This is a genomic window from Gordonia sp. UCD-TK1, from assembly GCF_001691435.1.
GTDB lineage: Bacteria > Actinomycetota > Actinomycetes > Mycobacteriales > Mycobacteriaceae > Gordonia > Gordonia hongkongensis.
The window spans coordinates 57,672-114,112 of the sequence record NZ_LZMP01000001.1 but is presented as its reverse complement, the minus strand read 5'-3'; the positions used below and the strand labels follow the sequence as shown (position 1 = coordinate 114,112).

At 68.6% G+C, this 56,441-nt stretch carries 57 protein-coding genes (2 of these 57 cut by a window edge); 42 read left to right on the top strand and 15 right to left on the bottom strand.

The genetic code is table 11. The annotated features are described in order from the left end of the window. Positions 1-622: the 3' end of a proline--tRNA ligase gene (locus tag A9310_RS00530; protein WP_065629076.1), read on the top strand. Its footprint begins 1,109 nt before the window's first position; 622 of the gene's 1,731 nt are visible here — the last part of the coding sequence; the start codon falls outside the window, past its left edge; it ends in the stop codon at positions 620-622. 6 nt (positions 623-628) lie between these two features. Here A9310_RS00530 and A9310_RS00525 read toward each other — a convergent pair whose 3' ends face one another. After that, entirely contained in the window at positions 629-1,114 is a 486-nt protein-coding gene (locus A9310_RS00525; protein ID WP_065628954.1) for a ferritin-like domain-containing protein, read from the bottom strand. Then, positions 1,111-1,674: a hypothetical protein gene (locus A9310_RS00520; protein WP_065628953.1), complete on the bottom strand. Its 564-nt coding sequence runs from the start codon at positions 1,672-1,674 to the stop codon at positions 1,111-1,113. The genes A9310_RS00525 and A9310_RS00520 overlap by 4 nt, the downstream gene beginning before the upstream one ends. A 96-nt stretch (positions 1,675-1,770) precedes the next feature. Between A9310_RS00520 and rimP the strand changes: the two genes are divergently transcribed. From rimP to truB, 10 genes are all read left to right on the top strand, one after another. After that, the gene (rimP, locus tag A9310_RS00515; RefSeq protein WP_065628952.1) at positions 1,771-2,367 is read left to right on the top strand and encodes a ribosome maturation factor RimP; all 597 of its coding nucleotides are present in this window, start codon (positions 1,771-1,773) and stop codon (positions 2,365-2,367) included. Between the two features lie 16 nt (positions 2,368-2,383). Beyond that, entirely contained in the window at positions 2,384-3,394 is a 1,011-nt protein-coding gene (gene nusA / locus A9310_RS00510) for a transcription termination factor NusA (RefSeq protein WP_058250130.1), read from the top strand. Between the two features lie 101 nt (positions 3,395-3,495). Beyond that, positions 3,496-3,780 (top strand): YlxR family protein, encoded by a 285-nt coding sequence (locus A9310_RS00505; RefSeq protein WP_058250131.1) that lies wholly within the window; start codon positions 3,496-3,498, stop codon positions 3,778-3,780. A gap of 99 nt (positions 3,781-3,879) precedes the next feature. Further along, positions 3,880-6,738, top strand: coding sequence for a translation initiation factor IF-2 (gene infB, locus A9310_RS00500; protein WP_065628951.1), 2,859 nt, complete (start codon positions 3,880-3,882; stop codon positions 6,736-6,738). Between the two features lie 100 nt (positions 6,739-6,838). Continuing rightward, complete coding sequence (gene rbfA / locus A9310_RS00495) at positions 6,839-7,294, top strand: 30S ribosome-binding factor RbfA (protein WP_065628950.1); 456 nt, start codon at positions 6,839-6,841, stop codon at positions 7,292-7,294. Next, positions 7,291-8,247 (top strand): bifunctional oligoribonuclease/PAP phosphatase NrnA, encoded by a 957-nt coding sequence (locus A9310_RS00490; RefSeq protein ID WP_058250134.1) that lies wholly within the window; start codon positions 7,291-7,293, stop codon positions 8,245-8,247. Before rbfA ends, A9310_RS00490 begins: the two co-directional genes overlap by 4 nt. 38 nt (positions 8,248-8,285) lie before the next feature. Next, the gene (locus tag A9310_RS00485) at positions 8,286-9,638 is read left to right on the top strand and encodes an MATE family efflux transporter (protein ID WP_175401039.1); all 1,353 of its coding nucleotides are present in this window, start codon (positions 8,286-8,288) and stop codon (positions 9,636-9,638) included. A gap of 28 nt (positions 9,639-9,666) precedes the next feature. Next, positions 9,667-10,668 carry a metallophosphoesterase gene (locus A9310_RS00480; RefSeq protein ID WP_175401038.1) on the top strand — a complete coding sequence of 334 codons (1,002 nt, stop codon included), beginning with the start codon at positions 9,667-9,669 and terminating at the stop codon, positions 10,666-10,668. Next, complete coding sequence (locus A9310_RS00475; RefSeq protein WP_065628948.1) at positions 10,665-11,321, top strand: 4'-phosphopantetheinyl transferase; 657 nt, start codon at positions 10,665-10,667, stop codon at positions 11,319-11,321. The genes A9310_RS00480 and A9310_RS00475 overlap by 4 nt, the downstream gene beginning before the upstream one ends. Position 11,322: 1 nt before the next feature. Further along, a complete protein-coding gene (gene truB / locus A9310_RS00470; RefSeq protein WP_065628947.1) occupies positions 11,323-12,222 on the top strand; it encodes a tRNA pseudouridine(55) synthase TruB in 900 nt (299 codons plus the stop codon). 22 nt (positions 12,223-12,244) lie between these two features. Here the strand turns inward: truB and A9310_RS00465 are convergent, their stop codons facing one another. Then, positions 12,245-12,937: a metal-dependent transcriptional regulator gene (locus A9310_RS00465; RefSeq protein ID WP_065628946.1), complete on the bottom strand. Its 693-nt coding sequence runs from the start codon at positions 12,935-12,937 to the stop codon at positions 12,245-12,247. 76 nt (positions 12,938-13,013) lie between these two features. Between A9310_RS00465 and A9310_RS00460 the strand changes: the two genes are divergently transcribed. The 3 genes from A9310_RS00460 (at position 13,014) to A9310_RS00450 (ending at position 17,161) form a co-directional block, all read left to right on the top strand. Further along, positions 13,014-13,982, top strand: a complete 969-nt coding sequence (locus tag A9310_RS00460) for a bifunctional riboflavin kinase/FAD synthetase (protein ID WP_078112280.1) — start codon at positions 13,014-13,016, stop codon at positions 13,980-13,982. 120 nt (positions 13,983-14,102) lie between these two features. After that, positions 14,103-14,372 (top strand): 30S ribosomal protein S15, encoded by a 270-nt coding sequence (gene rpsO, locus A9310_RS00455; RefSeq protein ID WP_004021887.1) that lies wholly within the window; start codon positions 14,103-14,105, stop codon positions 14,370-14,372. A 485-nt stretch (positions 14,373-14,857) separates the two neighbouring features. Further along, positions 14,858-17,161: a polyribonucleotide nucleotidyltransferase gene (locus A9310_RS00450; protein WP_058250140.1), complete on the top strand. Its 2,304-nt coding sequence runs from the start codon at positions 14,858-14,860 to the stop codon at positions 17,159-17,161. Positions 17,162-17,232: 71 nt separating this feature from the next. On the opposite strand, the gene A9310_RS00445 is transcribed toward A9310_RS00450, so the two are convergent. Beyond that, positions 17,233-17,973 carry a hypothetical protein gene (locus A9310_RS00445; RefSeq protein WP_058250141.1) on the bottom strand — a complete coding sequence of 247 codons (741 nt, stop codon included), beginning with the start codon at positions 17,971-17,973 and terminating at the stop codon, positions 17,233-17,235. 136 nt (positions 17,974-18,109) lie between these two features. On the opposite strand from A9310_RS00445, the gene A9310_RS00440 reads away from it, so the two are divergent. Then, positions 18,110-19,591 (top strand): putative nucleotidyltransferase substrate binding domain-containing protein, encoded by a 1,482-nt coding sequence (locus A9310_RS00440; RefSeq protein WP_065628944.1) that lies wholly within the window; start codon positions 18,110-18,112, stop codon positions 19,589-19,591. Positions 19,592-19,597: 6 nt separating this feature from the next. Further along, a complete protein-coding gene (locus tag A9310_RS00435) occupies positions 19,598-20,374 on the top strand; it encodes an NRDE family protein (protein ID WP_065628943.1) in 777 nt (258 codons plus the stop codon). Here A9310_RS00435 and ald read toward each other — a convergent pair whose 3' ends face one another. Next, on the bottom strand, positions 20,375-21,490 hold the full coding sequence (gene ald, locus A9310_RS00430) for an alanine dehydrogenase (RefSeq protein ID WP_065628942.1): 1,116 nt from the start codon (positions 21,488-21,490) through the stop codon (positions 20,375-20,377). It lies immediately after the preceding gene. A 146-nt stretch (positions 21,491-21,636) separates the two neighbouring features. Between ald and A9310_RS00425 the strand changes: the two genes are divergently transcribed. The 4 genes from A9310_RS00425 (at position 21,637) to A9310_RS00410 (ending at position 23,937) form a co-directional block, all read left to right on the top strand. After that, on the top strand, positions 21,637-22,119 hold the full coding sequence (locus tag A9310_RS00425; protein WP_058250145.1) for an Lrp/AsnC family transcriptional regulator: 483 nt from the start codon (positions 21,637-21,639) through the stop codon (positions 22,117-22,119). 66 nt (positions 22,120-22,185) lie between these two features. Continuing rightward, complete coding sequence (gene dapB / locus A9310_RS00420) at positions 22,186-22,935, top strand: 4-hydroxy-tetrahydrodipicolinate reductase (protein WP_058250146.1); 750 nt, start codon at positions 22,186-22,188, stop codon at positions 22,933-22,935. Positions 22,936-22,937: 2 nt separating this feature from the next. Next, a complete protein-coding gene (locus A9310_RS00415) occupies positions 22,938-23,477 on the top strand; it encodes a hypothetical protein (protein ID WP_065628941.1) in 540 nt (179 codons plus the stop codon). Between the two features lie 4 nt (positions 23,478-23,481). Beyond that, a complete protein-coding gene (locus A9310_RS00410) occupies positions 23,482-23,937 on the top strand; it encodes a flavodoxin family protein (RefSeq protein WP_083207196.1) in 456 nt (151 codons plus the stop codon). A 514-nt stretch (positions 23,938-24,451) separates the two neighbouring features. On the opposite strand, the gene A9310_RS00405 is transcribed toward A9310_RS00410, so the two are convergent. After that, positions 24,452-24,937: a hypothetical protein gene (locus tag A9310_RS00405; protein WP_065628939.1), complete on the bottom strand. Its 486-nt coding sequence runs from the start codon at positions 24,935-24,937 to the stop codon at positions 24,452-24,454. A 447-nt stretch (positions 24,938-25,384) separates the two neighbouring features. Between A9310_RS00405 and A9310_RS00400 the strand changes: the two genes are divergently transcribed. Further along, complete coding sequence (locus A9310_RS00400) at positions 25,385-26,779, top strand: HNH endonuclease signature motif containing protein (protein WP_065628938.1); 1,395 nt, start codon at positions 25,385-25,387, stop codon at positions 26,777-26,779. A 130-nt stretch (positions 26,780-26,909) separates the two neighbouring features. After that, the gene (nhaA, locus tag A9310_RS00395; RefSeq protein WP_065628937.1) at positions 26,910-28,232 is read left to right on the top strand and encodes a Na+/H+ antiporter NhaA; all 1,323 of its coding nucleotides are present in this window, start codon (positions 26,910-26,912) and stop codon (positions 28,230-28,232) included. Here nhaA and A9310_RS00390 read toward each other — a convergent pair. Next, a complete protein-coding gene (locus A9310_RS00390) occupies positions 28,217-29,140 on the bottom strand; it encodes an NAD(P)H-binding protein (protein ID WP_065628936.1) in 924 nt (307 codons plus the stop codon). The two genes, nhaA and A9310_RS00390, sit on opposite strands and share 16 nt — an antisense overlap. 121 nt (positions 29,141-29,261) lie before the next feature. Here A9310_RS00390 and A9310_RS00385 point away from each other — a divergent pair, with 121 nt between their 5' ends. Then, positions 29,262-30,266, top strand: coding sequence for an AraC family transcriptional regulator (locus A9310_RS00385; protein ID WP_083207187.1), 1,005 nt, complete (start codon positions 29,262-29,264; stop codon positions 30,264-30,266). Here the strand turns inward: A9310_RS00385 and A9310_RS00380 are convergent, their stop codons facing one another. Beyond that, positions 30,267-30,641: an HNH endonuclease gene (locus A9310_RS00380; protein ID WP_058250166.1), complete on the bottom strand. Its 375-nt coding sequence runs from the start codon at positions 30,639-30,641 to the stop codon at positions 30,267-30,269. 108 nt (positions 30,642-30,749) lie between these two features. On the opposite strand from A9310_RS00380, the gene A9310_RS00375 reads away from it, so the two are divergent. From A9310_RS00375 to A9310_RS00360, 4 genes are all read left to right on the top strand, one after another. Then, on the top strand, positions 30,750-31,583 hold the full coding sequence (locus tag A9310_RS00375) for a thymidylate synthase (protein ID WP_065628935.1): 834 nt from the start codon (positions 30,750-30,752) through the stop codon (positions 31,581-31,583). Then, positions 31,580-32,107, top strand: coding sequence for a dihydrofolate reductase (locus tag A9310_RS00370; protein ID WP_065628934.1), 528 nt, complete (start codon positions 31,580-31,582; stop codon positions 32,105-32,107). Before A9310_RS00375 ends, A9310_RS00370 begins: the two co-directional genes overlap by 4 nt. Continuing rightward, complete coding sequence (locus A9310_RS00365; RefSeq protein WP_065628933.1) at positions 32,107-33,336, top strand: winged helix-turn-helix domain-containing protein; 1,230 nt, start codon at positions 32,107-32,109, stop codon at positions 33,334-33,336. Before A9310_RS00370 ends, A9310_RS00365 begins: the two co-directional genes overlap by 1 nt. 62 nt (positions 33,337-33,398) lie before the next feature. Beyond that, a complete protein-coding gene (locus tag A9310_RS00360; RefSeq protein ID WP_058250306.1) occupies positions 33,399-34,178 on the top strand; it encodes an HAD-IIB family hydrolase in 780 nt (259 codons plus the stop codon). Here A9310_RS00360 and A9310_RS00355 read toward each other — a convergent pair. Then, positions 34,175-35,833 (bottom strand): alkaline phosphatase, encoded by a 1,659-nt coding sequence (locus A9310_RS00355; protein ID WP_065629073.1) that lies wholly within the window; start codon positions 35,831-35,833, stop codon positions 34,175-34,177. The genes A9310_RS00360 and A9310_RS00355 overlap by 4 nt on opposite strands. A 144-nt stretch (positions 35,834-35,977) precedes the next feature. Between A9310_RS00355 and thyX the strand changes: the two genes are divergently transcribed. The 6 genes from thyX (at position 35,978) to A9310_RS00325 (ending at position 44,707) form a co-directional block, all read left to right on the top strand. Continuing rightward, on the top strand, positions 35,978-36,730 hold the full coding sequence (gene thyX / locus A9310_RS00350; RefSeq protein WP_065628932.1) for an FAD-dependent thymidylate synthase: 753 nt from the start codon (positions 35,978-35,980) through the stop codon (positions 36,728-36,730). A 38-nt stretch (positions 36,731-36,768) separates the two neighbouring features. After that, positions 36,769-37,674, top strand: a complete 906-nt coding sequence (gene dapA, locus A9310_RS00345; RefSeq protein ID WP_065628931.1) for a 4-hydroxy-tetrahydrodipicolinate synthase — start codon at positions 36,769-36,771, stop codon at positions 37,672-37,674. After that, entirely contained in the window at positions 37,674-39,707 is a 2,034-nt protein-coding gene (locus A9310_RS00340; protein WP_065628930.1) for a ribonuclease J, read from the top strand. The genes dapA and A9310_RS00340 overlap by 1 nt, the downstream gene beginning before the upstream one ends. Positions 39,708-39,753: 46 nt before the next feature. After that, complete coding sequence (locus A9310_RS00335) at positions 39,754-40,386, top strand: TIGR03085 family metal-binding protein (protein ID WP_058250173.1); 633 nt, start codon at positions 39,754-39,756, stop codon at positions 40,384-40,386. Positions 40,387-40,465: 79 nt separating this feature from the next. Next, on the top strand, positions 40,466-43,447 hold the full coding sequence (locus A9310_RS00330; RefSeq protein ID WP_254661138.1) for a DNA translocase FtsK: 2,982 nt from the start codon (positions 40,466-40,468) through the stop codon (positions 43,445-43,447). Between the two features lie 219 nt (positions 43,448-43,666). Next, the gene (locus A9310_RS00325) at positions 43,667-44,707 is read left to right on the top strand and encodes a TerC family protein (RefSeq protein ID WP_065628928.1); all 1,041 of its coding nucleotides are present in this window, start codon (positions 43,667-43,669) and stop codon (positions 44,705-44,707) included. Positions 44,708-44,747: 40 nt separating this feature from the next. Here A9310_RS00325 and A9310_RS00320 read toward each other — a convergent pair whose 3' ends face one another. Together A9310_RS00320 and A9310_RS00315 are read right to left on the bottom strand one after the other, a co-directional pair. After that, on the bottom strand, positions 44,748-45,032 hold the full coding sequence (locus A9310_RS00320; protein WP_065628927.1) for a YciI family protein: 285 nt from the start codon (positions 45,030-45,032) through the stop codon (positions 44,748-44,750). A gap of 2 nt (positions 45,033-45,034) precedes the next feature. Further along, positions 45,035-45,550, bottom strand: a complete 516-nt coding sequence (locus A9310_RS00315; RefSeq protein ID WP_058250177.1) for an amino-acid N-acetyltransferase — start codon at positions 45,548-45,550, stop codon at positions 45,035-45,037. Between the two features lie 131 nt (positions 45,551-45,681). On the opposite strand from A9310_RS00315, the gene pgsA reads away from it, so the two are divergent. The 7 genes from pgsA to A9310_RS00280 all read left to right on the top strand — a co-directional run bounded on the left by pgsA (position 45,682) and on the right by A9310_RS00280 (position 51,072). Next, a complete protein-coding gene (pgsA, locus tag A9310_RS00310) occupies positions 45,682-46,383 on the top strand; it encodes a CDP-diacylglycerol--glycerol-3-phosphate 3-phosphatidyltransferase (protein ID WP_065628926.1) in 702 nt (233 codons plus the stop codon). Between the two features lie 174 nt (positions 46,384-46,557). After that, a complete protein-coding gene (locus A9310_RS00305) occupies positions 46,558-46,929 on the top strand; it encodes a helix-turn-helix domain-containing protein (protein WP_058250179.1) in 372 nt (123 codons plus the stop codon). Positions 46,930-47,024: 95 nt separating this feature from the next. Beyond that, the gene (pspA, locus tag A9310_RS00300) at positions 47,025-47,840 is read left to right on the top strand and encodes a phage shock protein PspA (RefSeq protein ID WP_058250180.1); all 816 of its coding nucleotides are present in this window, start codon (positions 47,025-47,027) and stop codon (positions 47,838-47,840) included. Between the two features lie 29 nt (positions 47,841-47,869). Then, positions 47,870-49,072, top strand: a complete 1,203-nt coding sequence (locus tag A9310_RS00295) for a glycosyltransferase (protein WP_065629072.1) — start codon at positions 47,870-47,872, stop codon at positions 49,070-49,072. Beyond that, entirely contained in the window at positions 49,063-49,257 is a 195-nt protein-coding gene (locus A9310_RS00290) for a DUF3046 domain-containing protein (RefSeq protein WP_058250181.1), read from the top strand. The genes A9310_RS00295 and A9310_RS00290 overlap by 10 nt, the downstream gene beginning before the upstream one ends. Before the next feature lie 197 nt (positions 49,258-49,454). After that, entirely contained in the window at positions 49,455-50,498 is a 1,044-nt protein-coding gene (gene recA, locus A9310_RS00285; protein ID WP_006866461.1) for a recombinase RecA, read from the top strand. 25 nt (positions 50,499-50,523) lie between these two features. Next, complete coding sequence (locus tag A9310_RS00280) at positions 50,524-51,072, top strand: regulatory protein RecX (RefSeq protein WP_065628925.1); 549 nt, start codon at positions 50,524-50,526, stop codon at positions 51,070-51,072. A 27-nt stretch (positions 51,073-51,099) separates the two neighbouring features. On the opposite strand, the gene A9310_RS00275 is transcribed toward A9310_RS00280, so the two are convergent. The 4 genes from A9310_RS00275 to A9310_RS00260 are packed head-to-tail and all read right to left on the bottom strand — an operon-like array spanning position 51,100 to position 54,417. Further along, positions 51,100-51,990 carry an amino acid ABC transporter permease gene (locus A9310_RS00275; protein WP_065628924.1) on the bottom strand — a complete coding sequence of 297 codons (891 nt, stop codon included), beginning with the start codon at positions 51,988-51,990 and terminating at the stop codon, positions 51,100-51,102. Further along, the gene (locus A9310_RS00270) at positions 51,987-52,664 is read right to left on the bottom strand and encodes an amino acid ABC transporter permease (protein ID WP_058250184.1); all 678 of its coding nucleotides are present in this window, start codon (positions 52,662-52,664) and stop codon (positions 51,987-51,989) included. The genes A9310_RS00275 and A9310_RS00270 overlap by 4 nt, the downstream gene beginning before the upstream one ends. Before the next feature lie 15 nt (positions 52,665-52,679). Beyond that, on the bottom strand, positions 52,680-53,687 hold the full coding sequence (locus A9310_RS00265) for a glutamate ABC transporter substrate-binding protein (RefSeq protein ID WP_065628923.1): 1,008 nt from the start codon (positions 53,685-53,687) through the stop codon (positions 52,680-52,682). A gap of 1 nt (position 53,688) precedes the next feature. Then, entirely contained in the window at positions 53,689-54,417 is a 729-nt protein-coding gene (locus tag A9310_RS00260; protein ID WP_175401044.1) for an amino acid ABC transporter ATP-binding protein, read from the bottom strand. Between the two features lie 134 nt (positions 54,418-54,551). Here A9310_RS00260 and miaB point away from each other — a divergent pair, with 134 nt between their 5' ends. Together miaB and A9310_RS00250 are read left to right on the top strand one after the other, a co-directional pair. Beyond that, entirely contained in the window at positions 54,552-56,084 is a 1,533-nt protein-coding gene (miaB, locus tag A9310_RS00255) for a tRNA (N6-isopentenyl adenosine(37)-C2)-methylthiotransferase MiaB (protein WP_065629071.1), read from the top strand. A gap of 27 nt (positions 56,085-56,111) precedes the next feature. Further along, positions 56,112-56,441 carry the 5' portion of a hypothetical protein gene (locus A9310_RS00250; RefSeq protein WP_139104500.1) on the top strand. The gene runs 300 nt beyond the window's last position, so only the first 330 of its 630 coding nucleotides appear in the window; the start codon lies at positions 56,112-56,114; its stop codon lies off the right edge, out of view.

Here is a 56,441-nt window from a genome sequence, read left to right as displayed (position 1 = left end):
CGATGAGCCGGGCCGGCACTGCGTCGGTCTGGTCGCCGGCCGCGATTTCACGCCCGACGGGACGGTCGAGGCTGCCGAGATCCGCGACGGCGATCCGTCGCCGGACGGCGCCGGACCCCTGGTGAGTGCCAAGGGCATCGAGATCGGGCACATCTTCCAGCTCGGCCAGAAGTACACCGACGCCTTCGAGGTGGACGTCCTCGGCGAGAACGGCAAGCCGGTCCGCCTGACCCAGGGTTCCTACGGTGTCGGGGTGTCGCGTCTCGTCGCGGTCATTGCCGAGCAGTCCCACGACGACAAGGGTCTGCGCTGGCCGAAGTCGGTGGCGCCGTTCGCGGTTCACCTCGTCATCGCCAACAAGGACGAGGCCGCCGTCGCCGGCGCCGAGCAGCTCGCCGCCGACCTCGACGCGGCCGGTCTCGAGGTGCTCCTGGACGATCGGAAGGCGTCGCCCGGCGTGAAGTTCAAGGACGCCGAACTCCTCGGCATGCCGACCGTCGTGGTCGTCGGCCGCGGATATGCCAACGGCATGATCGAGATCCGCGACCGCTTCACCGGTGAGGCCGCCGAGGTCGCGGTCGACACCGCGGTCGACGCGGTGGTGGCGGCCGCCCGCGGCTGAGCCGGCTCAGCCGCCTGCGGGAGACCCGGGGAACGCCACCGTGACCGGGCTCTCCTGCAGAGCCACCCGCCAGCGCGCGGCGCGCACCGCGCTCYCCGACAGCCCATCGGCGCCGATCCGGCGTCCGGTCTCGTCGTCGGCCTGCTCCAGCAACGCACGATAGGCGCTCGCACAGTCGTTCTCGGCGCCGAGCGCGGCGCGGGCCGCCGTGGTCGGGTCGGTGACCTCGATCGGCAGCGTGTAGCCGGCGGCCGCCAGCGGCGGCGTGTTCCCCGCCGCCTCGATCGTCCGGTCGATCTCGTCGCGTCGGGCGCGATGGGCGTCGGCGTACTCGGCGACGGTGCGTCGACGGGAGGCGGCGACGAAGGCGGTGATGACGCCGTAGGTGAAGATCGCGGCGTTCTCGGTCTCGGCGGCGACGACCAGCGGGTCGTCGGGATCTGCTTGCGCGGCCGGTGAGTTCGACGCCGGTGTGTTCACGGGGGACGTCATGCCAGTTGCACCTCTCGCATCGAAGTGACGGCCGCGGCGACCGACCCGGTCAGCCCGGCTGCGTACCCGGCGGCGCCGAGCGCGACCCGGCGGGCCTGCCCGGCCGCGGCGTCGAGATCGACGCGCAGTCGAGCGAGGGACGGTGGGGCCGGTGGGGCACCCGCCGGGGAAGTCGAGGCGGTCGCCGAGGTGGCGGGACGGTCGAGTGTCGCCGCCACCTCCTGGTCGAGCCGGATGATCTCCTCGCGCAGTGCGCGAGCGTGCTGGGCGCGCTGATCGGCCACGACACCAAGTGCGGTGGCATAGGCGGGCTCGACGGCGACCAGGGCGCGCGCGGTGCTCTCGTCCGCGGACGCCGAGCGCACCAGGGGCACCAGGCTCTCGGCCAACAGGGTCTCCGCGGAGGGCGACGAATCGCAACCGGTCAGTCCGACGCCGGCCGCCCCGGCGCCGACGACGACGGCGCCCGCGAGGAGTCCGCCGCGCAAGGCGGTGCGCCGGTCGATCGGGTGCCGCAGGGTCCGTCGCTCGATCGGGGGCATGCTCACCCGGGACATCATGCCAGCAGTTCTCCGCGCGATCGATCCACTAGGATGTTCGGAGCAACGTCGTGCGAGACCCGGCACGGCCCGACAACTGAAGACGAGGGGAGTGGCATGCCGATCAGCCCGACGCAGGTGCGCGAACTCGTCGAAAAGCTCGTCGCCGAGCGGGGATTCGACCTCGAGGACATCACGGTGCGCAGCCGGGACGGCCAGGAGGAACTGTCGATCGTGGTCGACCGCGACGGTGGCAGCGACCTCGACGTCCTCGCCGGACTCAGCACCGAGATCTCCGACCTCCTCGACGCCACGCCCGACTTCGCCGACCTCGCCTATGTGCTCGAGGTCACCTCGCGCGGCGTCGACAGCCCGCTGACCCTGCCCCGGCACTGGCGTCGCAACACCGGTCGGCGCGTCGTCGTGGAGGTCGACGGCGGACCCGGATCGCAGCCGCGCACCGTCGCCGGACGCATCGGCAGGCTGCTCGACGACCCGGCGCCGGCGGTCGAGGTGGTCGCGAACCACAAGGGGCGGATCGCGGTGGAGACCGTCGACCTCGCCTCGGTGACCAAAGCCGTGGTGCAGGTGGATTTCTCTCAGCCGAGCGTCCGCGAGCTCGAACTGTGCGGCCTCGAACCCGACGAGATCGAAGCGCGCCGCGCCCCCGCCGCCGCGCGACAACTGAACACCACAAATGAACACGACAAGTGAATAGGAGACCGACGACATGAACATCGACATCGCCGCCCTGCGCATGATCGAGGCCGACAAGGGCATCTCGATCGAGACCGTCATCACCGCCATCGAGACCGCTCTGCTGACGGCCTACCGCCACACCGACGGTTTCGCGCCGCACGCCCGTGTCGACGTCAACCGCAAGTCCGGCGCCGTCCGCGTGATGGCGCAGGAGGTCGACCAGGACGGGAACGTCGTCCACGAATGGGACGACACCCCCGAGGGTTTCGGCCGCATCGCGGCGACGACCGCACGGCAGGTCATCCTCCAGCGCCTGCGCGACGCCGAGAACGAGAAGAACTTCGGCGACCTCGTCGCCCACGAGGGTGAGATCGTCGGCGGCGTCGTGCAGCAGGACTCGCGCGCAAACGCACGCGGGATGGTCGTCGTCCAGATCGGCAGCGACGCCAATTCCACCGAGGGCATCATCCCGCCGGCCGAGCAGGTGCCCGGCGAGGTCTACACCCACGGCGACCGGATCAAGTGCTACGTCGTCGGCGTGAGCCGCGGACCACGCGGTCCGCAGATCACCCTGTCCCGGACCCACCCGAACCTGGTGCGCAAACTGTTTTCCCTCGAAGTGCCCGAGATCGAGGACGGCAGCGTCGAGATCGTCGCCGTGGCGCGCGAGGCTGGCCACCGGTCGAAGATCGCGGTGCACACCGGCGTGGCCGGCCTCAACGCGAAGGGCGCGTGCATCGGTCCGATGGGCCAGCGCGTACGGAACGTGATGAGCGAACTCGCCGGCGAGAAGATCGACATCATCGACTTCGACACCGACCCGGCGGTCTTCGTCGGGAATGCGTTGTCGCCCGCGAAGGTTGTCTCGGTGACGGTCGTCGACGCTGCCGCCAAGGCCGCGCGGGTCATCGTGCCGGACTACCAGCTGTCGCTGGCCATCGGCAAAGAGGGCCAGAACGCCCGGCTCGCGGCCCGGCTCACCGGGTGGCGGATCGACATCCGGTCCGACGCCGCGCCGGCGGCCGAGGGCGGGCCGGAGTGACGCGCAGCGGCCGATTGTCCCCGCCGGGCCCGCTCGCGCTAGACTGATCGATGGTTCAGCGATCCGCCCCCCGTTCGCCTGCCGGCGGCACACCCATCCGGATGTGCATCGGTTGCCGGCAGCGGGCAGAGGCCGGCGAGTTGGTCCGTGTCGTCGCACAGCTGTGCGGTGACACCCCGACAGTCGTGGTCGATCCCGCGAAGACCATGCCGGGACGAGGCGCGTGGCTGCACGCGCGGTCGGAGTGCATCTCCACCGCGACGCGACGCCGGGCCTTCGCCGCGGCACTCCGGACCCCCGGTCTGACCGTGGACCCGGACGATCTCACCGAACAGCTCGGCGCGATCACCCACCAGAGGATGGCTCCCCGGAGCCGGAACAGGTAGCAGAAGACATGAGCACACCGTGAAGTCACGATGAGCATGTACCGGACTTAAATCGAGGCCGTAGCGGGTGAGCCGCTTGGCCTCCAAGTGAGGAGAGCAGTGGCAGGCAAAGCCCGCGTGCACGAACTGGCCAAAGAGCTCGGCGTCACGAGCAAGCAGGTGCTCGAGCGTCTGAAGGAGCAAGGCGAGTTCGTCAAATCGGCGTCGTCGACGGTAGAGGCCCCCGTGGCCCGTCGACTGCGTGAATCGTTCCCCGGCAAGGACGGGGGAGCCAAGGACTCCAAGTCGTCCCCGGCCCCCGGCCCGCGCCAGAGCGCCAAGCCCGGACCCAAGCCGTCCGGCAACACGAACGCACCGAAGCCCGGTGCACCCGCAACCCCGTCGGCGCCGGTCGCCGACCGTCCGAGCCCCGGCCCGCGCCCCAACGCGCCGAAGCCGGGCGCCCCCAAGCCCGCACCCGCACCGGCGGAGACCCCGGCCCCGGCGCCCGCCCCCGCGGCGGAACGTCCCAGCCCGCGTCCCGCTCCCGCGGCACCGGCGCCGCAGGCCCCGGCCGCGTCGGCAGCACCGTCTGCCCCCACGTCGAGCCCGGGTCCGCGTCCCGGCCCGAAGCCGGGTCCGCGTACGCCGCGGGTGGGCAACAACCCGTATTCGTCGGCACCGGCGCCCGCGCCGCGTCCGGCTGCCCGTCCCGGACCGGGTCAGGGCGGTCCGCGTCCCGGCGGTGGCCGTCCCGGCGCCGCCGGCCAGGGTGGTCCGCGTCCCGGTGGCGGTCGTCCCGCTCCCGGCCAGGGCGGTCCCCGTCCCAATCCCGGGAACATGCCCCCGCGGCCGAGTCCCGGCGCCATGCCGTCGCGTGCGGCCCGTCCCGACGCCCGTCCGGGTGGTCGCGGCGGTGCCGGCGGAGGCCGTGGTGGCCCCGGCGGCGGCGGTGGTTACCGCGGCGGTGGCGGCGGAGCCGGTGCACCGGGAGGACCTCCCGGTGGCGGTTTCCGCGGTCGTCCCGGCGGCGGTGGCGGTGGCGGCCGTGGACGCGGCGGCGCAGCAGGCGCCTTCGGTCGTCCCGGTGGTGCACCGCGCCGTGGTCGCAAGTCGAAGCGGGCGAAACGCGCCGAGTACGAGAACATGCAGGCACCGGCCGTCGGTGGCGTCCGACTGCCGCGCGGCAACGGCGAGATCATCCGTCTTGCCCGCGGTGCGTCGCTGTCCGACTTCGCCGACAAGATCGACGCCAACCCGGCTTCGCTGGTCCAGGCGCTGTTCAATCTCGGCGAGATGGTGACGGCGACCGAGTCGGTCAACGACGAGACGCTCGAGCTGCTCGGCTCGGAGATGAACTACCGCGTCCAGGTGGTCAGCCCCGAGGACGAGGACCGCGAGCTGCTCGACAGCTTCGACCTCACCTACGGCGAGGACGAGGGCGGCGAGGAAGACCTCGAACAGCGTCCGCCGGTGGTCACCGTCATGGGCCACGTCGATCACGGTAAGACCCGACTGCTCGACACGATCCGTAAGGCCAACGTCCGGGAGGGCGAGGCCGGCGGCATCACGCAGCACATCGGTGCCTACCAGGTGAACACCCACCTCAATGGTGAGGATCGCCTGATCACCTTCATCGACACCCCGGGTCACGAGGCGTTCACCGCCATGCGTGCCCGCGGCGCCAAGGCGACCGACATCGCGATCCTCGTGGTCGCGGCCGACGACGGCGTCATGCCGCAGACGGTGGAGGCGGTCAACCACGCCCAGGCGGCCGACGTGCCGATCGTGGTCGCGGTGAACAAGATCGACAAGGAAGGCGCCGACCCGCAGAAGATCCGCGGGCAGCTGACCGAATACGGTCTGGTCCCCGAGGAGTACGGCGGCGACGCCATGTTCGTCGACATCTCGGCCAAGCAGGGCGAGAACATCGACGCGCTGCTCGAGGCCGTCCTGCTCACCGCGGACGCGTCGCTGGACCTGCGTGCGAACCCGGACATGGACGCCCAGGGTGTCGCCATCGAGGCGCACCTCGACCGCGGCCGCGGCCCGGTGGCGACCGTGCTGGTCCAGCGCGGCACGCTCAAGGTCGGCGACTCGATCGTCGCCGGCGACGCCTACGGACGTGTCCGACGCATGGTCGACGAACACGGCGACGACGTCCCCGAGGCGCTGCCGTCGCGTCCGGTCCAGGTCATCGGCTTCACCTCGGTCCCCGGCGCAGGCGACAACCTGCTCGTGGTCGAGGAGGACCGCATCGCCCGGCAGATCGCCGACCGGCGCAACGCGCGCAAGCGCAACGCGCTGGCGGCACGCAGCCGCAAGCGGATCAGCCTGGAAGACCTGGATTCGGCTCTCAAGGAGACCAGCCAGCTCAACCTCATCCTCAAGGGTGACAACTCGGGTACGGTCGAGGCCCTCGAAGAGGCCCTGCTGAACATCGAGATGGGCGACGAGGTCTCGCTGCGGATCATCGACCGCGGTGTCGGTGGCGTCACCGAGACCAACGTCAACCTGGCCGCGGCCTCGGATGCGATCATCATCGGCTTCAACGTCCGGGCGGAGGGCAAGGCCACCGAGCTGGCCAACCGCGAGGGCGTCGACATCCGGTACTACTCGGTGATCTACCAGGCCATCGACGAGATCGAGAGCGCGCTCAAGGGCATGCTCAAGCCGATCTACGAAGAGGTGGAGCTCGGCCGCGCCGAGATCCGCGCGATCTTCAAGTCGTCGAAGGTCGGCAACATCGCCGGTTGCCTCGTGCAGTCGGGCATCATGCGGCGTAACGCCAAGGCCCGCCTGCTGCGCGACAACGTGGTGGTCGCCGAGAACCTCACCGTGTCGTCGCTCAAGCGTGAGAAGGACGATGCCACCGAGGTTCGCGAAGGCTACGAATGTGGTCTCACGCTGACCTACTCGGACATCAAGGTGGACGACGTGATCGAGACCTACGAGCTGCGGGAGAAGCCGCGCGACTGATCGCGGCGACGACCACCCTCGTACGACATCTCGACAGCTGTGGTGCGCGCCGACCGGTCTCCGGTCGGCGCGCACGCAGCGCTATGGAAGGAGTCCTGGAATGGCAGATCCGGCACGGGCTCAGCGCCTGGCCAAGCGGATCTCGTCGATCGTCGCGTCGGCGATCGCGCACGAGATCAAGGATCCGCGACTGGCGTATGTGACGGTCACCGATGCCCGGGTGACCAACGATCTCCACGATGCGACGATCTACTACACCGTGATGGGTGAATCCATCGACGCCGAACCCGACTTCGAGGCCGCGGCCGCGGGTCTGGCGAAGGCGACCGGCGTGCTGCGGTCGAAGGTCGGTGCGGGTACCGGGGTGCGCTTCACCCCGACCCTGCGCTTCGTACTCGACACGGTTCCCGATGCCGCGCGTCAGATGGAGGAGCTCGTCGCCCGCGCCCGCGCGAACGACGAACTCGTCGCCCGACGCGCTGCCGAGGCGAAGCCGGCGGGGGAGTCCGACCCGTACCGGTCGGCGGACGATGACACCACCGGTACCCGCGAGTGAGCAGTTCGTCGAGTGCGGCGATCGCCGCGACGCTGGCCTCCGCGACCGCGGTGACCATCTGCTGTCATGTCCGCCCCGATGCGGACACGATCGGCAGCGGTCTGGCGCTGGGGCTGGCACTCGACCGCCGGGGCGTCGACGTCGAGGTCTCCTACCCGGGGACCGAACAGCTCCCGGCGTCGCTCGCCGGGCTGCCCGGTGGCAAGTTGCTGTGCGCTCCCGCGCAGGTCGTCGGACACCCACTGGTGGTCGCGGTCGACGCCGCCAACCTCGAGCGGCTGGACTCGCTCGGTGAGACGTTCACCGCGGCGCAGACCTCGATCGTCATCGACCACCACGCGTCGAACCCCGGTTTCGGCGATCTCGACCTGGTGGACCCGGCCGCCGACTGCACCGCCGTGCTGGTGCTCGACGTCCTCGACGACCTGGGTGTCGAACTCGACGCCGACATCGCCACCTGCGTCTACGCCGGCCTCAGCACCGACACCGGCTCGTTCCGCTGGGCCCGTCCGGCGTCGTTCCGGGTCGCGGCCCGGCTCCTGGAGACCGGCGTCGACACACGGAAGTGGAGCCGGATCCTGTTCGACTCCCATCCGTTCGCCTGGTTCTCGATGATGTCGGGTGTCCTGGCGTCGGCGCAGCTCGTACCGACCGCCTGCGACGGTGAGGGTCTGGTGTACGCCGTGGTCGACCAGCAGGCGCTGGCCGGGATGAGCTGGGAGGAGTCCGAGAGCGTCGTGGACACCATCCGGACCGCCCGTGAGGCCGAGGTGGCAGCGGTGTTCAAGGAGGGCGAGCCGGGTGTCTGGACGGTCTCGCTGCGGTCCAAGGACATCGTCGATCTCGTACCGATCGCCCGGGCGCACGGCGGCGGCGGGCATCGTCAGGCCTCCGGGTACAGCGACACCGGTACCGCCGACGAGGTGGTCGCCAGGTTGCTGGAGTCGCTCTGAGCCTCGCGTCGGAGCCGGATGCCGGGGACGCCCCGGGCGTGGCACGCATCGCCACCCTCACCGTCTCGGCTCTCGCCGTCCTCATCGCGCCGCCGCTGTACCTCCTGCTGGACCTGGCGGTCGTCGGACGCCTCGGCGGCGAACAACTGGCCGCTCTCGGCGTCGGCACCCTGGTGCTCTCGATCGTCAGCACGCAGCTGACCTTCCTGTCCTACGGCACCACCGCCCGCTCCGCGCGTCGCTTCGGCTCCGGTGACCGGCCCGGCGCCGTCGTCGAAGGCGTGCAGGCGAGCTGGATAGCCGTGGCGGTCGGCGTCCTGATCGTCGCCGTCGCCTACCCGTGCGCCCCGGTCGTGATGCGTCTGCTGGTCGGGACGTCGTCGCCGGAGTCCGCCGCGGTGGCCGAGGATGCGGCGGGCTGGCTGCGGATCGCGATGTTCGGCGTTCCGCTGATCCTGCTGTCGATGGCCGGGAACGGGTGGATGCGCGGCGTTCAGGACACTCGCCGTCCCGTCGTCTACGTCGTGGTCGGGTTGTCCCTCGCCGCGGTTCTCGTCGTCGGACTGGTCCACGGCGTCGGCCCGTTCCCGCGTCTCGGTCTCGACGGCAGCGCGGTGGCCAACGTGATCGGACAGGGTGTGATGGGCGTGCTGTTCGCCGTGCGGGTGGTCCGCGAGGCACGGCGGGTCGCCGTGGGTGCCGGCCACGGGCCCGGCTCGCGCGCCTTCGCACCCGACTGGTCGATCATCCGCGCGCAACTGGTCATGGCGCGGGATCTCATCGTGCGCAGTCTGTCGTTCCAGATCTGCTTCGTCTCGGCGGCCGCGGTCGCGGCGCGATTCGGGGTCGCCCAGGTGGCGGCGCACCAGCTCGTGCTGCAGCTGTGGGAGTTCATGGCTCTGTTCCTCGACTCGGTGGCCATCGCCGCCCAGGCGCTGGTGGGCGCGGCGCTGGGAGCGGGACGACTCGGCGCAGCCGACTCCGTCGCCCGGCGCGTCACCGCGGTGTCCGTGTTCGCCGCCACCGCGATGGCTGCCCTCTTCGCGGCCGGTGCGACGCTGATCCCGCGTATCTTCACCTCCGACGCCGCCGTCCTCGACGCCGTCGGGGTGCCCTGGTGGTTCTTCGTCGGCATGTTGCCGATCGCCGGCGTGGTCTTCGCGCTCGACGGCGTGCTCCTCGGCAGCGGCGACGCCGCCTTCCTGCGCACCGCGACCCTCGCCGGCGCCCTCATCGGGTTCCTGCCGCTGATCTGGCTGTCGCTCGTGTTCGACTGGGGACTCGCGGGTGTGTGGTCCGGCCTGGTGGTGTTCATGCTCGTGCGTCTGGCCACCGTGGTGTGGCGGATCCGGTCCGGCCGGTGGCGCCGGGCAGGTGCGGTCCGCGCCTGATCGCGGTCCTCTGGCACGATGGATCCTCGTGGCTACTCTGTGGGCGATCAGCGATCTGCACATCGCACATCGGGGCAACGAGCACATCATCGACAGCATCCGGCCGACGTCGCCGGACGACTGGCTCATCGTCGCCGGTGACGTCGCCGAACGCACCGACGACATCGTCGACACCCTGCGTCGTCTGCGGGCGAGGTTCGCCACCGTCGTGTGGGTCCCGGGCAACCACGAGCTGTACACGACGGCGAAGGACCCGCTGCAGGTGTTCGGGGTCGCGCGGTACGACTACCTCGTCCAGGCCTGCCGCGATATCGGCGTGGTGACCCCGGAGGACATCTACCCGCTGTTCGATCCGGGCGATGGCTCCGATCCCGTCCGCGTGGTCCCGATGTTCCTGCTCTACGACTACACCTTCCGCCCGGAGGGCACGGCCAACAAACTGACCGCGCTCGCGCTCGCCCGGGAACGCAATGTGGTGGCCACCGACGAGTTCCTGCTGTCGCCCGAGCCGTTCCCAACCCGGGACGCCTGGGGCCGGGCGCGGATCGAGATCACCCGGCGTCGGCTGCAGGCCATCGACCCCGCCGAGAAGACGGTCCTCATCAATCACTGGCCGCTGCGCCGCGAACCGTGTGACGCGCTCATCTATCCGGAGTTCGCGCTGTGGTGCGGCAGCGAGCTGACCGCCGACTGGCATACCGAGTTCAACGCGGCCTGCTGCGTGTACGGACACCTGCACATCCCCCGGACCACCTGGTACGACGGCATCCGGTTCGAGGAGGTGTCGGTCGGCTACCCGCGGGAGTGGAAGCGCCGGGGACTCCCGAACCCCCTGATGCGCAACATCGTTCCCGGAGACGGCCTCGGCGCGTCCGATCTGCCCGAGCACGGCGTCCGGTTCGATCTGCCGCCCGACTACGCCGAACGCGCCGCCGAGTTCCGGCAGCGGGTCGAGCAGCGGCAGGCGGAACGACGAACACGGCAGGCCGAGCGGCAAGCCGAACGGCAAGCGCGAGAGGACAACCGATGATCGAACAACTCCTGCCGGCCGGCGTCGCCTCGGCGGAGGCGTTCGCCGATCCACCGGATCTCGTCCTGCTGCCGGCCGAGCAGAGCCTGATCTCGCGCGCGGTGGAGAAGCGTCGTCGCGAGTTCACCACCGTTCGGCACTGCGCCCGGCAGGCGCTGGGGGCGCTGGGTCACGAGCCCGTCCCGATCCTCAAGGGGGACAAGGGGGCACCCGTGTGGCCGGCCGGGATCGTGGGCAGCCTCACCCACTGCGACGGTTACCGCGCCGCGACGGTCGCCTACGCGATGTCGGTGCGTTCCCTCGGCATCGATGCCGAGCCGCACGACCGCCTGCCCGACGGTGTGCTCGAGCACACCAGCCTGCCCGCCGAGCGCGAGGTGCTCGCGACCCGGTCGGGTGACCTGCACTGGGACCGGCTGCTGTTCTGCGCCAAGGAGGCCACCTACAAGGCCTGGTTCCCGGTCGCCAAGCGCTGGTTGGGCTTCGAGGACGCCCACATCACCTTCGAACAGTCCACCCCGACGTCGGGGACGTTCACCTCCCGCATCCTCATCGACCCGGCCGCCGCCGACGGTGGGCCGCCGCTGCTGGAGTTCTCCGGACGCTGGCTGGTCGAGCGCGGCATCATCACCACCACGATCGCGCTGACCTGACGTGGCCGACGCAACCATCGAGAACGCCGGCCTACTCGTCGTCGACAAGCCGGCCGGGATGACCAGCCATGATGTCGTCTCCCGATGCCGGAAGATCTTCAACACCCGCCGCGTCGGGCACGCCGGCACCCTCGACCCGATGGCCACCGGGGTCCTGGTCGTCGGGATCGAGCGGGCCACAAAGCTTCTCGGACTGCTGTCGCTGACGACGAAGTCGTACACGGCGACGATCCGACTCGGCGCGTCCACCACGACCGACGACCGCGAAGGCGAGATCCTCGACACGGCAGACGCATCCGGGGTCCTCGACGCCGACATCGCCACGGCCATGGCCGATCTCACCGGTGACATCCAGCAGGTCCCGGCGAAGGTCAGCGCCATCAAGGTCGACGGCCGGCGAGCGCACGCACTGGTGCGGACGGGAGCCGACTTCGACCTCGCGCCGCGCCCGGTCACCGTGTCCCGCTTCGAGTTGCTCGACGCCCGGCGCGACGCGGCGTTCGTCGATCTCGATGTGGCCGTTGACTGTTCGTCGGGCACGTACATCCGGTCACTGGCGCGCGATCTCGGCGCCGCGCTCGGGGTCGGCGGGCACCTGACCGAACTCCGGCGGACGGCGGTCGGCCCGTTCACCCTCGACCACGCGCGAACACTCGACGACGTCCGCGACGAGCCGCGCGTCAGCCTCGACATCGACGAGGCGGTCAAGATCTCGTTCCCGCGTCGCGACATCGACGACGACGAGGCCGAGTCGATCAGTCAGGGTCGATGGCTGGAGCCGATCGGCCGCAAGGAGATCTATGTCGTCGTCGATCCGCGGGAACAGGCGATCGCGCTGATCCAGGAAAAGGGTCGCCGCGCGAGCTCGGTGATGGTGGTGCGGCCGGCGACTCTGCGCTGACGCGCCCTGCCGAAGAAACGGGTCAGCCGCGCGGGACGACGAAGATGGCGCGCGCGGCGATGTCGCCGAGGTCGATGGGATCGCCGTCGTCGAGCGACACCGAGATCGTGCCCGCGAACGGGCGCTTCTCGGCGACGGTCACCACACAGTCGAGGGCGACGCCCACCTGGTCGAAGTAGCGCAGCATCTCGGGATCGGTGTCGGAGATCCGGGCGATGGCGCCCGACGCCCCGACCTCCAGGTCAGCCAGGAGCGCCGCGTCCGGTGCGGGGATCGAGCCGTCGAGTGCGGGAATCGGGTCGCCGTGCGGATCCCGGTCGGGGAAGCCGAGTTTCGCATCGAGCCGGGCCATCAGCCGGTCGGACACCGCGTGTTCGAGGATCTCCGCCTCGTCGTGGACCTCATCCCAGCGGTAGCCCAGCTCGCGCACCAGGAAGGTCTCGATCAGCCGGTGGCGGCGCACCATCAGGACTGCGGCGGACCGGCCCGCGGCGGTGAGGGTGACCGCGCCGTACGGTTCGTGCGAGACGAAGCCCTGGTCGGCGAGTTTGCGGATCGCCTCCGACGCGGTCGATGCGGACACGCCGAGGGATTGAGCCAGCAGCTTGGTGGTGACCTTGACGTCTTCCCACTCCTGGCTGGTCCAGATCACTTTCAGATAGTCCTGGGTCACCTGTGACAGTTCTGTCACCGGACGATCCGTTCCCCGAGGCATGACCAAGAGCTTAACCCCACCGCAAACGCGAGTGGCGGTGGTGGTTTGGAACACCGGGTGCCCGTAGTCTGGTCGCGTGTTGCGTTGGCGAGGTCTGGACGACATCCCCGCGGGCTGGGGACGGTGCGTGGTCACCATAGGTGTCTTCGACGGTGTTCACCGGGGACATGCCGAGCTCATCAACGCCGCCACGAAGGCGGCGAAGGAGCACGGCGTCCCGGCGGTGCTGATGACGTTCGACCCGCACCCGTCCGAGGTGGTCCGCCCGGGATCCCATCCGCCGCAACTGACGACGCTGACACGACGCGCCGAGCTGGCCGAGGAGCTCGGCATCGACGTCTTCTGCGTCATGCCGTTCACACCCGAACTCGCCGCCCGGTCGCCCAAGGACTTCGCCCACGACATCCTCGTGGAGACGTTGCACGCGGCCGTCGTGGTCGTCGGCGACAACTTCACGTTCGGACGCAAGGCGGCCGGCGACGTGGCCAAGCTCGCCGAACTCGGTGGGAAGTTCGGCTTCTCGGTGGAATCGGTCTCGCTGTTCGGTGAACATGCGGTGACCTTCTCGTCGACCTACATCCGCTCGTGTGTCGCGGCCGGTGACGTCGACCGCGCGACCGAGGCGCTCGGCCGTCCGCATCGGGTCGAGGGAGTGGTGGTGCGCGGCGACGGCCGTGGCCGCGACCTCGGATACCCGACGGCCAACGTGGCCCCGCCGATGTACGCCGCCATCCCCGCCGACGGCGTCTACGCCGCCTGGTTCACGATCCTGGGCGCGGGTCCGGTCGTCGGCGAGGTCGAACCGGGGGAGCGCTACCAGGCCGCGGTGTCGGTCGGCACCAACCCCACCTTCTCCGGCCGCACCCGAACGGTCGAGGCGTTCGTCCTGGACAAGAGCGCCGACCTCTACGGGCAGCACGTCGCCGTCGACTTCGTGCACCGCATCCGCGGGATGGAACAGTTCGACGGGGTCGACGACCTGATCACCGCCATGGGCGACGACGTGACGAAGACGCGCGAGATCCTGGCGGCGGCCGAGGGCTGAGCCCGGTGGATTTGGGCCGGGTGCCACCCGGGCGGTAGCCTGATCAGTCGGTGTTGCTGCAGTCCGCGGTGGCGCACCGTGGTTGTTTCGGACGCGGTACTGAGAAACAGGAGTATCTCCATGGCTTTGACTGTCGAGCAGAAGAAGGAAATCCTCGCCGAGTACGGTCTGCACGAGACCGACACCGGCTCGCCCGAGGCCCAGGTCGCGATGCTGACCAAGCGCATCACCGACCTCACCGAGCACCTGAAGCAGCACAAGCACGATCACCACAGCCGCCGCGGTCTGCTGCTGCTGGTCGGCCGTCGCCGTCGTCTGTTGAAGTACGTCGCCAAGGTCGACATCAACCGCTACCGTTCGCTCATCGAGCGTCTCGGCCTCCGTCGCTGACTCCACCGTCGCTGATCTCCCGACTTCCACCGGCCGCCCCCGAAACGGGGGCGGCCGGTTTGTCGTATCGGGGGTCGTCGTATTGAGGTATCGACAGTCGGCGGTGATACGCTGACAGACGGATCGTGCCGGAACTCGAGGCAGTGCGGAACGACCAGCCAGATCGGTCCTCGGTAGTGGCCGCCGGAACCCTCGCCCGGGCAACCCTCGGGCGCGCAGGATTCCGGCCGCTTCGATCGAAGGCCGTCTGAGCACTCAGCCGGCGCAGACACGCTGCGCCATTCACCGTGCTGCCGCACATTCTCGGCGCGTTCTGGGTAGGTCCGATCCGCGCGTGCGCTGCTGTGCGAGCTCACTCGACGTGACACGTGAGTTCGTGCTGCGCACCTCCGCGAAGGCCACCCCCAACCGCACAAGCGGCCACCTTCTCGTGGCCGCGTCAGACGGCCGCCACCGGCAGCCGCTACGAAGGGATTCCGCCCCACATGACAGATGTGAACACCACCGAAGACTTCGCCGACGACTACGACGACGCGATCACCGAGGCGACCGCCGTCATCGACAACGGGAGCTTCGGCACCCGCACGATCCGGTTCGAGACCGGACGCCTCGCGCTGCAGGCCGCCGGTTCGGTGACCGCCTACCTCGACGACGAGAACATGCTGCTCTCGACCACCGCGGCGTCGAAGCACCCGAAGGAGCACTTCGACTTCTTCCCGCTGACCGTGGACGTCGAGGAGCGGATGTACGCCGCGGGCCGCATCCCCGGATCGTTCTTCCGTCGCGAGGGCCGCCCCTCGACCGACGCGATCCTGACCTGCCGTCTCATCGACCGTCCGCTGCGTCCGTCGTTCGTCGACGGTCTGCGCAACGAGATCCAGGTCGTCGTGACCGTCCTCTCGCTGAACCCGAACGACCTCTACGACGTCGTCGCGATCAACGCCGCGTCCGCCTCCACCCAGCTCGCGGGTCTCCCGTTCTCCGGTCCGGTCGGCGGCGTGCGTGTCGCGCTCATCCCGACCGAGGAGAACAAGGCCGGCCAGTGGGTGGCGTTCCCGACCGTCGAGCAGCTCGAGGGCGCCGTGTTCGACATGGTCGTCGCGGGCCGCATCGTCGCCGGCTCCGGTGACAGCGCCGATGTCGCGATCATGATGGTCGAGGCCGAGGCCACCGACAACGTCATCGACCTCATCGCCGGCGGCGCGCAGGCACCGACCGAGGCGATCGTCGCCGAGGGCCTCGAAGCCGCCAAGCCGTTCATCGCCCGCCTCTGCGAGGCGCAGAAGTCCCTGGCCGCCGCCGCGGCCAAGGAGACGGCCGAGTTCCCGCTGTACCCGGCGTACCAGTCGGATGCCTACGACGCGGTGGCGGCTGCCGCCACCGATCGCCTGTCGGAGATCCTGACGATCGCCGGCAAGCAGGAGCGCGACGACAAGACCGACGAGCTCAAGGCCGACGTCCTCGAGCAGCTCGGCGAGCAGTTCGCGGGCCGCGAGAAGGAGATCGGCGGGGCCTACCGGTCGCTGACCAAGAAGCTCGTCCGGCAGCGCATCTTGACCGACCACTTCCGCATCGACGGCCGCGGCATCACCGACATCCGTGCACTCTCGGCCGAGGTCGCGATCATCCCGCGCGCCCACGGCAGTGCGCTGTTCGAGCGCGGCGAGACCCAGATCATGGGTGTCACCACACTCGACATGGTCAAGATGGCGCAGCAGATCGACTCGCTCGGACCCGAGACGTCCAAGCGGTACATGCACCACTACAACTTCCCGCCGTACTCGACCGGTGAGACCGGTCGCGTCGGATCGCCCAAGCGTCGCGAGATCGGCCACGGTGCGCTCGCCGAGCGTGCCCTGATGCCGGTGCTGCCGAGCGTCGAGGACTTCCCGTACGCGATCCGCCAGGTGTCCGAGGCACTGAGCTCCAACGGTTCGACCTCGATGGGCTCGGTCTGTGCGTCGACCATGTCGCTGCTGAATGCCGGTGTGCCGCTGCGCGCCCCGGTCGCCGGCATCGCCATGGGCCTCGTCTCCGACACCGTCGACGGCGAAACCCGTTATGTCGCACTGACCGACATCCTCGGCGCCGAGGATGCCTTCGGCGACATGGACTTCAAGGTCGCGGGCACCAAGGACTTCGTCACCGCCCTGCAGCTCGACACCAAGCTCGACGGCATCCCGTCGCAGGTGCTCGCGGGTGCGCTCAGCCAGGCCAAGGACGCCCGACTGACCATCCTCGACGTCATGGCCGAGGCCATCGACGAGCCCGACGAGATGAGCCCGTTCGCGCCGCGGATCACCACCATCAAGATCCCGATGGACAAGATCGGCGAGCTGATCGGCCCGAAGGGCAAGACGATCAACGGCATCACCGAGGAGACCGGCGCCAACGTCTCCATCGAGGACGACGGCACCGTGTTCGTCGGCGCGGCCGACGGTCCGTCCGCGCAGGCGGCGATCGACCGCATCAACGCGATCGCCAACCCGCAGCTGCCCAAGGTCGGGGAGCGCTTCCTGGGCACCGTCGTCAAGACCACCGCATTCGGCGCCTTCGTGTCGCTGCTCCCGGGTCGCGACGGCCTCGTGCACATCTCGAAGCTCGGCAAGGGCAAGCGCATCAACAAGGTCGAGGACGTGGTCAACGTGGGCTCCAAGCTCCGCGTCGAGATCGCCGACATCGACGAGCGCGGCAAGATCAGCCTCGTCCCGGTCGACGACGACGCCGACAAGGCCGACGCGCCCGCCCCCGACGCGGTCAAGGATGACGCGGTGAAGGCCGACGCCTGATCTGAGAACGACCCACCGGGGCCCGCCGTCCATTGCGGACGGCGGGCCCCGGTGTCGTCTGGAAGCCGGCGTCAGGATCGGTCGGCGGTGTCGAAGCTGATCTCGAAGCCGTCGGTCCAGGCCGACCCGGATCCGGCGATCTGCTCGTAGAGGCCTTCGATGGTCTGGGCCGTCGAGATCGCCTGGTCGGGGTTCTGCGTGCCGAAGTTGCCGCTCGAGGAGATCCCGACGAGGACATACCGTCCGCCACGGGTCTCCTGGTACCACGGTGAACCCGAATCCCCGCCGAGGACGACGAGTTCGGCGTTGACGAGACGATGCTCGGGCGCGGCGTCCTGATGCAGCAGGGCGGTCACGGTGCCGACGGTCGTCCCGGTGCGTTCGCCGGTCTTGGCGACCGGTTCGCCGACCTCGGGGTCGGCCGCCGTAGCGAAGACGGGGTCCACCTCCCAGTCGTCCTCGATCGCGATGACGGTGTAACCGCGGGGATCGGCGAGCGTGATCGACCCGTCGGGGGTGCCGCCGTCGTCCTGCCAGTCCACGACCTCACCGATCGTCTCGCCGTCGGTGGTGGTGACCTCGTCGCCGACGCCCTCGGCGCAGTGCCCGGCCGTGACGGCGAGACGGTCACCGTCGGCGTTGGTCCCGAAGAACCCGATGGAACACAGGCCGTCGCCGATCAGGATGCCCTGGCCGGCGGTGAGTGTGTCGGCGTACTCGGGCGTGATGGCGGCTGCGGGGGCGGTCGTGCCCATTGCCACGGCCAGAGCGGCCAGCAGGGTGGTCGCGGCGGCGACGTGCGGCTTGATCATCGGGGGTCCTTTGCTCCGAGAGGGTGTCTGCTCCCTTCGAGCCGAACCCRGGCCCCGCGGTGTGCCGGCCGGACTCCGAATCATTCGACCGGCCGACGGTCTTCGCAGACCCCGGGCCCGCCTAGACTCTGCAGACATGGCCGGTGAGGAGAAGCCGCAGCTGACGGTGGCGCGGCGTCGGGACGCCGGCGGGATCTCGGCGGCGAGCGCCGTGGCCGAACTGCTCCGCACCGCACCGGTGATCGGCCGGGCCGACATGACCGTCCGCCAGGCGGCCGCGTTGATGACCGAGCGCGGACAGGACTACGTGGTGATCCCGCTGCCGGACCGGAGCTTCGGCGTGCTGACCGACGGCGACATCCGGGCCGAGGTGGTCGCGGCCGGCCGCAGCGTCGACACCTCGGTCGGGGAGATCGTCACGGAACCGGCGTTCGTCGTCGATGCCGGTGCGGCGTCGATGGACGTGCTGACCGAGCTCGTCGACCGCGATCTGGCGATCGTCCCCGTCCGTGGCGCCGACGGCGAGGTGATCGGTGTCGTCGGGGCGGGGGATTTCGTCGCCGACCCCGTCGGTGCGGGCATCCCGCTGCGCGAACAGATCCGACGTTCGATCGACGTCGAGGAGCTGCAGGGGCATGCGCGCAGGCTGCCGCAGTTCGTGGCCGACCAGGTTCGCCGGGACCGACCGCCGTACGAGATCTCGCGCGCGGCGTCCATGATCGTCGACGCGGTCGTCGGTCGCGCGCTCGATGTCGTCCTGACCGCACATCCCGAACTCGATCCCGCGGCGTTCACCTGGTTGTCGCTGGGCAGCAACGCCCGTCGGGAACCGGTGCTGAGCTCGGACGTGGATTCGGCTGTCTCCTTCGACGATTCGGCCGGCGGCGAGATCGAACGCTATCGGGCAGCCTTCGGTGAGGTCGACGAGGTGTTGCGGAACGCGGGACTGCGGGTCGACGACAACGGCGCCGTCGCGTCGAAGCCGCTGTTCGCGCGGACCCACACGCAGTGGCAGACGGCGGCGCGAGCGTGGATCGATGATCCGCTCGCCGGCAAGGGCATGATCTTCACATCGCTGATGCTCGACGGCCGGCCTGTCCGCGGGCGCGCCGCGGTGTCGGCGACGCCTGCGGTCGCGATGATCGCCGGGTTGCGGTGCGACCCGCGGACGATGAATCTGCTGCTGGCCGAAACCCTTTCGACGCGTGCCCGGTTGCGGTCCCGGCGGGATGTGTTGACCGGTCGGGGCAACATCGTCGACATCAAGGGGCATGCGGTGACACCGCTCGTCAACATCGCGCGGTGGGCCGCGGTCACTGTGGGTTCGACCGACGTCGACACCCGCGGCCGTCTGCGCGCGGCGTCCGGCAGCGAGATGTTGCCGACCGATCAGGCGTCGACGCTCATCGAGGTCTTCGAGGTGCTGCAGCGCGTTCGGCTGCGATATCAGGTCGCACAGTTCGACAACGGTGATCCGCCCGGCGATCGGTTCGATGTCAGGCAGTTGTCCCCGCTGGACCGCAGCCTGCTCGGGCAAGCGGTCCGCGAGATCGCCGGAGTGCAGCGCCGCATGTCGACCATGAGCCGACTTCTTCCCGGACCCGAGCAGGTGACCTGAATCCCGATGTGCCTGATCCTTTTTGCGTGGAACGCGCACCCCACTCAGCGGTTGATCGTGGCCGCCAATCGGGACGAGCAGCACCGTCGCCGCACCTTCGCGCTGTCGCACTGGGACGACCTGCCGATCCTCGGCGGTCGCGATGCCGTCGCCGGCGGTACGTGGATGGCTGTCTCGGCCGAGGTCCCCGACCGGGTGGCCATGGTCACGAACGTCCGGGTCGGGCCGGCTCGACGGGCCGGAATCCGTTCGCGCGGACAGCTTCCCGTGGACTATCTGGTCGGCGACGACGACCCGAAGGTGTACGCTCACCGGGTCCTCGACGATGCGGCGGCGTACGATCCGGTGAATCTGCTCGTCGCCGATCGGGACGAGCTGTGGTGGATGACCAACTGGCCGGAACCGCGCGCCGAGCGGGTGGCCGACGGCGTGCACGGTCTGTCCAACGGCGCCCTGGACAACGACTGGCCTAAGGTCGTCGACGGCGCGGCGGCGTTGAGTGGTCTGGTCGAGGCAGACGGCGGCGGGTCGGCTGGGTCTCCGGACGAGTCCTACTTCGCCATGCTGGCCGACCAGGATCGGCCGGACCCGACGCGTCTGCCCGACACCGGCGTCGGACCCGAGGCCGAGGCGGCGCTGTCGCCGATGTTCATCAACATCTCCGGGTACGGCACCCGGGCATCGACCCTGCTGCTCGTCGGGTACGACGGCCACGGATCGATGACCGAGCGCCGCTACGGCTGGCGGGGCCGACGCCGCGGAACCACCACGCTGACGTTCTGATCAGTTGTGCGCGAAGGGGTTCGGCGACACGTCCAGGTCGAGTGCGGCGCCGACCTCGGCGGTGAACAGTTGACCTTGCCGCGTGCTCAGTCCCGAGGCGAGTGCCGGGTCGGCTGCGCACGCCTGCTCCGTTCCCGAGTCGGCCAGCCGGAGGACGTAGGGGAGGGTCGCACCGGTGAGCGCCTGTGTCGACGTACGCGCGACGTTGCCAGGCATGTTCGCGACGCAGTAGAAGACGGTGTCGTGGACGGCGAAGGTCGGGTCGTCGTGGGTGGTGGGTCGAGAGTCCTCGAAGCAGCCGCCCTGGTCGATCGCGACGTCGACGAGCACCGCGCCCGGCTTCATCTGGGCGACCGTGCCGTTCGAGACGAGGACCGGTGCCTTGGCGCCCGGCACGAGGACGGCTCCGATGACGAGGTCGGCACCGACGACCGCCTCCTCGACCGCCAGGGCCGTGCTGTACCGGGTGTGGACGCGGCCGCCGAAGCGGGCGTCGATCGATCGGAGTTTGGCGATGTCGATGTCGAAGACGGTGACCTGGGCGCCCATGCCGAGCGCGATCTGCGCCGCGTTCACGCCGCTGACGCCACCGCCGAGAACGACCACGTCGGCGGGCTCGGTTCCCGGCACGCCACCCATGAGTACGCCCCGACCGCCCGCCGAACGCATCAGGTGATAGGCACCCACCTGCGGTGCGAGGCGTCCGGCGACCTCGCTCATCGGGGCCAGCAACGGGAGCGCGCCGTCGGCGGTCCGGACCATCTCGTAGGCGATGGAGGTGATGCCCGACGCCAGCAACGCGTCGGTGCAGGCCCTGCCGGCGGCCAGGTGCAGGTAGGTGAACAGCGTCTGATCCCGGCGCATCAGCGCGAACTCCGAGGCGATCGGTTCCTTGACCTTCAGCAGTAGTTCGGCCTGCTCCCAGACCGCGGCGGCGGTTCCCAGGATCTGTGCACCGGCGGCCTTGAAGTCGTTGTCGGCAATGGCGGATCCCTCGCCCGCGCCGGCCTGGACGATCACGTCGTGGCCGCGCTGGTGGAGTTCGGCGACGCCGGCGGGGGTGATGGCCACGCGGTATTCGTGATTCTTGATCTCGGTAGGGATGCCGATGCGCATGATGACTCCGTCGGGTTGTGGTCTCCTGAACGTTCCTCGATGAACTGGTTTTCAGCGTGAAGGAACATCGGCCATGGCACAATCGTGCGGAAGAATATTCTCGTGCAGCTCGGTCTGCCGACGATCGTGTGAGGACGGAGGGCGCGATGGCCACCACACCGAAGGATGTTCGGGCCGGTGAACTCGACGCGACGGACCGGGAGCTGCTCCGCCTGCTGCAGTCCGATGCGCGGATGCCGAACAGCGAACTGGCGCAGCGCGTCGGCATCGCCGCGTCGACCTGCCACGGCCGCCTGCGTCGGCTCGTCGACCTCGGCATCATCCGCGGCTTCTTCGCCGACGTGGACCCGGCGGCGCTGGGGCGCCCGCTGCGTGCCATGGTCGCCGTCAGTCTGCAGTCCGACGCGCGCGGTCAGATCCGGCGCTTCGTCGGCGAGATCGCCACCCACGACGAGGTGATCGACGTGTTCTTCCTCGCCGGCACCGACGACTACCTGCTGCATGTCGCCGCCGCCGACACCGAGGCGCTGCGCCAGTTCGTCGAACGACTCAACGGCCGGCCGGAGGTCGCCGGAACCACCACGTCGCTGGTGTTCGAACACCGCCGCGGCGGTGCCCCGATCTTCTGAGGCGAGACGCCACTAGACTGGCCCGGCAGCGACTCGGCCGGCAGGACACGACACGAAGAGGTGGACATGAGCGGTATCAAGGTGGGCGTCCTGGGCAGCCAGGGCAAGGTCGGGCAGGCGATCGTCGCGGCGGTCGAGAATGCCGACGACCTCACCTACACCGTGGGCGTCGACAAAGGTGACTCACTCGAGTTCTTCACCGACACCGAGACCCAGGTCGTCGTCGACTTCACCCATCCCGATGTGGTCATGGACAACCTGAAGTTCCTCATCGCCAACGGAATTCACGCCGTCGTCGGGACCACCGGATTCACCGAGGAACGCCTCGACACCGTCCGCGGCTGGTTGTCGGAGAACCCCGGCGTCGGCGTCCTCATCGCACCCAACTTCGCGATCGGCGCAGTGCTGTCCATGCGTTTCGCCGCCCAGGCCGCCAAGTACTACGACTCGGTCGAGGTCATCGAGTTGCATCACCCGCACAAGGCCGACGCGCCGTCGGGAACCGCCTATCGGACGGCAGAGCTGATCGGGCGCGCGCGGGCCGAGGCCGGTGTCGGACGCAGTCCCGATGCCACGACCGAGGAACTCGACGGCGCCCGCGGCGCGGTCGTCGACGACGTACGTGTCCACTCGGTGCGCCTCGCGGGACTCGTGGCACATCAGGAGGTGCTGCTCGGCACCGAAGGCGAGACGCTGACCATCCGGCACGACTCCCTCGACCGGGCGTCGTTCGCACCCGGAGTGCTCCTGGGCGTGCGGAGCATCGCCGGCCGTCCCGGGCTCACGATCGGGCTCGAAGAACTGATGGACCTCTGACGATGACCTCCTCCGGCCCGCCGAACGAACCAGCCCACGACGACGACACCGAGGGCGGCGCACCCCGACTCGGCCCGCGCAAGAAGGACTCCCGTCCGATCGTCTGGATGATCGCATTCCTCGTCGTGGCGCTCATCGTGTACTTCGTTCTGCTCGGATGGCGTGGCTTCCAGCTGATCGCCTCTGGGTCGGCCGCCGGGATCGGTCTCGGTCTGGGCGTGATCGCGCTGCCGCTGATCGGGGCGTGGCTGGTCTACGCGACGCTGCGGGCGGGCCTCGAGCACCAGAAACTCGCCGCCATCATGGCCGACGAGGGACGTGAACTCGACATCTCGAACCTGCCGCACCGCGCATCGGGCCGGATGGAGCGCGACGCGGCCGACGAGCTCTTCGCCCAGGTGAAGGCCGAATGGGAGGCCGACCCGAGCGACTGGCGCAACACCTACCGCATCGCCCGTGCCTACGACTACGCCGGCGACCGCACCCGTGCCCGCTCGATGATGAAACGGGCTGTCGCCCAGTACCACGGCCGGGAGCAGTAGTCCGATGAGCCGGCTGCTCATCGTCCACCACACCCCGTCACCGGCATGCCAGGAGATGTTCGAGGCCGTCGTGTCCGGCGCGACCGACCCCGAGATCGAAGGCGTCGAGGTGATCCGACGCGCGGCGCTCGCCGTCACCGCCTCCGACTTCCTCGACGCCGACGGATACCTCCTCGGCACGCCCGCCAACCTCGGATACATCAGCGGCGCAATGAAACACGCCTTCGACGTCAGCTACTACCAGATCCTCGACTCGACTCAGGGTCGGCCGTTCGGGCTCTACCTGCACGGCAACCAGGGCACCGAAGGGGCTGTGCGAGCGGTCGATTCGATCACCTCCGGCCTCGGGTGGACGAAGGCCGCCGAGCATGTCATCGTCTCCGGCGCCCCGGGCAAGGACGACCGCGAAGCGTGCTGGGAGTTGGGTGCGACGGTGGCAGCGGGGTTGATGGAGGGGTGAGCGAGTGGGGAGCGGCCGCTGGTGCGCTTATTGTGTCGACTAAGAGCGCCTGGATCTCCCTCGAGCGGCCTGAATGACAACGCATTCTTCGATAGGATTGATTGTGGCGCAGCATCATTCATTCGGTCCGTGTCGATCGACCCCGGTGCACTGTTCTCGGCGTGCTCGGTGTCGGCGTTGATGACATGCCCAATCTCGTCGGAGTCGATCAACCCTGCGTCGATGAGTGCCTGGTGAATTGATTGCCACTGGGTGGAGTCGAGATCCTGTGACGGGTCGCTGGGCATCGGCGGTGGTTTTCCGTCCTCGCCCGCGGGAGCCGTGTAGACCTTTGCTTCACGGTCCACGCTTGTCTTAGTGACCACCACCTTTTCGGCGAACACTTGCGGATCGACCGCGAGTTTCCCTGTCGATCAAGCTCATGATCATGAGGTGGGTGGTAATAACCAGATGACAGATCCGCGCGATCCCGGGGCGGCTGCGTGGTAGCGGTCGTCGATGCTGAGCTCTTTGATCACTGGGATCGCGGCGTGGTGGCGTGAACCAAGTCGCCGTAGATCCAGGCGTACATGAGCTTGCGGTCGGTGATTTGGCCGCTGGCGGTGCCGACTAGGTACGCCTGTGCCTCGCCGCTGCCGTCGATGATCGTTCTCCAGCTGTCGCGCCACCAGTCTGGGTCGATCTCCTCATCGAGCGCGTCGGTGCCCACCACTTCCTCGAGGGCGTCGAGCACCTTGACGCAATAGATCGGCTCCCTGGCTAGAACCAGCGGACGTACCCGGCTCGCCAGGGATTCCATCGCCTCCTCGGGGGGATACTCGATCTTGATCCGGTGGGATTCGTCCCCCGTCTTCACATTCCGGGTGACCGAAATCTGCACAGTGCCGTCATGAAGTCGGGCCATGAGGTCAGCCTGTTCACGGATCAGCGAGTGGGCCATGATGCGACGCACCCTCAGCAAGAACCCCTCGATGACCGCCTGAGGCGTTGATTGTGGCATGGCTCGAACTCTGGGACCAAGGTCCGACACCCGCCGTAGGTAAGGTTGCCTCGAACCCGCGACCTCCGTGGCTTGATAGTGGACGACTCCGGCGCGCTGCCGGATTGGATGACTGCGAGGGCGTGATGGCGTGAGTCTTGGTCGTCTCGGATGAGCCGAAGAGCGCGGTCTAGGTCGGCGTTGGTTGCCGCTCGTCGATCAGCGCTCTCTCGGCCACCTGTGAAAGTACAGAGATGCGGCGGAGATGGACACGGGATCGACGTCATCGCGACGATTCGTTTGAGCTTCTGGAGTAGCTCGCGAGTGTTCCGCGGAACACTCTGAACCTTGGGTTGAGGCTCGAGGAATTGTCGGTGCCTGGCGATACCTTGTTGCTGTACTTCTCGTTCGGTTCTGGGGGTTGCGGTGCGGGTCAGTGCTTTTCGTTCCGGTGGAGATGTGTCGTCGATGTTCGACGGTGCGGATCCGGAGTCGCTGTCGGATGAGGTGCTCGAGGCTCGGGTGCTGGGTTATGCCGCTCAGATCACGGCTCTGACAGCGAACTTCCTTGACCTGGTGGCGGAATTGGATGAGCGGGAGTCGTGGCGGGGGCCGGGGATTCACTCGCTGGCGCACTGGTTGTCGTGGAAGGCCGGCATCGCACCGCGAACGGCGCATGAGCAGTTGAGGGTCGCCAAGGCGCTACGAGAATTGCCGGTGATCCGCAAGGCTTTTCGCGAAGGTCGGCTGACGTATTCGAAGGTCCGCGCGTTGACACGGGTAGCTACACCGGAGCGTGAGGCGGAGTTGGTGAATCTGGCGTTGTCGTGCACGGCGAGTCAGTTGGATCGGGCGGTGCGGGCGATGGCCCAGATCGACCGCAACCGTGGCGTCGAGGAGAACAGCCGGCCACCGGTGGAGTCGACCGGCCGGTGGAAGTGGAACGATGACGGGTCGTTGTCGGTGTCGCTGCGGTTGAGTCCGTTGGATGGGGCGCGGTTCCTTGCTGGGACGGTGCGGGCGGAATATGAACGCACCCGGACGTGTGATGACCCGGATCTGCCGTCGGTCGAGCGTGTTCCGCGGAACACTGAATCCGGTTCAGAATCAGAGGATTCGGAGGTGGTTCCGTCTCGGCGTCGGGATCTGTGGCGGCAGGTGCCGTCGAATGTGGCGCCGGCGGTGGTGGCGATGGCCGACATGGTGCATGACGGGATATCGATGCCTGATCTTGCTCCGGGTGCGGAGATCCTGATCCATGCGGGTGAGGGGGTGGAGTCGGCTCATCTCGATGATGGACCCGGGTTGTCGGAGGCTGAGGTGGACGAGGCCCGGTGTGGGGCGTCGACGCGGGAGGTGGTGAGCCGCCGGGTTCCCGGTCAGCCGGGGAAGTTGGCGTTGTTGGGGGTGGGTCGTCGGAAGCGGGCGCCGAACAAGGCGTTGGTGCGGGCGTTGTTCGTGCGGGATCGGTGTTGTCAGGTGCCGGGGTGTGGTCGGACGCGTCATCTGCATGCCCATCATGTGGTGTTCTGGTCGGCGGGTGGGCGGACGGATCCGGACAATCTGATCTTGTTGTGTGGGTCGTGTCATCGGTCGTTGCATCGGGGCGAGTTTGCGATCACCGCGCATGGGTTGCAGCGGTTCACGTTTCATCGCCCGGACGGCACTGAGATCGAGGCGGCGCCACCTACGTCGAAACCGGGCGGGTGGCGACCCGATCAACGGATCGGCGTAGATGCGACGGTGCCGGTCGGCGGTGGTCGAATGGACCTGGGATACACCACCGAGGTGCTCTTCGCGGTGTGGGAATGGAAGCAGCGCAACACAACTCACCTAGAGCCCGCCGTGCACAGGGCCGCGTAGGCGCCTAGCTGTTAGACTGACACGCGGTGTGCCGGGAAGTCTGGTCGGCTGCGCGTTGACGGTGAGCCCCGCACGAGGGGGCGGCCACGACGCGTACGTAGCCCACCCGACGAAGGACTCCGTACGCACCATGACTGACACCGACTCCCGTCGGGCCACCCCGACGCTCTTCTCGCGCGGCTCCTGGCCCGAAGCTTCCCGCATCGCCGACATCTTCCGGCGCGAAACCATCGGCGGCATGCTGCTGCTCGTCGCCGCGGTCGTAGCCCTTCTATGGGCCAACTCGCCATGGTCGGCCGCCTACTTCGGCCTCGGCGACATCCATGTGGGGTCCGACGCGCTCGGTCTGCACCTCGATCTCTCCCTGGCCACCTGGGCGGCGGACGGTCTGCTCGCCATTTTCTTCTTCGTCGTCGGTCTGGAGCTGAAACGCGAGTTCGTCGCCGGCGACCTCCGCGACCCCGCGCGGGCCGCGCTGCCCATCGCCGCGGCGGTCGGTGGAATGGCTGTTCCCGCACTCATCTTCGTTGCGGTCACCATGCGGGCGGGCGACGGAGCGGTGCAGGGCTGGGCCATTCCCACCGCCACCGACATCGCGTTCGCGGTCGCCGTGCTGGCCGTGCTCTCCACGCACCTGCCCGTCGCGCTGCGCACCTTCCTGCTCACCCTGGCCGTCGTGGACGACCTGCTGGCCATCACGGTGATCGCGGTGTTCTACACCGAAACCATCAACGGCACCGCGCTGGCCCTGGCCCTGATCCCACTCGCAGCGTTCGCCGTTCTCGTGCAGCGGCGGATCACCGCGTGGTGGCTCCTGCTCCCGCTGGCGGCCCTCACGTGGGCATTCGTCCACGAGTCCGGCGTTCACGCCACCGTCGCCGGCGTCGTCCTCGGCTTCACGGTCCCGGTGCTCCGGCGGGTCGGGAGCGATGAGACGGATACCCGGCATTGCCTGGCAGAGCATTTCGAACACCGGGTCCGGCCCATCTCGGCCGGCTTCGCCATCCCGGTGTTCGCCTTCTTCGCCGCCGGCGTCACGATCGGCGGTCTCAGCGGACTCCGCGAGGCGCTCACGAACCCCGTTGCGCTGGGCATCATCTTCGGTCTGGTGGTCGGCAAGACGGTGGGCATCGTCGGCACCACCGCACTTCTCGCCAGGTTCACGCGCGCCACCCTCGACGCCAGCATCCGGTGGATCGACGTCACCGGTGTCGCGATGCTCGCCGGCATCGGTTTCACCGTGTCGCTGCTCATCGGCGACCTGGCGTACGACCCGGAATCCGACCGCGCGGAGTACGTCAAGATCGGTGTGCTGGTCGGTTCACTGGCGGCCGCCTCGGCCGCGGCGGTCATCTTGCGGATGCGCAACCGCCACTATCGCCGGGTCGCCGAAGAGGAGATGCGCGACGACGACCACGACGGCATTCCGGATGTCTATCAGCGGGACAGCTGATCGGTGGGACTCGAAGTCGTCGCCATCGCGGCTGCCGCCAGGCCGGTGGCGTAGTCGTCGATGGTCGTCGGCCCGGTGAGCACCGTGGTCCCCGGACGTCGGCCGACGACCCGGCCGTCGTTGATGGCCCGTGTCATGCCCACATGATGGCCTGCGACATCGGGACTGAATCCGGCCTCGTCGACGAGCGTCGCGACCATGTCGTCGTCGGACAAGCGCTCATACCGCAGCTTCGGAAGGCCGAAGGCACGTCCCAACGCGGCCGTCACGGTGGCCTGGTCGACGTTCACCGGACCCAGGATTTCCCGGCTCAGATGTTTACCGCCCCAGCCTGTTCCGACCAGCGCATCCACCGCTGCCGCGGCGATGTCCCGCGTGGCGACCATCGGAACCGCCACATGCGGATCCAGCGAGTCCGCGACGATGCCCGCATTCTGCATCAGCGGGAGGTACGAGCGGGCGTTGTCGTAGAACCAGCCGGCACGCAGAGCGAGCACCTCGACGCCGGACAACTCCGCCAGCCGCTGCTCCAGGATGTGCAGACCGACCAGAAATCCGGTGCCGGAGCTGATCTCGGCGCCGACGCTGCTGAGCGCGACCACACGCGGCACACCCGACTCGCGGAGGGCGCGGACGATCGCGTCGGTCATCGTCCGCTGCGAGGCGAGGTGGTCGGCGGCAGTGTGATCCACGGGTTGCATCACGAACACCGCGTCCGAGTCGCGCATGGCGGTGGCGAGCGCGGACGAATCGGTGGTGTCGGCTACCGCGGTGTCGGCACCGAGCCGAGCGAGGGCGTCGAGCCGCTCAGAAGAACGCCCGACCGCCCGAACCCGGTGTCCGGCGTCGAGCAGGCGGGTGGTGACCTGTGCGCCGACGGTGCCTGTTGCCCCGAGGATTGTGTACATGAGGACCTCCTGAATCGTTCGATGTCGTATGTCCAGAGTGAAGCGGAGTTGCCGGACGAAACAGCGCTCACAGTCCGCAATGCATGCTCAATCGTCCGAAACGGCAGACGATCGGATCACGATGACCGATCATGGACGGGTGCGCAGACCCGACGGCAGTCACCCGGACCCGTTCCACAGCCCCGACCCGCTCGGGGAGGCCCTGCACTTCTTCCGGTTGAACGGCGCCTTCTACTGCCGGTCGGAGCTCACCGAGCCCTGGGCGCTGACCATGCCGGTCTGGGAGGACTGTCTGTGCGTGCACCTCGTCGTGTCGGGGTCGCTGCGGTTGTCCGCGCCGGACGGTGAGTCGCTGCGATTCGCACCGGGAGATCTCGTCGTCGTGCCGCACGGCCGGTCGCACGTCATCCGCGGAGACGGCGAGGCGACGTTCGCCCCGGTCGTCACCGATCTGCCGCACGACTACCTGAGCGATCGGTATGCCGTCCTGCGCCACGGCGGCGACGGGCCCGAACGCTCGGTCCTGATCTGTGCCGTCGTCCGGTTCGACCATCCCTCGGCACGGTCGCTGACCTCGATGCTGCCGCCGATCCTCGCCATCCGCGCCACCGATTCCCGTGCGGGTGCGAGCAACTCGTGGCTGCGGGACCTCATGCGCATCGTGATCGACGAGGCCGGCGAACTCCGGCCCGGCGGGGAGGCGGTCATCACCCGGTTGTCCGACATCATCGTCATCCACGCCATCCGATCGTGGTTGCAGGACGCGGAGGGCACCCGCACCGGCTGGCTCGGGGCTCTCGCCGATCCACAACTCGGGCGTGCGGTCGCCGCGGTCCATCGCGATCCGGCGGGGGAGTGGAGCGTCGAACGACTGGCCCGTGAGTGCGCGATGTCGCGGTCGACGTTCGCGGCCCGGTTCACCGCCGTCGTCGGCGAGCCGGCGATGCAGTACGTCACCCGGTGGCGGATGTGTGTGGCGGCGGATCGTCTTCGTGACCCGAACGCGTCTGTCGCGTCGGTGGCGGGCGGACTCGGCTACTCGTCCGAGGCGGCGTTCAGCCGGGCGTTCAAGCGGGTCAACGGGTCCTCGCCCGGGCGAGTACGACGCGCGGCGCGGGCCGGCTGATCACTCGTCCTGGCCGGCGGCCGGGTCGACGGCGGCGGCGAGCGCGCGGCTCACCTCGAATTGCCGGACCAGGAACGCCTTCTCGTCCAGCTTCTTCCGCCGCATCCACGTCGTGACCTCGGAATTGCACTTGCTCGCATTGCACGAACCGCAGCACGGCACGACGTTGGCGACGGTGTACCGGCCGCCGCGGGAGATGGCCAGCATGCAGTCGCGCTGCAGCGCGACGCCCACCGCACCGCAGTACGCGCACCCACCCCAGGCCTCCTGCAGCGCGAGCCACTGGGCGTCGGTGAGGTCGTTGTCGCGGGCGGCGACACGCTTGCGACGACGCTTCGCGTACCGATTGGCGCGGGTGGTGCTGCGGGTGGCCACGGGAGGAGCCTACCGCTCGGATCACACGTGTCACAGCCGTCACAGGCCGAGTCGGGGCCGTGTCGTGCGCCCGGCGGTGCGACTACTGCTTTGCCTAGACTGGCACCCGTGAGCACGGCCATCCGCGACATGTCATCGACCGGGACCATCCCGACTCCGTACGAGGACCTGCTGAGCCTCGTCATGGAGACAGGGACGCCGAAGGCCGACCGCACCGGGACCGGGACGCGCAGCCTCTTCGGCAGGCAATTGCGCTACGACCTCGCCGAGGGTTTCCCGCTGATCACCACCAAGAAGGTGCATCTGAAGTCGATCGTCTACGAGTTGCTGTGGTTCCTGCGCGGCGACTCCAACGTCCGATGGCTGCAGGAGCGCGGGGTCTCGATCTGGGACGAGTGGGCCGACGAGAACGGTGAACTCGGACCCGTCTACGGCGTGCAATGGCGGAGCTGGCCGACACCGTCCGGTGAGCACATCGACCAGATCGCGGCCGCCCTCGACCTGCTCAAGACCAACCCCGATTCGCGCCGGAACATCGTGTCCGCATGGAACGTGGGGGAGATCCCGCAGATGGCACTGCCGCCCTGCCACGCGTTCTTCCAGTTCTACGTCGCCGACGGCAAACTGTCGTGCCAGCTGTACCAGCGCAGCGCCGACCTGTTCCTCGGCGTGCCGTTCAACATCGCATCGTATGCGCTGCTGACGCACATGATGGCCCAGCAGGCGGGCCTCGAGGTCGGCGAGTTCGTGTGGACCGGCGGCGACTGCCACATCTACGACAACCACGTCGAGCAGGTGACGTTGCAGCTGTCACGCGACCCGTATCCGTACCCGAAACTCGAACTGCGCAAGCGGGATTCGATCTTCGACTACGAGTACGACGACATCGCCATCATCGACTACCGGTCCCATCCCGGGATCAAAGCCCCGGTGGCGGTGTGACGTCCGACCTCGCGGGGGAGGGCTCGCGTGAGGTGCGCCTGGTCTGGGCGCAGGGACGCGGCGGGGCGATCGGCCGGGACAACACGATCCCGTGGCGGGTCCCCGAAGATGTGGCGCGGTTCAAGGAACTGACGGTCGGGCACCCGGTTGTCATGGGCCGCAAGACATGGGATTCGCTGCCGCCGCGATTTCGGCCGCTGCCCGGTCGCGCCAATGTGGTCGTCACCCGCGACGCGAGCTGGTCGGCCGACGGCGCGTCGGTCGCGGGATCGGTCGCCGAGGCGCTCGAGCTGGCCGGTGGCGAACGGGTCGGAATCATCGGCGGCGGCGAGATCTACCGCTTGGCAATGGAATTCGCGACCGAACTGTGTGTCACGGAGATCGACGTCGAGGTCGACGGCGCCGACGCGTTCGCTCCGGAGATCACCGACGAGTGGGCTTTGGCACATCGCGGTGAGTGGCAGACCTCGACGAGCGGCATCGGGTATCGCTTCGTCGACTATCGGCGCGCTCGGCAGGGCTGATGGCGCCGGATCGTCTCTCGATCGCGCAGGCGCGTCGAATCGCGCTCGCCGCACAGGGTTTCACCGACCGCCGGCCCGCTGCCGCGCCCACCATGGCACACCTGAAGCGCGTCGTCGGCCGGACGCGGCTGCTGCAGATGGACTCGGTCAACATTGCCGCGCGTGCGCACTTCATGCCGCTGTTCTCTCGCCTGGGTGCCTACGATCCCGACCTGTTGCACCGCGCCGCGTGGCAGCCGGGGCGCGGTCGACGGCTGCTCGTCGAGTACTGGGCCCACGAAGCCGCGCTGATCCCGGTGCCCGACTGGCCCCTCTTCCGATGGCGGATGGACGACTTCGCCGACGGTCGGTATCGGCACACGCGAGACGTGATGCGTCGCAACCGTTCTCTGGTCGGCGACATCCGGGCCGTGATCGAGGCGGTCGGCGCGACCACGCCCCGTGCCATCGAAGCGGAACTGGGCATCGAACGTGAACCCGGTGCAGCCGGGAGCTGGTGGCAGCGCGGTGAGGTCAAGCACCTGTGCGAGGCCATGTTCGCCGCCGGTGACCTGTCGGCGGTCCGCAACGGGAACTTCGTGCGGCACTACGACCTCACCGAACGGATCGTCGGCGCGGACATCGTCGCGCTGCGACCCGACCGTGGGCAGGCGCACCGTGAACTCGTCAGCCGTGCCGCCCAGGCGCTCGGTGTCGCCACCGTGGCCGATCTGGCCGACTACTACCGGCTCCGGCCGGCCGACGCGCGGCCTGCGGTCGCCGAACTCGTCGAGGACGGTGTGCTGCAGGAGATCTTCGTGGACGGCTGGCGCGACCCGGCCTACCTGGCCGCCGGCGCGGTGATTCCGCGGCGCGTCGACGCCTCGGCGATCCTGTCGCCGTTCGACCCGCTCGTGTTCTTCCGCCCCCGCGCCGAACGACTCTTCGACTTCCACTACCGCATCGAGATCTATGTGCCCGAACACAAACGCGTGCACGGCTATTACGTGCTGCCGTATCTGCTGGGCACCGACATCGCCGCGCGCGTGGACCTGAAGGCCGACCGCAAGAACCGCACCCTGCAGGTGCTCGGGGCCTACTGCGAGCCGGGTCGTTCCCGAGGCCTCGTCGCCGAACGGCTGTCCGCGGATCTGCGGAGCTTCGCCGGCTGGCAAGACCTCGACGATGTCGTCGTGTCCGGACGCGGCGACCTGGCGCCCGACCTGCAACGGGTGCTGCACGGCGCGTGACCCACACCGGGTGATGCAATGCTGAGGATCGAAAGTTCACGACAGCGATGGGAGACGAAGCGATGACCGTGTCGTATGAGGGTAACGACTACCGATTGGTGATGTTCGATCTCGACGACACCCTGGCCCCGTCGAAGAGCCCGCTCGACGACCAGATGGTCGATCTGCTGCGTCGGATGCTCGACGTGAGCCTGGGCTGCATCATCTCCGGCGGCAACTTCACCCAGTTCGAGAAGCAGGTTCTCGCGCGGCTCGGCAACTTCGACAGCGTCGCCAACCTCCACCTCATGCCGACGTGCGGAACGCAGTACGTGCGGTGGTCCGGGAACGACTGGGAGACGGTCTACGCGGAGTTCCTCACCGACGACGAGAAGCAGCGCACGCTCGACGTGCTGGAGGCCGGCGCGAAAGAGCTCGGCCTTTGGGAGAGCGAGACGTGGGGTGACATCCTCGAGGACCGCGGCAGCCAGATCACCTTCAGCGCGCTGGGGCAGAAGGCGCCCGTCGACGCGAAGGCGGCCTGGGACCCCGACGGAGCGAAGAAGGAGTCCCTGCGGGCCTACGCCGCCGAGCGACTTCCCGACCTCGAGGTGCGCAGCGGCGGTTCGACGTCGGTGGACGTCACCAAGAAGGGCATCGACAAGGCTTACGGCGCACTGAAGTTGATGGACATCCTCGGCCTCAGCACCAGCGACATCCTGTTCTTCGGCGACCGGCTCGACGAGGGCGGCAACGACTATCCGGTCAAGGCCCTCGGGATCACCTCGATCGCCGTCCACGGCTGGCCCGACACCCACGCGAAGTTGTCGGCGCTGCTGGATCAGGTTGAGACGGGCAGCTAGTCGACCGGCCCACCCGCCGGGACGACCCGCTGGGTGCCGTTCGCGACCCGGTAGGACTTCGCGTAATACTGGCCGGAGCGCGGATTCGTCTTGTCGTGCACGAAGTACCAGTCCATCTGCGTCGCCGCCGGCGTCACGGTCAGGACCGAATACCCGTGCGCGTCGAACTCGCTCCAGCGCACGTGGTGGTTCGTGGCAGCGAAGGCCGAGGACACCGCGACCCCGGCGGTGTTGGCGGGCACGTTCAGCATGTCGTCGATGTTGGTCGACGTGATCGAGGTGCCGACCAATTCCGTTGCGACACTCCCGCCGCCGGGATAGTTCGCCGGGTCGGCCGGGATGTCGCACGCCCACGACGAGTGGATGTCACCGGTGATGAAGACGACGTTGTCGACGCGATTGCGGCGCAGCGATTCGAGGAGACGTCGACGATCGGCGGCGTAACCGTCCCACTGGTCGGCGTTGTACGGGATGCCCTCGCGCGGGATGCCGAGCAGTGCGGTGACCGCGCCGGTTGTCTGCGGATCCAGCGGGGGGATCAGCACCGGGGCGATCATCACCGGGTTGCCGACGATCTTCCAGCGGGTCTCCGACGACGTGAGTCCATTGGTCAGCCAGGACATCTGTGCCCGGCCGAGGATCGTGCGGGCGGGATCGTCGATGGCCGCCGACCGGGCGCTGACCTGCAGGTCGCGGTAGGAGCGCAGATCCAGCATGGACAACTCGAGCAGACGGCCGAAGCGGAGCCTGCGGAACAGGTGCCGGCCCGCGGTGTCGACGGCGGGGCGGATCGGCATCCACTCGGCGTACGCGCGAAGCGCGGCGGTGCGCCGCGCGGCCCAGGAGCCCTCGCCCGCCTGATGGTTCTCCGCCCCGCCCGACCACGAGTCGTTCGACGACTCGTGGTCGTCCCAGATGCAGATGAACGGCAGGTCCCGGTGCAGCCGGGCGAGGTCGGGGTCGGTCTTGTACTGCGCGTGGCGTGTCCGGTAGTCGCGCAGGGTGACGATCTCGTGGCGGGGGTCGTGCGGCCGGACGGTTCCGGTCTTGCCGGTGTATCGCCCGGTCTCGTACTCGTAGAAATAGTCGCCCAGGTGGACCACCGCGTCGAGTGCCGGCTGCGCGGCCAGATGCCGGTAGGCGGCGAAGTATCCGGCCTCCCAGTTGGCACACGACACGACGCCGAATCGGATCTTCGCGACGTCGGCACCGGTCGCGGGGGCGGTGYACGTGCGACCGACGGGCGACACCGCGCCGGTGGCGGGTCCGGACAGCACCGTGAAGCGGTAGTGGTACCAGGTGCGCGGCGCCAGACCCGACGCGTCGATCTTCACCGTATGGTCGGAGTCGGCGGACGTCCGCACCTCGCCCGCGGCCACGACGGCGCCGAAGCCGGGGTCCCGGGCGATCTCCCAGCGGACGAGGCTCTGCGGCCCCAGGCCGGAACCGGGTGTCGCAGCCGGGGTCGGGGTGATGCGGGTCCAGAGGACGACGGCGTCGGGGAGCGGGTCGCCGGACGCGACGCCGTGGCGGAACACTGCCGCCGACGGGGGCCCGGGCGACCGCGGCGCGCCCTGGGCGACGACGGCGGGGGAGGCGAGCGCCGCACCGGTCACGACCGCACCCGTGCGCAGGAAGTCGCGTCGCGTCGTCATCGCATCCACCCCCGGGTACTCGCCCACGCCTGCAGGGACTCTACCGCGGGCGGAGCCCGACGGTGCGGTACTCACGTGGTGGGGGAGAATCGGATACCGCGCGGCACGCGGACGTGTGGCCGCGACGGACGACAGGAGACATGCGTGTCCGAATTGGTGCCGCTGAAGGTGCAGATGGTGGCGATGACCCAGTTCACCCCGCCGGGAGACGTGCCGTGGAGCACCGACGCCGAGGGCGGTGAGGCGTTGGTCGAGTTCGCCGGCCGGGCGTGCTACCAGAGCTGGGACAAGCCGAACCCGCGTACCGCCACCAATGCCGGCTACCTGCGGCACATCCTCGAGGTCGGGCACCTGTCGCTGCTCGAACACGCATCGGTGACGTTCTACATCAGCGGCATCTCCCGCTCGTGCACCCACGAACTGATCCGGCACCGCCACTTCTCGTACTCGCAACTGTCCCAGCGGTTCGTGCCCGAGCACGACTCCAACGTCGTGGCGCCGCCGGCGATCGTGGGCGACCCGGAGCTCGAGGACCTCTTCACCGCGGCGACCGACGCGAGCCGGGCGGCCTACACCGAGCTCCTCGCGGCGCTGGAGGCGAAGTTCGCCGACGTCCCCAACGCCATCCTGCGTCGGAAACAGGCACGTCAGGCCGCTCGCTCCGTACTGCCCAACGCCACCGAGACAAAGATCGTCGTCACCGGCAACCATCGCGCCTGGCGGCACTTCGTCGGCATGCGCGCCACCGAGCACGCCGACGTCGAGATCCGCCAGCTCGCGGTGGAGTGTCTACGCCAGTTGATGCGGGTGGCGCCCACCGTGTTCGGCGATTTCGAGATCGGCACCCTGGCCGACGGGACCGAGGTCGCCACCTCACCATTCGTGCTGGAAGGGTGAGGATCGTCACCAACAGGGAGGCGGTAGCCTTGAGCACCATGAACGCAGTCCAGGAACCGCTGCACGAGCATCCCTTCGGGACGAACGTGGTTGCGATGGTCACCCCCTTCCGCCCGGACGGAAGCCTCGATCTGGACAAGGCCGCCGTCCTCGCCGACCATCTGGTTGCCAAGGGATGTGACGGGCTGGTCGTGTCCGGCACCACCGGTGAATCGCCGACCACCACCGTGCCGGAGAAGCTCGAGTTGCTGCGGGTGGTCCTCGACGCGGTGGGCGACCGGGCCCGGATCACCCAGGGCGCAGGCAGTTACGACACCGCCGAGAGCGTCCGGTTCGCGATCGAGTCCGAGAAGATCGGTGCGCACGCGCTCCTCGTGGTGACCCCGTACTACTCGAAGCCGCCGCAGGCCGGGCTCCTCGCGCACTTCCGGACCGTCGCCGACGCCACCGCGCTGCCGGTGCTGCTCTACGACATCCCGCCGCGATCGGTGGTCCCGATCATGAACGAGACGATGCTCGCCCTGGCCGAACACCCCAACATCCGCGGGGTGAAGGACGCCAAGGGCGACCTGCACTCGGCGGCCGGCCTGATCGCCAGCACCTGCCTGGAGTACCTGTCCGGCGAGGACGCACTCAACCTGCCGTGGCTGTCGATCGGCGCGACCGGTTATGTCAGCGTCATCGGCCACCTCGTCCCGGATCGCCTGCGCGACATGCAGATCGCTGTCGAGAAGGGCGATCTGCCGACCGCCCGCGCGATCAACACCTCGATGCTGCCGCTGGTCAACGCCATGGGGCGCCTCGGCGGGGTCACGATGGTGAAGGCGGCACTGCGCATCCTCGGGCTGGAGGTCGGCGACCCGCGCCTGCCGCAGGTGCCCGCGAACCCGGCGCAGATCGAGGAACTGATCGTGGATCTGCGCGCGGCGGGTGTGCTGATCTGATGACCGACAACGACACCACCGGCAACGACACCGCCGGCACCGTCCGCCCCCGGACCCGACGCCGGGCTGCCGCCCGCAAGGCCGGCCCGCCGAGTCCGCCCCCCGCCGAGCCGACCCCGCCCGCCGAGCCCACCCCGTCCGCCGAGCCCGTCGAGGTGACCTCGAAGGCACGGCAACCCCGGCGCGCGCGAGCCGAGCGGACCGGATCATCGGAACCGAAGTCCGACGCGAACTCGCCGAAGCACGCGGCCAAGCGTCCGGCGAGTCCCGCGTCGAACACCCGTCGCCCCCGCCACGAGCGCGGCGACGCCCGCGGCGGCCGCCGGCCCGAACCGGCAACCCCGGCCCCTGTCGACCGACTGGGCACACCCCGCCGACTGCCCAAGGGTGGTCTGCGCGTGGTGGCGCTCGGCGGGATCGGCGAGATCGGCCGCAACATGACCGTCTTCGAATACAACGGCCGTCTGCTGATCGTCGACTGCGGTGTGCTCTTCCCCGAGGACGCCCAGCCGGGCGTCGACCTGATCCTGCCGGACTTCCGCTACATCGAAGACCGCATGGACGACGTCGACGCGGTGATCCTGACCCACGGCCACGAGGACCACATCGGCGCTCTGCCGTTCCTGCTCCGGCTACGCAGCGACATCCCGGTGATCGGCGCGAAGTTCACGCTCGCCCTGGTCGAGGCCAAGTGTCGCGAGCATCGCCTGCGACCCAAGCTCGTCGAGGTCGTCGAAGGTCAGAAGACCTCGCACGGCCCGTTCGAGTGCGAGTACTTCGCCGTCAACCACTCGATCCCGGACGCCCTGGCCGTCGCGATCCGGACCCCCGCCGGCGTCGTGCTGCACACCGGCGACATCAAGCTCGACCAGCTGCCCCTCGACGGCCGGCTCACCGACCTCGCCGGGTTCAGCCGCCTCGGCGATGAGGGCGTCGACCTGTTCCTGGTGGACTCGACCAACGCCGAGGTGCCCGGTTTCGTGACCCCGGAACGTCAGATCGGCGGGGTGCTCGACCAGGTCATCGGCAAGGCCACACAGAGGGTCATCGTGGCGTCGTTCGCGAGCCACGTCCATCGCATCCAGCAGATCATCGACGTGGCGCACACCCACAATCGGCGGGTCACCTTCGTCGGCCGTTCGATGGTGCGCAACATGCAGATCGCGCAGGATCTCGGCTACCTCTCGGTACCCGACGGCGTCGTCGTCGATCTCGACACCGCGGCAACCCTGCCCGACCACCGCGTCGTGCTGATCTCCACCGGCTCGCAGGGCGAGCCGCTGTCCGCGCTCTCCCGGATGGCGCGCGGAGAGCACCGGCAGATCAACATCCGGGCCGACGACCTCGTCGTGCTGGCGTCCTCGCTCATCCCCGGCAACGAGAACTCGGTGTTCGCCGTCGTCAACGGGCTGGCCAAGCGCGGCGCGACCGTCATCACCCAGCAGAGTGCGAAGGTCCATGTCTCGGGCCACGCCTCGGCCGGTGAGCTGCTCTACCTCTACAACGCGGTGCGCCCCTCGAATGCGATGCCCGTGCACGGCGAATGGCGGCACCTGCGCGCCAACGCCGCGCTCGCGGTAGCGACCGGTGTGCCCGAGGACCGGGTCGTCCTCGCCGAGGACGGCGTGGTGGTCGACCTCGTCGACGGTCGCGCCGACATCGTCGGACGGGTTCCGGTCGGGCACGTCTACGTCGACGGCCTCTCGGTCGGCGACGTGGGGGAGTCGACGCTCTCCGAACGGCTCGTGCTGGGGGAGGGTGGCTTCATCGCCATCACCGTCGCCGTGGACGTGACGACGGGCCGTGCGGTGAGCACACCCGAGGTCTCCGGACGCGGTTTCTCCGACGACCCGGACGCGCTCAAGGAGGCGGCGGACATCGTCAACCAGACGCTGGATTCGCTGGCGGCCGAGGGTGTCTCCGACACGCACCGGATCGCCCAGGGGATTCGCCGTGCGGTCGGGCGCTGGGTGTCGACCGCCTATCGTCGCCGTCCGATGATCGTGCCGACGGTCATCGCGGTCGGGGACTGACCGGCGTCGAGGAACGAGACCACGGCGTTGTCGCTACCGTGGTCGTGTGACCGGAGCGCAGAAGGAAAGAGCAGCCCTCGTCGAGACCCTTCGAAAGGTGGGCCCCGACGCGCCCACCTTGTGTGAGGGCTGGACCACCCGCGATCTGTTGGCGCATCTCGTGGTCCGGGAACGACGCCCGGACACCGGGCCGGGCATCCTCATCCCGGCTTTCGCCGGCCACACCGAGAAGGTGCGGGCCCAGGCGACGTCGAAGGACTGGGATGCCCAACTGGCGTTGCTCGCCTCGGGGCCGCCGGTCTACTCGCCGTTCAAGCTGGTCGACCGATTCGCCAACCTGGCCGAGATGTTCGTCCACCACGAAGACGTCCTGCGTGGCGGCGCCGACCCCGACGGGCCGTGGACGCCCCGGTCGCTGGCCCCCGAACTCGAGGCGGAGTTGCGCACGCCGGCCAAGTCGATGGGCCGGATGACGCTCAAGAAGGTCCCGGCCCGCGTGACCCTGCGCACCCCGGACGGCGAGGATCTGGTGACGGCGGGATCGGGTGACGACGTCATCGTGACCGGTCGTGTCGGTGAGCTGGTGCTGTTCGCGTTCGGCCGTACACCGGTCGACGTCACATTCGCCGGTGACGCCGCCGCGATCACGGGCGTCCGCGAGAGTTCGCGCGGCCTCTGAGCGATCACAACTTCGACACGCATTCGTTGTCTGTGTTGCCCGTGTGACTGATGTGACCGCTGCCCACTAGTCTGTCGGTATGGCTTCGAAAGCAAGCACGGGTACACGCGCGTCCTCCGCGCGCGGCGCTGCTGGTTCCACGCGCGGTGGATCCGCTCGCGGTGGTTCGGGGCGGGCGAGTTCGGCTCGAGGGAGTTCGACCGCCGCTCGCCGCTCGACGGGTGACGGTTCGAAGAGCGGCGGTTCGAAGAGCGGTGGTTCGCGTCGTCAGACGGGCGCCGGTGCCTCGACGAGGTCGAAGGCCGGGGCATCGCGGAAGAGTTCCCGGTCCGCTGCACCAGCGGAGTCGGTGGACCTGCATCGTCGTTCCGTCGCCGCGGCAGGGGCGTCCGCGGTGGGCAAGGGCATCGGTGCCGGATGGTCGTTGTTCGCGCGGGGCGTCGGCAGCGCCGCCCGGGCGGGCTCGGGCGTCGGCCGCGGACCGCGCACCGAAGTCGTCGGAGAGTTCGACGACATCGACGACACCGACCCGGACTTCGAGGAGTTCGACGACGGGTCCGACGGCAACGGTCGACCCCGGCCCGGCGGTCACAGCCATCGGCGGGACGGGACAGCACTCGGTCTCCTCGCCTTCGGTCTGCTCGTCGGCGCCAGTGTGTGGTTCGGTGCGGCGGGTCCGGTGGGCGCCTTCATCGAGGCCCTCATCCGCGCGGTCATCGGGTCGGCGGCCGTGCTCGTGCCGGTCGGTCTCCTCGCGCTGGCAGTGGTCCTGATGCGACGGCCGGCCGCCCCGGAGCGACGCGGCCGCTACCTGTCGGGTGGGTTCCTGGTGATCCTTCCGCTGCTCGGTCTGATGCACCTCGTCGCCGGCGCGCCGGTCGACCTCCCCGGACGGTCCGGCGCGGCCGGGTTCGTCGGCTTCGCGGTGGGCACACCGTTGACCGCGGGCGTCACCGCGTGGGTCTCGGTGCCGATCCTGTTGTTGTGCATGGCATTCGGCGTACTCATCCTCAGCGGCCGAACCGTCCGCGAGGTCGTGGACGCCGCCGCCGGTTACCTCGGGCTGGGTGTCGGACGAGGCGACGACGCGCCCTGGGACGACGACGAGTGGGATGCCGACGCCGAGAACTACGACGATCCGGATTTCGACGACCCCGATACCGAGACCGACAGCGCCGAGTCGGATCCCTGGGACTCCGGTGCGCTCGAGTCGCGGTCCCGGCGTCGGCCGTACTCGTCGAACCCGTACGACAACTACCCGCCGGATTCGGCGCCGGCGCGGACCTCGGGACGGACGTCGCGGCGCAAGCCCGCCGACGTCGCCGACGTCGCCCCGCTCGAGGAGGCCGTCACCGAGAACTTCGCGGATGCCGACCAGCAGGTCACCGAGGTGATCGCGCCGAGCTCCCGTACCCGCGCCACCCCGGCCCGGCGGGCCACCGCGCGATCCGCGCCGCGTCCCGCACCCGAACCGGAGCCCCGGCACGAACCCGATCTCGACGATGAGATGACGGACGAGGGGATGTCGGACGACGAGGCGTTCATCCCGTCCGATCCCACCGCGGACGGGGACTATCGCCTGCCGCCCGCCGACCTTCTCCTCGAGGGCGATCCGCCGAAGATGGGCAGCAGCGCCAACGACGACATGATCGACCGGATGACCGGCGTGCTGGAGCAGTTCAAGATCGACGCCGCGGTCACCGGATACACCCGCGGGCCGACCGTCACGCGATACGAGATCGAACTCGGCCCGGGCGTGAAGGTCGAGAAGATCACCGCGCTGCAACGCAACATCGCCTACGCCGCGGCAACGGACAACGTGCGCCTGCTCGCGCCGATCCCCGGCAAGTCCGCGGTCGGTATCGAGGTCCCCAATTCCGACCGTGAGATGGTTCGCCTGGCCGACGTGCTGAATTCGCCGTCGACCCGGAAGGACAAGCATCCGTTGGTGATCGGGCTCGGCAAGGACATCGAGGGAGATTTCGTCAGCGCCAACCTGGCGAAGATGCCGCACCTGCTGGTCGCGGGGTCGACCGGCTCGGGCAAGTCGAGCTTCGTCAACTCGATGCTCGTGTCGCTGCTCAGCCGTGCGACACCGGAGCAGGTGCGGATGATCCTGATCGACCCGAAGATGGTCGAGCTCACCCCGTACGAGGGGATCCCGCACCTCATCACGCCGATCATCACGCAACCGAAGAAGGCCGCCGCCGCACTCGCCTGGCTCGTCGAGGAGATGGAGCAGCGCTATCAGGACATGAAGGCGTCGCGGGTGCGCCACATCGACGACTTCAACTCGAAGGTCCGGTCGGGAGACATCACCGCCCCGCTGGGCAGCGAACGCGTCTACAAGCCGTATCCGTACATCTTGGCCATCGTCGACGAGCTCGCCGACCTGATGATGACCGCGCCCCGCGACGTCGAGGACGCGATCGTGCGGATCACCCAGAAGGCGCGCGCCGCCGGCATCCATCTGGTGCTCGCGACGCAGCGTCCGTCGGTCGATGTCGTCACCGGTCTGATCAAGACCAACGTGCCGTCGCGGCTGGCGTTCGCGACGTCGTCGCTGACCGACTCACGCGTCATCCTGGATCAGCCGGGTGCCGAGAAGCTGATCGGCATGGGCGACGGCCTGTTCCTCCCGATGGGCGCCAACAAGCCGATCCGCATGCAGGGTGCCTACATCACCGACGAGGAGATCGCCGCGGTCGTCGATTTCTCCAAGGAGCAGGCCGAGCCGGAGTACACAGAGGGTGTCACCGCGGCGAAGGCGGGCGACAAGAAGGACATCGACAGCGACATCGGCAACGACCTCGACGATCTCCTGCAGGCGATCGAACTGGTCGTGTCGAGCCAGTTCGGGTCGACGTCGATGCTGCAGCGCAAGCTGCGGGTCGGGTTCGCCAAGGCCGGCCGTCTCATGGACCTGATGGAGACGCGCGGAGTGGTCGGCCCCAGCGAGGGCTCCAAGGCGCGTGAGGTGCTCGTGAAGCCCGACGATCTGGCGGGGGTGATCGCCTCGATCACCGGCGGCGGCGACGAAACGGACAGTTCCGGCACCTGACTCGGGTCGCTGACCTGCGGTTTCTGCAGATTTCCTGCAGTTTGTATAAGGTAGCCGGAGATCCATGAGGGGAGTATCCCCAAAGCGGCGTCTCCGTCAATACGGTCACGATTCGCAACGATGCCGATCATCGTCGCGGCCCTGACCCGGAGCGTCGGCCCCCGTTCGGTGGGAGAGACCTCTGGCTCGTCAGCTCATGCTGCCTGCTGGAGGTTACAAGTGGATGTTTCGCTGTCCGTATGGCTGATCACCTGTGCGGTGATCCTCGCCCTGTTCGCGTTCGACTTCTTCACCCACGTGCGCGTGCCCCACGCGCCGTCGCTCAAAGAGTCGGGCATCTGGTCGGCGATCTACATCGGATTCGCCGTCATCTTCGGTCTGTTCGTCTGGTGGAACTGGGGTTCGACCTTCGGCGGTGAGTACTTCGCCGGTTACGTCACCGAGAAGGCGCTGTCGGTGGACAACCTGTTCGTCTTCGTCATCATCATGGCGAAGTTCGCGGTGCCCAAGGAGTACCAGCAGAAGGTCCTGCTGCTCGGCATCCTGATGGCCCTCATCATGCGCGGCATCTTCATCGCCGTCGGTGCGGCCGCGATCAACGCCTACAGCTGGGTCTTCTACTTGTTCGGCGCGTTCCTGATCTTCACCGCCGTCAAGCTGCTCCGCGAGAGCGACGACCCGGTCGAGCACGAGGAGGAGCGCGAGACGCGCCTCGAGCGCTTCGTCAAGCGCTACCTGCGCACGCACGACTCCTACGACCGCGACAAGCTGTTCACCCGCGTCAACGGCAAGCGCCTCGCGACCCCGATGCTGATGGTTCTCATCGTCATCGGCTTCACCGACGTACTGTTCGCGCTCGACTCGATCCCGGCCATCTACGGCCTCACGTCCGAGCCCTACCTGGTCTTCACCGCCAACGCGTTCGCCCTGATGGGTCTGCGTCAGCTGTTCTTCCTCATCGGCGGACTGCTCGACCGCCTGGTGTACCTGTCCATCGGCCTGTCGATCATCTTGGCCTTCATCGGCGTCAAGCTGGTCCTCCACGCCCTGCACGAGAACACCCTGGCGTTCATCAACGGTGGCGAGCACGTCGCCGTCCCCGAGATCTCCACCGGACTGTCGCTGTCGGTGATCCTCGGTGTCCTGGTGATCACCACGGTGGCCAGCCTGATCAAGAGTCGCGGGATGGCGAAGTCGCCGGAGGTCGAATCCGCCGGCGACACGACCGACGCCCCGGCGCCGAAGTCCGAGGATTCCTGACCCGTCCACGTCCACCCGTCGCCGACGGGTGGACGTGGCATCAGCCAGGGAACGGCCCGAACACCTGCGTCCACTCGTCGATGCGGATGGCGTCGACGGCCTGATGCGCCTGGAACGGGTCGTCGGCGAGGAATGCCTCGGCCGCCTCGAGGTCGGCTGCGCGAATGACGATGAGCGCGCCCGACCCGTCGGGATAGGGGCCGGCGATCAGCACGTTGCCCGCCGAATGTTCTTCCGCGAGCCACTCCCGGTGCAATGGCCGGTGCTGATCCCGCAGGGCGGCCTTGGCGGGGCGGTAGGTGTACTGCACGGCGAAGAACGGCATGGTCACTCCTGCTCGATGGTTGCCAGCATCCGGGTGTTGCCCAGGGTGTTGGGTTTGACGTAACTGAGGTCGAGAAACTCTGCGACGCCGGTGTCATAGGACCGGCACATCTCCTCGAACACCTCGCGCGTGACCGGGGTGCCCTGGATCTCGGCGAAACCGTGCCGCGCGAAGAAGGCCGTCTCGAACGTGAGCACGAAGACGCGCGAGAGCTGCAGTTCGCGGGCGACCGCCATGAGCCGGTCGACGAGGAGGTGGCCGATGCCGCGCCCGGCGTGGGCGTTGTCGACGGCGACCGTGCGGACCTCGCCGAGATCGGCCCAGAGCACATGCAGCGCACCACAACCGACGACCAGGCCGTCGACGTCGGCGACCCAGAACTCCTGGACGGACTCGTAGAGCGTGACGAGGTTCTTCTCGAGGAGGATTTTCCCGGCGTACTGGTCGATCAGTTCTTTGATCCGCGGGACGTCGGAGGTGCGCGCACGACGGATGACGACGTGATCGGCGGGGGACATGGGAATTCAGCTTAGTCTCTGCGATGGGGCGACCTGTGCACGTCGTTCGCCGGGACTGCCGATACCCTGATGGGCGTGTACTTGAGGACTGCCCTGAACTGCGGCACGACGCCGCGGTCAGGAGCGAGCTCATGACCGACCGGATCCGGCGCGCCGTCGAAGAGAACGGCATCGCCAATGTGGGCCGCGGGCCCGACCACATCACCGACCCGGTGGACCCGGTGCCGGTGGTCAACATCGCCAATGCGCTCACGGTGTTCCGGATCGTCCTGGTGCCGGTGTTCCTGGTCGCGCTGTTCATGGAGTCGGGCGAGTCGACGCTGTGGCGCACGATCGCCACGATCGTCTTCGGGGTCGCGGCGCTGACCGACCGGTACGACGGGATGATCGCCCGGCAGCGCGGCCTGATCACCGACTTCGGGAAGCTGGCCGACCCCATCGCGGACAAGGCCCTCATCGGCGGTGCCCTCGTCGGGCTGTCGATCCTCGGCATCCTGCCGTGGTGGGTCACCGTGGTGATCGTCGCCCGCGAGGTGTGGGTGACGGCGCTGCGTTTCTGGGTGTTGCGGCACAAGGTCATCCCGGCCAGCCGCGGCGGCAAGCTCAAGACGCTGCTGCAGGCGCTCGCCATCGGTCTGTACCTCCTCCCGCTCGGCGGACCGTGGCAGCTCGCCGCCGACATCCTGATGGGACTGGCGGTGGTGGTGACGATCTACACGGGTCTGGACTACACCTGGCAGGCGGTCAAGGTCCGGTCCGATCGCGATGAGACCGCACCCCGGCCGGTGGCACCGCGCGGACGTGCTGTGGGAGGAACCGGCGGCGGTCACTGACTTCGACTATCGTCGATCAGACGGTGCTGCCCCGACCGTGGGTGCCGACGCCGCCGGTGCCGCGGGGAACCCGTCGGGACCGCGAAGCGTTGGGTAGGGCAGCAGGCGCGCCGCCGGTTCGGTGGGCGCCGAGCAGTTCAGTTGGGCCGAGACGTTCAGTAGGGAGGAGACTCGATGGCGATGCTCTTACGCGAGGCGCTCGGCGACAGCCTGCGTCGGGTCCGGACGCAGCAGGGCCGGACCCTGCGCGAGGTGTCCACCGGTGCGCGGGTGAGTCTGGGCTACCTCTCGGAAGTCGAACGCGGTCAGAAGGAGGCGTCGAGCGAACTGCTCGCCGCGATCTGCGACGCGCTCGACGTCGAGATCGCCGACCTGCTCCTCGAAGTCGGCAGCGCAATGCGTCCGGCCGGTGCCGAACCCGTCGTGGTCGGCGCCGAGCCGATGGGCGACGGCGTGGAGGCCACCGAGGCCGGACTGACCGCGACCAAGGTCGTGATCCCGGCTCCCGCCGGCCGCCGGGAGGCCACGGCTCTCGCGGCTGCCTGACCCGCACCGTCTGAACGACACCGACTCAACACCGGACTCGCAGACGCTAGATTGGTCACCAGAGTTCTCAGACCCCTGAATGGAGTACGACGAGCATGGCGAACCCGTTCGTGAAGTTGTGGCGCTACCTCACAGCACTCGGCAACGCGAAGATCGACGAGCACGCTGACCCGAAGGTCCAGATCCAGCAGGCGATCGAGGACGCCCAGCGCCAGCACCAGGCGCTCTCGCAGCAGGCGGCCTCGGTGATCGGCAACCAGCGTCAGCTCGAGATGAAGCTGAACCGGCAACTCGAGGACGTCGAGCGGCTGCAGGCGAACACCCGCCAGGCGCTGACGCTGGCCGATCAGGCCGCCGCGGCCGGTGACACCCAGAAGGCGACCGAATACACCAACGCTGCCGAGGCGTTCGCGGCCCAGCTGGTGACCGCCGAGCAGAGCGTGGAGGACCTCAAGTCCTTGCACGACCAGTCGCTCCAGGCGGCCGATCAGGCCAAGAAGGCCGTCGAGCGCAACGCGATGATCCTGCAGCAGAAGCTGTCCGAGCGTTCGAAGCTGCTCAGTCAACTCGAGCAGGCGAAGATGCAGGAGCAGGTCTCGGCGTCGCTCAACCAGATGAGCGAGCTGTCGGTGCCCGGCAACACGCCGAGCCTCGACCAGGTCCGCGACAAGATCGAACGACGCTACGCGAACGCGCTCGGTTCGGCGGAGCTGGCCAAGAACTCCGTGCAGGGCCGCATGCAGGAGGTCGAGCAGGCCGGCGTGCAGATGGCCGGACATTCTCGTCTCGAACAGATCCGCGCGAGCATGCGCGGTGACGCGCTGCCCGCCGCCGGGACGACCGCACCGGGTCTGCAGAAGCCGGCGACCCAGTCCGCGCCGCCGACCACCGAGCCGCCCCAGCAGAACTGACAGATCGCGCACGCGTGCACGACGAACCCGTGCGCGTCGCGATCGTCGCGGGCTCCGACGCCGGGCATGCCTTCCCGGCATTCGCGCTGGCCGAGCGGTTCCGCTCCGCCGGTGACACACCGGTCGTGTTCACCTCTCTCGCATGGTCGGRGGCCGCGCGTCGCCGGGGGATCGACATCGCCGATCTCCCGGGGCTTCGCGCCGAGGACTCCGACGACGATTCCGACGCCGGAGYCAAGCTGAGTGCCCGCGCCGCGCGCATGGCCCAGCAGCTCGTCGGGCCGCTGCGTGCGGCCGGGACCCAACTCGTCATCTCCGACGTCATCACGGTGGGCGGCGGCTGGGCGGCTCAACTGTGTGGGCTGCCCTGGATCGAGCTGTCGCCGCATCCGCTGTACCGGCCGTCCCGGGGACTACCGCCGATCGGGTCCGGGCTCGAACCGGGTCGCGGCGTCGGGGGTCGGCTGCGCGACACGCTGATGCGCGCCGCCACCGCGTCGTCGATCCGCCAGGGCGTGCGGCAGCGGGACGCTGCGCGGCGGACGATCGGGCTGGGTGACGTCGACGCGGAACCGGCGGCGCGACTCATCGCCACCCTTCCCGGCCTCGAGGTCCCGCGCCCCGACTGGCCGACCGACGCGCATCTCGTCGGACCTCTGGGGTGGGAGCCCACCGACGATCACTTCACCGTGCCTACCGGCGATCACCCCCTCGCCGTCGTCGCCCCGTCGACCGCGCAGACCGGCGCCGCCGACATGCTCGGCGCGGCTCTCGAAGCCCTGTCGCCGGACACACTGGGCCGGACCGTGCGGGTGGTGGTCTCGGGGCTCCGCGACCCCGACGGGGCTGATCTCGCCCGCTTCCGCGGGGAACTGATCACGGCGGGGCCGGGCCGGCAGGACGAGGTGCTCGCGCACGCCGACCTGCTGATCTGTGGCTCGGGGCACGGGATCCTCGCCAAGGCGATGCTCGCGTCGGTGCCGGTCGTCGCGGTGCCCGGCGGGGGTGACCAGTGGGAGCTCGCCGCCCGGATCCGACGAGCCGGCGCGGGGCAGGTGGTGCGTCCGGTCACCGCGGACGCCGTTGCCGACGCCGTGCGGGCCGTCCTGGACAATCCGGCACATGCACGCGCGGCGGGTGCGATCGGGGAGTCGGTGGCCGACGTCGTCGACCCGGTGGCGGTCGCGCGTCGCGTCCTGGCGTCGTCACCTAGGCTGGACCCGTGCGTCTGACCGAGTTCACCGAGTTGATGACCACCGAATTCGGTGTGCCCTCGGCGGATTCGATCCTGTCCGATCACATCCTGATCGAGGTCGGCGGTCGCACGGGTGCCCAGGCGATCGACGACGGGGTCGACCCGCGCGATGTCTGGATCGCGATCTGTCGCGACTTCGACGTACCGCGCCATCGCTGGTGACACGCCACCGCGTGTCACACTTGCCATCGAACAGGTGTTCGTTCATCCTGGTGCCCAGAGGTGAAATCAGACGGAACCACACGGGCCGAGTCTGCGTCTGAAGAGTTGTCGGACCCACCGGCTACTTTCATCACATGAACGCCCGGACCGCACAGACCGCCCGCCGGAAATCCGGCTCACAACCGAGGAGAACTCCCATGGCACCTGCGCCCCAAGACCGCGAGAAGGCTCTCGACCTCGCCCTCGCGCAGATCGACAAGAACTTCGGCAAGGGTTCGGTGATGCGGCTCGGCGAGGAGACCCGTCAGCCGATCGAGATCATCCCCACCGGGTCCATCGCGCTCGACGTCGCCCTCGGTATCGGCGGACTGCCCCGCGGCCGCGTCGTGGAGATCTACGGTCCGGAGTCCTCGGGTAAGACGACCGTCGCCCTGCACGCCGTCGCCAACGCCCAGGCGCAGGGCGGCATCGCCGCGTTCATCGACGCCGAGCACGCACTCGATCCCGACTACGCCGCCAAACTCGGCGTCGACACCGACGCGCTGCTGGTGTCCCAGCCCGACACCGGTGAGCAGGCGCTCGAGATCGCGGACATGCTGATCCGATCGGGCGCGCTCGACATCCTGGTCATCGACTCGGTGGCCGCGCTGGTCCCCAAGGCCGAGATCGAGGGCGAGATGGGCGACAGCCACGTCGGTCTGCAGGCCCGCCTGATGAGCCAGGCCCTGCGGAAGATGACCTCCGCGCTGAACCAGTCGAAGACCACCGCGATCTTCATCAACCAGCTGCGCGAGAAGATCGGCGTCATGTTCGGATCGCCCGAGACCACCACGGGCGGAAAGGCGCTGAAGTTCTACTCGTCGGTGCGCCTCGACGTCCGCCGGATCGAGACCCTCAAGGACGGGACCGACGCGGTCGGTAACCGCACACGCGTCAAGGTCGTCAAGAACAAGGTCGCACCGCCGTTCAAGCAGGCCGAGTTCGACATCCTCTACGGCCAGGGCATCAGCAAGGAGGGCTCGCTGATCGACATGGGTGTCGCGGAGGGCTTCATCCGCAAGTCCGGTTCGTGGTTCACCTACGAGGGCGATCAACTCGGCCAGGGCAAGGAGAACGCGCGCAAGTTCCTGCTCGAGAACGTCGACATCCGCGACGAGATCGAGAAGAAGATCAAAGAGAAGCTGGGCATCGGCGCCACCGTCGACGCCGACGACATCGCCCCCGCCCCAGTCGAATTCTGACATCGAAGGCGAGTTCAGGTAGACCGTGAGCGAGGCAACGGACCCCGGGCAGACGCGCACACGGCGGGACAACGATCCCGACCGTAAGGGACCCAGTGCATGGGACTCGGCGCTCCGACTGCTCGGGGTTCGTGCGCGTTCACGCCAGGAGATGCGAGAGCGATTGACGCGCAAGGGTTTCGAACCCGACGCGGTCGACGACGTGATGGCGCGCCTGGAGCAACACAACCTCCTCGACGACGAGGAGTTCGCCTCCGAGTGGGTACGCTCCCGCCACCTCAACTCCGGTAAGGGACGCGTCGCGTTACGACACGAGCTCCGCACCAAGGGCATCGACGAGTCGATCATCGCCGAGGCCCTCGCCGTCATCGACCCCGACGACGAACGTGAGATCGCGTCGGGTCTGGTCGTGCGCAAACTCACGCCCTCGGTCGTCGACCGGATAGCCGAGGATCGCGCCGAACGTGACAAGGCGATGCGACGTCTCGTCGGAATGCTGGTGCGGCGCGGCTATTCCCAGTCCCTGGCGTTCGACGTCGTGGGGGAGGCGCTCAGCGAGCTGCGTAGCGGCTGAGCGCCCCGCACGACGATCGTGCGGGTGTCACCTGCCGGTCGGTAGGTTCTCCGACGCGGCGAGTTCGGTCTCTTCCGGATCCGCGGGCGGTGCGGACGACCGGCGCCCCTGCCGGAGTCGGCGTTCGAGGGTGGTGGCGAAGGTCGAGAGCCCGAAGTTGATCAGGATCATGATGATGGCCACGACGATCAGCGCCGGGATGTAGTTGCCGTAGCGCGACGCCGAGAGCAGGCCGCTGCGGACCACCTCGGAGTAACCGATGATGTAGCCCAGCGCACTGTCCTTCAGTGCCACGACCATCTGCGAGATCAACGCGGGCATCATCGCCGTGATCGCCTGTGGCAGAAGGATGATGCGCATCATCTGGCTCTTGCGCAGACCCAGTGCCATCGACGCCTCGGTCTGTCCCTTGGGCAGTGAGTTGATACCGGATCGCAGGATCTCGGCCATGACCGACCCGTTGTACAGGGTGAGTCCGGTGACCACCGCCGCGAACGCCAGGAAGGACGACGGGAAGATCCCGTAGATCGCGAACAGGAACCAGGTGAACACCATCAGGATCAGCACCGGGATGGCGCGGAACACCTCGACGAACAGGCCCGCGATGGTGCGTACCCACAGGTGATCGGAGAGTCGGCCGATACCGAGGACCGCACCGAGCAACAGCGACAGCACGATCGAGACCGCCGCGGCCGCGAGGGTCCGCCACAGGCCCGGCAGGATGTAGCCGGTCCACGTGCTCCACGTGACGAACGGCGACCACTTCTCGGCGGTGAACTGTTCGTTGGCGGCGAGGACGGCGATCACGTAGATCGCGATCGCGGCCAGGACCGCGATGAACGCGATCGCCAGCAAGCGGTTCCGGGTGCGGGCGCGTGGTCCCGGGGCGTCGTAGAGGACGGTCGAGTCAGCGCTCATCGTTTCACCGCCAGTCGCTTGGCGAGGTAGCCGAAGACGGCACCCTCGCTGAGTGTGATGATCATGAATCCCGCCGCGATGACGCCGAAGATGACGAACAGCTGGTCGGAGTAGGTCTCGATCTCGGTCTTCATCAGAGCCGCCGCCTCGGCGACGCCGATCACCGAGGCGACCGTCGTGTTCTTGGTGAGCGCGATCAGGACGCTGCCCAGCGGACCGATCACCGACCGGATCGCCTGCGGCAGCACGATGACCCCGAAGACCTGCGTGAACGAGAGGCCGAGGGAGCGAGCGGCTTCGGCCTGCCCGAGCGGGACCGTGTTGAAGCCGGAGCGCAGCGTCTCACAGACGAACGTCGAGGTGTACAGCACGAAGGCGAGGACGGCGAGCCAGAAGTTGTTCGACTCGATCGTCGGCGCGAAGGTCAGGCCCAGGTTCTGGTACAGGCCGATCGCACAGAACAGCACCACGAGTGTCAGCGGCGTGTTGCGGACGATGTTCACGTAGACCTCGGCGAAGCCGCGCATCACCGGCACCGGGGAGACCCGCATGGCCGCGAGGATCGTGCCCCACACCAGCGAGCCGATCGCCGAGTAGAAGGTCAGCTGGATGGTCACCCAGAAGGCGGGCCACAGCTCTGGACCCATGCTCTCCCACAGAGAGACGTCATTCATCGGTAGCTCCGTCGCTCACTGCAGCCCGGGCGGGCACGGTGTGGAGGGCGAGTCGAGGAAGTCGAGGTCGCCGGGATCGGGCAGGTAGGGGAACTTCGAGTCCGGACGGTCGGCGCGGGCGATGATCTCGTCCACGTAGGGATTGCCGAGCGCCTCGCGCAGCGCGGCGTTCCAGGCCGACTCGCCGTCGACGGAAGGCGCGAGCATCGCGTCGAGTGCCGTGTTGACGGCGTTCTGCGACGCCGTGTCGTCCAGAGCCAGCCCCACGCCGTAGCGCTCGGTGGAGAACGGACTGCCCGCGGTCTTCAGGGCATCCTTCACGCAGGCGTCCTTGAGGTAGGTCATCTCGACGAGCTTGAACTCGCCCTCCCAGAAGTTGGAGTAGCCGGCGAGGATCGCCTCGTCGGTGGTCACCGCGTCGACCTTGTCGCGACGCAGCGCCTCGACGCAGGCCGAGTAGGAGTCGTACTCCTGCAACTGGACCGCGGGCAGCTGTGCCTTGACGTTCTGCGCCGGTGTCGAGCCGGTCACCGAGCAGAGCTTCTTGCCCTTGTCGAGGTCGGCGAGTTCGTCGATCGTGTTGTCGTCGGCACGCACCATCAGACCCTGGTACGTGACGAGATAGGGACCGCCGAAGGACACCTTCTTCGAGCGCGCCGCGTTGATCGAGTACGTGGCCGCGATCAGGTCGACCTCACCGTTGTCGATCATCGCCTCGCGGCGCGCCGAGGGGGTCTCGCGCCAGGTGACCTCGGGATGGGGGACACCGAGGTCGTCGGCGATGTGGTTGACGACATAGCGCGACACCGAGGCGTCGAAACCCTCGACATTGCCGTCGGGTTCGTACAGACCGAGACCCGGCTGGTCGAACTTGACGCCCAGCACGACCGATCCCTCGCGGATGGAGTCGAGCAGATTGCGCGGTTCGGTGCTGCCGCAGGCGGACAACACGGTGGCGAGCAGGGCGCCGACCGCGAGGACCAGGCCCGCGGTCCGCATCGGGCGGGTGGTTCGCTGTGTCATGTCAGTGCCCCAGGACCTTGCCGAGGAAGTCCCGGGCGCGATCGGTCGACGGGTTGCTGAAGAACGTCTCCGGATCGGAGTCCTCGATGATCGCCCCGTCGGCCATGAAGATGATGCGGTCGGCGGCCTTGCGCGCGAAGCCCATCTCGTGGGTGACGACCACCATCGTCATGCCCTCTTTCGCGAGGGACACCATCACGTCGAGCACCTCGTTGACCATCTCCGGGTCGAGGGCCGAGGTCGGTTCGTCGAACAACATGATCTTCGGGTTCATCGCCAGCGACCGGGCGATGGCCACGCGCTGCTGCTGGCCGCCGGAGAGCTGGGCGGGGTACTTGTCCTTCTGGCTGGCGATGCCGACGCGCTCGAGCAGTTCGAGGGCGCGCTTGCCGGCCTCGTCCTTGCTCTTCTTGCGCACCTTGATCGGCGCGAGCGTGACATTCTCGAGGATCGTCTTGTGCGAGAACAGGTTGAAGGACTGGAAGACCATTCCGACGTCGGCGCGGAGCCGGGCGAGGTCCTTGCCCTCGGCGGGCAGCACCTGCCCCTCGACCAGGATCTCGCCGCCGTCGATCGGCTCGAGGCGATTGATCGTGCGGCAGAGGGTGGACTTGCCCGAGCCCGACGGTCCGAGGACCACCACGACCTGACCGGCGGGGACCTCGAGATCGATGTCCTTGAGGACGTGCAACGACCCGAAGTGTTTCTGCACCCCGCGCATCGCGATCATCGGCTGGGACCCTGGGTCCGCGGACTTACTCGGCGAAACGGTCATTGGGGCACCCTATCGGCCGACGTGGAACACGGTGTCCTGTGGGAGTCGATTTGCGTGCGCCCCGTACCCTCGTAGGGGTGAGTATCGAGTTGTCGGATCGGCCTGAGCAGGCAGCACCCGCCGCGCGCAGTTATCAGGTCCGTACCTACGGCTGCCAGATGAACGTCCACGATTCCGAGCGCATCGCCGGTCTGCTCGAGGACGCCGGGTACGTGCGCGCGGGTGATGACGACCCCGCCGATCTCGTCGTCTTCAACACTTGCGCGATCCGGGAGAACGCCGACAACAAGCTGTACGGCAACCTGTCGCACCTCGCCCCGGTCAAGTCCGATCGGCCCGGCATGCAGATCGCCGTCGGCGGCTGCCTCGCGCAGAAGGACAAGGACACGGTGCTGTCCCGAGCACCGTGGGTCGACGTCGTCTTCGGCACACACAACATAGGGTCGCTGCCCGCGTTGCTCGATCGTGCCCGCCACAACGACGCCGCCCAGGTGGAGATCCTCGACGCGCTCGAGCGGTTCCCGTCGACCCTGCCGGCCAAGCGCGACTCCGCCTACTCGGGCTGGGTGTCGGTGTCGGTGGGGTGCAACAACACCTGCACGTTCTGCATCGTGCCGTCGCTGCGCGGCAAGGAGGTCGACCGCCGGCCGGGCGAGGTGCTCGCCGAGGTACAGGCCCTCGTCGACCAGGGTGTCGTCGAGGTGACTCTGCTGGGCCAGAACGTGAACGCCTACGGGATGTCCTTCGCCGATCCCGATCAGCCCCGCAACCGGGGCGCCTTCGCCGAACTGCTGCGCGCCTGCGGTGACATCGAGGGGCTCGAACGCGTCCGGTTCACCTCACCGCACCCCGCCGAGTTCACCGACGACGTGATCGAGGCGATGGCCCAGACGCCGAATGTGTGTCCGCAACTGCACATGCCGCTGCAGTCGGGGTCCGATCGCATCCTGCGCGCGATGCGCCGCAGCTACCGGCAGACCAAGTTCCTGGGCATCCTCGACAAGGTCCGCGAGGCCATGCCGCATGCGGCGATCACCACCGACATCATCGTCGGCTTCCCCGGCGAGACCGAGGAGGACTTCCAGGCCACCCTGGACGTCGTCGAGCGCGCCCGCTTCTCGAGCGCGTTCACCTTCCAGTATTCGCCCCGCCCCGGCACGCCCGCCGCGACGATGGCCGATCAGGTGCCGCCCGAGGTCGTGGCCGATCGCTACCGGCGTCTCATCGCGCTGCAGGAGCGGATCTGCCTGGCCGAGAACGAGGCGCTGGTCGGGACCGAGGTGGAGTTGCTCGTGGTCGCCGACGAGGGGCGCAAGTCGGCGAAGACCAAGCGCATGACCGGCCGCGCCCGGGACGGCCGCCTGGTGCACTTCGCGCCCGGAACGGCGTCGGGGATCCGCCCGGGTGACGTCGTGCACACGCAGCTCACCGCAGCTGCACCACACCATCTGATCGCCGATTCCGGCGTTCTCGCGCACCGTCGCACCCGCGCCGGCGACGCGCACGAACAGAGCCGTACCCCCACCACCGCGCCCGTCGGCGTCGGGCTCGGGCTGCCGGGGTTCGGTGCCCCCGCCGCCGTCCCGGCCGACGCCGGCTGCGGCAGTGGCTGCGGCAGCTGACCACCATCACGAAGTGAGGCGATGACCATGTCCGAGAATTCGGCGTCCGACAACGAGGCGTCCGGCAGCTCTGCGTCCGAGAAGGCCGCCCTCGAGCAGTACGAGAACGACCTGCGCAAGGCGGAACGGCGGGTGGCCGGCGAGATCGACCCGGGTGCGCGCGCGGTCGTCGTCGCCGTGGCCGTCGTCCTTGCCATGGTGTCGATGGTGTTGCCGCACACGGGATCCGTCACCGGGCTCGAGGTCCTCACCTTCACGCCCGAGGCGGCCGCCGAGCGCGTCACGATCGTGTCGAGGATCTTCGTCTACCTGGTGACGATCTTCGGCATCGTCGTCTCCATGCTCGCGCTGCTCACC

What these genes read in the sequence shown, in the direction of transcription:
- A9310_RS00360 (WP_058250306.1), top strand. Translation starts at nt 33,399, where the DNA reads ATGACCGTGTCGTATGAGGGTAACGACTACCGATTGGTGATGTTCGAT.
- rpsO (WP_004021887.1), top strand. Translation starts at nt 14,103, where the DNA reads ATGGCTTTGACTGTCGAGCAGAAGAAGGAAATCCTCGCCGAGTACGGT.
- pspA (WP_058250180.1), top strand. Translation starts at nt 47,025, where the DNA reads ATGGCGAACCCGTTCGTGAAGTTGTGGCGCTACCTCACAGCACTCGGC.
- nhaA (WP_065628937.1), top strand. Translation starts at nt 26,910, where the DNA reads ATGACTGACACCGACTCCCGTCGGGCCACCCCGACGCTCTTCTCGCGC.
- A9310_RS00505 (WP_058250131.1), top strand. Translation starts at nt 3,496, where the DNA reads ATGTGCATCGGTTGCCGGCAGCGGGCAGAGGCCGGCGAGTTGGTCCGT.
- A9310_RS00400 (WP_065628938.1), top strand. Translation starts at nt 25,385, where the DNA reads ATGTTCGACGGTGCGGATCCGGAGTCGCTGTCGGATGAGGTGCTCGAG.
- A9310_RS00475 (WP_065628948.1), top strand. Translation starts at nt 10,665, where the DNA reads ATGATCGAACAACTCCTGCCGGCCGGCGTCGCCTCGGCGGAGGCGTTC.
- A9310_RS00385 (WP_083207187.1), top strand. Translation starts at nt 29,262, where the DNA reads ATGACCGATCATGGACGGGTGCGCAGACCCGACGGCAGTCACCCGGAC.
- A9310_RS00465 (WP_065628946.1), bottom strand. Translation starts at nt 12,937, where the DNA reads ATGCCTCGGGGAACGGATCGTCCGGTGACAGAACTGTCACAGGTGACC.
- pgsA (WP_065628926.1), top strand. Translation starts at nt 45,682, where the DNA reads ATGACCGACCGGATCCGGCGCGCCGTCGAAGAGAACGGCATCGCCAAT.
- A9310_RS00320 (WP_065628927.1), bottom strand. Translation starts at nt 45,032, where the DNA reads ATGCCGTTCTTCGCCGTGCAGTACACCTACCGCCCCGCCAAGGCCGCC.
- rbfA (WP_065628950.1), top strand. Translation starts at nt 6,839, where the DNA reads ATGGCAGATCCGGCACGGGCTCAGCGCCTGGCCAAGCGGATCTCGTCG.
- A9310_RS00445 (WP_058250141.1), bottom strand. Translation starts at nt 17,973, where the DNA reads ATGATCAAGCCGCACGTCGCCGCCGCGACCACCCTGCTGGCCGCTCTG.
- A9310_RS00260 (WP_175401044.1), bottom strand. Translation starts at nt 54,417, where the DNA reads ATGATCGCGATGCGCGGGGTGCAGAAACACTTCGGGTCGTTGCACGTC.
- nusA (WP_058250130.1), top strand. Translation starts at nt 2,384, where the DNA reads ATGAACATCGACATCGCCGCCCTGCGCATGATCGAGGCCGACAAGGGC.
- A9310_RS00450 (WP_058250140.1), top strand. Translation starts at nt 14,858, where the DNA reads ATGACAGATGTGAACACCACCGAAGACTTCGCCGACGACTACGACGAC.
- A9310_RS00270 (WP_058250184.1), bottom strand. Translation starts at nt 52,664, where the DNA reads ATGAATGACGTCTCTCTGTGGGAGAGCATGGGTCCAGAGCTGTGGCCC.
- A9310_RS00425 (WP_058250145.1), top strand. Translation starts at nt 21,637, where the DNA reads ATGGCCACCACACCGAAGGATGTTCGGGCCGGTGAACTCGACGCGACG.
- A9310_RS00405 (WP_065628939.1), bottom strand. Translation starts at nt 24,937, where the DNA reads ATGCCACAATCAACGCCTCAGGCGGTCATCGAGGGGTTCTTGCTGAGG.
- A9310_RS00305 (WP_058250179.1), top strand. Translation starts at nt 46,558, where the DNA reads ATGGCGATGCTCTTACGCGAGGCGCTCGGCGACAGCCTGCGTCGGGTC.
- dapB (WP_058250146.1), top strand. Translation starts at nt 22,186, where the DNA reads ATGAGCGGTATCAAGGTGGGCGTCCTGGGCAGCCAGGGCAAGGTCGGG.
- A9310_RS00520 (WP_065628953.1), bottom strand. Translation starts at nt 1,674, where the DNA reads ATGATGTCCCGGGTGAGCATGCCCCCGATCGAGCGACGGACCCTGCGG.
- recA (WP_006866461.1), top strand. Translation starts at nt 49,455, where the DNA reads ATGGCACCTGCGCCCCAAGACCGCGAGAAGGCTCTCGACCTCGCCCTC.
- ald (WP_065628942.1), bottom strand. Translation starts at nt 21,490, where the DNA reads ATGCGCATCGGCATCCCTACCGAGATCAAGAATCACGAATACCGCGTG.
- A9310_RS00365 (WP_065628933.1), top strand. Translation starts at nt 32,107, where the DNA reads ATGGCGCCGGATCGTCTCTCGATCGCGCAGGCGCGTCGAATCGCGCTC.
- A9310_RS00435 (WP_065628943.1), top strand. Translation starts at nt 19,598, where the DNA reads ATGTGCCTGATCCTTTTTGCGTGGAACGCGCACCCCACTCAGCGGTTG.
- A9310_RS00390 (WP_065628936.1), bottom strand. Translation starts at nt 29,140, where the DNA reads ATGTACACAATCCTCGGGGCAACAGGCACCGTCGGCGCACAGGTCACC.
- A9310_RS00275 (WP_065628924.1), bottom strand. Translation starts at nt 51,990, where the DNA reads ATGAGCGCTGACTCGACCGTCCTCTACGACGCCCCGGGACCACGCGCC.
- A9310_RS00440 (WP_065628944.1), top strand. Translation starts at nt 18,110, where the DNA reads ATGGCCGGTGAGGAGAAGCCGCAGCTGACGGTGGCGCGGCGTCGGGAC.
- A9310_RS00340 (WP_065628930.1), top strand. Translation starts at nt 37,674, where the DNA reads ATGACCGACAACGACACCACCGGCAACGACACCGCCGGCACCGTCCGC.
- A9310_RS00315 (WP_058250177.1), bottom strand. Translation starts at nt 45,550, where the DNA reads ATGTCCCCCGCCGATCACGTCGTCATCCGTCGTGCGCGCACCTCCGAC.
- rimP (WP_065628952.1), top strand. Translation starts at nt 1,771, where the DNA reads ATGCCGATCAGCCCGACGCAGGTGCGCGAACTCGTCGAAAAGCTCGTC.
- A9310_RS00415 (WP_065628941.1), top strand. Translation starts at nt 22,938, where the DNA reads ATGACCTCCTCCGGCCCGCCGAACGAACCAGCCCACGACGACGACACC.
- A9310_RS00330 (WP_254661138.1), top strand. Translation starts at nt 40,466, where the DNA reads ATGGCTTCGAAAGCAAGCACGGGTACACGCGCGTCCTCCGCGCGCGGC.
- dapA (WP_065628931.1), top strand. Translation starts at nt 36,769, where the DNA reads ATGAACGCAGTCCAGGAACCGCTGCACGAGCATCCCTTCGGGACGAAC.
- A9310_RS00265 (WP_065628923.1), bottom strand. Translation starts at nt 53,687, where the DNA reads ATGACACAGCGAACCACCCGCCCGATGCGGACCGCGGGCCTGGTCCTC.
- A9310_RS00410 (WP_083207196.1), top strand. Translation starts at nt 23,482, where the DNA reads ATGAGCCGGCTGCTCATCGTCCACCACACCCCGTCACCGGCATGCCAG.